A 56,586-nucleotide genomic window follows, 5' to 3' on the forward strand; every position below is an offset into this window, starting at 1 on the left:
CCTGGATAAACTCGCCGTTTTGCGGAGCGTTACCTACACCATACGAGCGCAGAATAAGCGCTTTTACCGGCTGGAGCAGGAAGTTGCGTACTACATCGGCGGAAATACCGGGATAAATCGTTACCACGCCAATCGGTTGCGGGGTAATTGGGTGAACGATTAGCTCGCCCACGCCGTGCGGGGCCGGAGGCGTACCGAGGCGGCGGATATGGATCCCCGCTTCCAGCAGCGGCGCGAGGTTCGGCGACGCGAAGGCATTAAAACCATCGGCATGAGCTTTGGTGGTGCGGTTACCACGATAGAGGCGGTTATTGAAGAACAACGACACTTCATTAATCGGGTAGTTGGCGGCGACGTACAGCGCGTTAAGAAGATTAATCTGTCCGTCAGAGCGCAGCTCGGCCAAAGGGATTTGTGACCCTGTCACAATGACTGGTTTTCCCAGATTCTCCAGCATGAAGGAGAGCGCCGAGGCGGTAAACGCCATAGTATCCGTACCGTGAAGGATCACGAAACCATCGTACTGGTCATAGTGGTCGCGAATATCGTCGGCGATATGCTGCCAGTCTTGCGGCGTCATATCGGAAGAGTCCATCAGCGGGGCGTATTCATGGATGGTAAAGTCCGGCATCTCCGGGCGGTGGAACTCGGGCATTAACGCCAGCTGGCGCTGTAAATGACCGGAAACGGGAATGTAGCCGTGTTCAGAACGCTGCATACCAATGGTGCCGCCGGTATAGGCAACGTAAATAGATTTCTTCTGCATAGCATCGCTTAGGTTATACATGGACCGGCGAAGTATATACCCGACACGCTGCAAGTTGCATGTGCGTTGGCTGCTTTCGTGTGTAATGGATGAAGTGTATAAATGCCGCCCCGTGATTGGGGCGGCAGAGGATTAACGAATATTGGCGCAGGTTAAGCAGAAAGCGTAACGGTTTTGCGGATCGTTGAACGCCGCCAGCTTGTCGCTCTCGGTTTTCACCGCGTTAGCCGCAGCAGCCACGGGCGCAGGCAGATACGCTTGTATCGCTGCCGGCAGCGCCGCGCGGACTGAACCGGTCAGGCTATCTACCATCATTGAGAAGAAAGTGGGATCTTCCTGATAGTAATTGATATGCCACTGTTTCAGCTTCGCCAGCTCTGCAGCTTTCGCCACTGCGTCGTCGAAGTCGCCGAGGCCATCGACCAGGCCGTTAGCCTTCGCATCTTCACCCGTCCAGACGTGGCCCTGAGCGATTTGGTCAATTTTTTCCGGCGTACTCTTACGCGCGGTCGCCACCAGGGTGATGAAGCGCTTATAGCCATTTTCGATGGTCAACTGCATCAGTTGCTGCACTTCTGGCGGCAGCGCTTTGGTGGTGGAGACATCGGCCAGCGGCGAGGTTGCCACGCCGTCGGTGTGTACGCCAATCGACCCCAGCGTATTCTCGACGGTATTAATCACCCCAAAGATACCGATGGAGCCGGTGAGGGTGCTTGGGTTCGCCACAATGTAATCCGCCGGGGTTGAGATCCAGTAACCGCCGGAAGCGGCCATGCCGCCCATGGAGACGACGACGGGTTTACCTGCCGCTTTTGCCGCAGCCAGCTCTTCGCGAATCACCTCTGAGGCGCTGACGCTGCCGCCAGGGCTGTTGACCCGCAGAACGATAGCTTTAACTTTCGGATCCAGACGCGCGTCGCGGATTTGTGCGGCGGTGGTATCGCCACCAACGTTACCCGGCGTTTCTTCGCCATCCATTATCGCGCCGTTAGCAAAGATAACTGCAATCGCGGAGCCCTGATCGGCAGGCGTTTTCACCGTGTAATCGTAGTAGCTGATAGCGCTGTAGTTGTTATCCGCTTTGCTCCAGCCAAACTGCTTGGTCAGCGCTTTTTCCACATCCGTGGAGGTGCCCAGCTCATCAACCAGCTTGTTATCCAGCGCATATTTTGCCGTGTCGCCATCGACTTTACGCAGTCCGTCAATCACGCCCTGAGCACCGGGGAACAGCTGCTGAGTGGTAATCTGGCGGTTAGCGGCGATGGTGTTGAGGTAGTTTTGCCACAGCTCACCAATCCAGCGGCTATCCGCTTCGCGCGCCGCCGGAGACATATCGTCGCGGATAAACGGTTCTACCGCTGACTTATAGGTGCCGACGCGGAAAACGTGGGTCGAGACTTTGAGCTTGTCGAGCAGGGATTTATAATACAGGCCGTTGGTGGCAAAACCGTGCAGATCTACTTCGCCCTGCGGTGAGAGCCAGATTTTATTGGCGAAGCTGGCCAGATAGTACTGACCCTGGCTGTAGCTGCTGCCAACGGCATACACTGGCTTACCGCTGTCGCGGAATTCGCGCAGCGCTTTGCCGATATACTGCATCGAGGGCTGATCGCCACCAGCAAAATTCTTCAGATCCAGCACGATACCGGTGATGTTCCGGTCATCTTTCGCCTGACGAATGGTTTGCACAATATCGAACAGTGAGTTTTCCTGCAGACGATCGGAGCTGGCGCCAAACAGCTGACGACCAATAACCCCTAGTTTGCTGCTGGCCGAAGGTTTATCGACCACCACGCCGGTGATATCCATCAACAGCGCGCCGCGAGTGGTGTGTTCCGTTGTGGTGGTGCTGAACTGGGCCCAGATGCCGACGCAGGCCAGCACCAGCACCAGGAAAACCACGTTCAGTGCGAGCTGGCGAATGAAGTTGAGTACTCGCCATGTCCATTTAAAAATTCCGGCGAGCAGTCGCCAAAGAGTTCGCATGTATTCTCCCTAAGCATTATCAAAAATGGGCGAGCCGCAAGGGCCGCCGCGTCTGGCTATCCTAAAGAGAGTGCCGACGGTTGTCAGCAGGAATCACCCATCGGGCTGTAACAAAATCCTTGCGCATGTTAATTTTATGAAAAATCACATCACAGGAGTTACACAGATGGATGCTCTCGAACTACTGGTTAATCGCCGCAGCGCTTCACGTCTGATTGACCCGGCCCCGGCAGGTGAACAGCTGGAAAATATCCTTCGCGCTGGCCTGCGCGCGCCGGACCACGGAACGCTGCAACCGTGGCGTTTCTTTATTATTGCCGATGAAGGGCGCGAGCGCTTTAGCCAGCTACTGGAAAAAGGTGCGGTGGCGGCAGGAGCAGATGAGAAGGCGATTGAGAAGGCCCGTAGCGCGCCGTTTCGTGCACCGCTGATTATTACCGTGGTGGCACACTGTAAAGATCACCCTAAGGTGCCGAAGTGGGAACAGGAGATGTCGGCGGGGTGCGCGGTCATGGCCATGCAGATGGCGGCCGTCGCACAAGGCTTTAACGGCATCTGGCGCAGCGGTGCGTTAACCGAGAGCCCGGTAGTACGTGAAGGCTTTGCCTGTCGTGAGCAGGATAAAATTGTTGGTTTTCTCTATCTGGGGACGCCGCAACTCAAAGCCTCAACCAGCTTCGCGCTGCCGGATACCACGCCGTTTGTGACGCATTTCTAACTGCATCCGCGTTTTGCCGGGTGGCGGCTAGCGCCTGACCCGGCCTGTACTTTGGAACCGTAGCCCGGACAGGGCGCGTCAAGCGCCGTCTCCGGGGTTCCAACGGCGAAGAAGTTACTTCTGCTGTTTAGCGAATTCGTCTTTCGCTTTCTGCAGCTGTTGCTGGAAGGCCGGATTGGTATGCAGCGTGGCGACCACTGCCGAACCGACAATCCGCGCCGCGTCTACGTCGCTCTGCCAGTGATAACCGCAAATAACCCGGCTCTCACCCAGCTCAAATCCGCGTTTAAGAATTTCGTTTTGCCGCTGTGGATTGACCTCAGCCAGCACCAGCGCCGTGGCCCAGCCGATAGAGGTGTGGCCGGAAGGATAGGAGCCGTTTTTCGACAGCGCATCCTGTTCCGTGGTGTTACAGGTGGCGACGCCGTAAAACGCAAATGGCCGAATACGCATATACTTCTCTTTCGCGCCGCGCGTCGCCAGGTCCCCGGCATCTTCAATCATATTGGTCAGTAACTTATGCAGCTCCGGCGCATCTTTCGCGGTAATGGGCGAACCGAAGGCGCCAGAGAAGGCATTGGCCACGCCGCCGCCGCTCAGATTCGCGTCTTCCACGGCTAATTTACCGCGCTCGGTGCCGCGCAGCAGACGACCTTTTTCATACATCGCCTGATCGTTTAAAAATGCGATGCTTCCTACTTCCGGTGGCGGTGGCAGCAGCGCCAGGCTATCAATGGCCTGGGCATTGGTCAGATAGTAGAGATCGGGTTTAGTGGTGACGTCGTTACCGGCTGGAGCCAGGGCGAAAGCGTTAATGGAGAAGAAACTGGCCAGGCAAAGGGCGAGAACGCGCTTTTTCATTAAAATTTCCTTACGTTGTTATATGTCCAGATGAAACAGAATTTTTTTTGTCACATTTCTGTCATTTTTTAGTAGAGGTTAAAGTGGCGTTAAAAAAAGGGTTCTGTATCGCAAAATCGGTTTTTTGTCTGCTTAATGAGCAACTATGCGCGATTTAGGACTGTCGTACTTATCACCTTGGCATTTGGGCGCTACCATAGCGGGATTGCAATGACAGGAGATGTCCATGAGCGAGCAAGCTATTCGTTTAACGCAATACAGCCACGGAGCCGGTTGCGGGTGTAAAATTTCCCCTAAAGTGTTGGAAACGATTCTGCAGAGTGACCAGGCGAAGTTTATCGATCCGAATCTGCTGGTGGGCAATGAGACCAGCGATGATGCAGCCGTATATGACCTCGGCAACGGCACGTCAATTGTCAGCACCACCGACTTTTTTATGCCGATCGTCGATAGCCCATTCGACTTCGGGCGCATTGCCGCCACCAACGCCATCAGCGATATTTTCGCGATGGGCGGTAAACCGATCATGGCGATCGCCATTCTCGGCTGGCCGATTAATACCCTGGCACCGGAAATCGCTCGTCAGGTCGTCGATGGCGGGCGCTTTGCTTGCCAGCAGGCGGGCATTGCTCTTGCGGGCGGCCACTCGATTGATGCCCCGGAACCTATTTTCGGTCTCGCGGTGACCGGCGTGGTGCCGACCGAGCGGGTGAAGAAAAACAGCACCGCTCAGGCAGGCTGCAAACTGTATCTCACTAAACCGCTGGGTATCGGCGTGCTGACTACCGCCGAGAAAAAATCGCTATTGAAGCCTGAGCATCAGGGGCTGGCGACGGAAACCATGTGCCAGATGAACCTCGTTGGTTCAGCGTTTGCCAACATTGAAGGCGTAAAAGCGATGACCGACGTCACCGGCTTTGGGCTGCTTGGCCACCTGAGCGAAGTGTGCCGTGGCGCGGGTGTACAGGCGCAGCTAACTTACGCCGATATCCCGAAACTACCTGGTGTGGAAGCGTATATTGCAGCGGGCGCGGTCCCGGGCGGTACCGGGCGTAACTTTGCCAGCTACGGTCATCTGATGGGCGAAATGCCGCCAGAGTGGCGCGATTTGCTGTGCGACCCGCAGACCTCCGGCGGTCTGTTGCTGGCGGTAACGCCGGATGCGGAAGCTGAGGTTCAGGCCGCGGCGGCTGAGTACGGTATTACGCTTGCCGCCATCGGCGAGCTGGTCACCGCCCGCGGCGGTCGCCCAATGATCGAGATCCGTTGATTTCATGCGGCTGTTTATTGCGGAAAAACCAAGTCTCGGGCGCGCCATCGCTGAGGTGCTGCCAAAGCCGCATCGCAAAGGCGACGGCTACATTGAGTGCGGTGACGGACAGGTGGTCACCTGGTGTATCGGCCATCTACTGGAGCAGGCGCAGCCTGACGTCTATGACGGGCGCTATGCGCGCTGGAACCTGCTCGACCTGCCCATCGTGCCTGAGAAGTGGCAGCTTCAACCCAAACCGTCTGTGACCAAACAGCTTAACGTGATTAAGCGCCTGCTCGGTGATGCCCAGGAAGTGATTCACGCGGGTGACCCGGACAGGGAAGGTCAACTGCTGGTGGATGAGGTGCTGGATTATCTGCAGCTGGCGCCGGAAAAGCGCCAGCAGGTGCAACGCTGCCTGATTAACGACCTTAACCCGCAGGCGGTGGAGCGGGCGATAAATCGTCTGCGCGCGAACAGTGAGTTTATCCCGCTGTGCGTGTCGGCGCTGGCCCGCGCTCGCGCCGACTGGCTATATGGGATCAATATGACCCGCGCCTATACTATTCTCGGTCGTAACGCGGGTTATCAGGGAGTGTTATCCGTCGGGCGCGTGCAGACTCCGGTGCTTGGCCTGGTGGTGCGCCGTGATGAAGAGATTGAAAACTTCGTCGCTAAAGATTTCTTCGACGTGAAGGCGCATATCGTCACGCCGAAGGATGAACGCTTTGTCGCTAACTGGGTGCCAAGCGAAGCCTGTGAGTCATATCAGGACGAAGAGGGGCGCTTGCTCCACCGCCCGCTTGCCGAACACGTTGTTAAGCGCATTGAAGGCCAACCGGCAACGGTGACCGCTTATAACGACAAGCGGGATTCCGAGCCTGCGCCGCTGCCGTTCTCGCTTTCCGCGCTACAGATTGAAGCCGCGAAGCGCTTTGGTTTTAGCGCGCAGAACGTGCTGGATATCTGCCAGAAGCTGTATGAAACCCACAAACTCATTACCTATCCGCGTTCGGATAGCCGCTATCTGCCAGAAGAGCATTTTGCCGGTCGTCATGCGGTGCTGAACGCCATTAGCGTGCACGCGGCAGACCTGCTACCGCAGCCGGTGGTGGACCCGGAGATCCGCAACCGCTGCTGGGATGATAAAAAGGTCGATGCGCACCACGCTATCATTCCCACCGCGCGCAGCTCACAGGTGAAGCTCAGCGACAACGAAGAAAAGGTCTACGGCCTGGTTGCTCGTCAATACCTGATGCAGTTTTGCCCGGATGCGGTGTTTCGCAAATGCCAGATCGATCTCGATATCGCCAACGGCAAATTTATCGCCAAAGCCCGTTTCCTGGCGGAAGCCGGTTGGCGAACGCTGCTGGGCAATAAAGAGCGCGATGAGGAAAACGATGGGACACCGCTGCCAGTGGTGGCTAAAAATGACGAACTGTTGTGCGAAAAGGGCGAAGTCGTGGAACGTCAGACCCAGCCGCCGCGTCATTTCACCGATGCGACGATTTTGTCGGCGATGACCGGGATAGCCCGCTTCGTGCAGGATAAGGATCTGAAGAAGATCCTGCGTGCGACGGATGGTCTGGGTACGGAGGCAACCCGCGCCGGGATTATCGAGCTGCTGTTTAAGCGCGGTTTCTTAACCAAGAAGGGGCGCTATATTCATTCGACCGATGCCGGGAAGGCGCTTTTCCATTCGCTGCCCGAAATGGCAACCCGTCCGGATATGACCGCCCACTGGGAGTCGATCCTGACGCAAATCAGCGAAAAGCAGTGCCGCTATCAGGACTTTATGCAACCGCTGGTAGGCACGTTGTTCCAGCTTATCGACCAGGCGCGCAGTACTCCGGTACGCCGCTTCCGCGGCATTGTCGCGCCGGGCGATGGTAAGAAAGGTTTTAGCAAGAGTAAAGGTAGGGCCAAAGCTAAAGGTAAGAAGCCTGCGGCTGATTCAGCAGCAGAGAGCTCACAGTAAAAAACCCCGGGGAACCGGGGTTTTGCCATGATATTACCTAACTTTTTTATACGGCTCGTGTGTATATCAGGTTTAAATCACACCCTGAGCCAGCATAGCATCGGCAACTTTCACGAAACCGGCGATATTCGCGCCGCGAACGTAGTTGGTCTGCTTCGCTTCGCCGCCGTATTCCACGCAGGCGTGGTGGATGTCCAGCATGATGTGGTGCAGACGCGCGTCCACTTTCTCCGCTTTCCAGCCCATACGCGCGGCGTTCTGTGCCATTTCCAGGCCAGAGGTGGCCACGCCACCGGCGTTAGCCGCTTTACCCGGCGCGAACAGGACACCCGCTTCGAGGAACAGGTCGGTTGCCGCGATGGTGGTTGGCATGTTGGCGCCTTCCGCGACGGCCTTCACGCCGTTAGCAATCAGCTGACGGGCAGCATCGACGTCCAGTTCGTTCTGCGTTGCGCACGGCAGAGCGATATCCGCTTGTACGCCCCACGGCTGCTTGCCTTCAAGATAGGTCAGGCCGAATTCGCGGGCGTAATCTGCTACGCGACCGTGGCTGCGCTCTTTAATATCGATCAGGCGGGCCAGTTTTTCTTTGGTGAAGCCAGCTTCGTCAACCACAGTGCCGTTAGAGTCGGAAGCCGTAATAACGCGCGCGCCAAGCTCCATCGCTTTCTCAATGGCATATTGCGCTACGTTGCCCGAACCGGACACCGCGACGCGAGCGCCTTCAAAGCCTAAACCGTGGCGCTTAAGCATCGCTTCGGTGAAGTAGATCAGGCCGTAACCGGTTGCTTCCGGACGAATCAGGCTGCCGCCGAAGGAGAGGCCTTTACCGGTGAACACACAGGCGCTGTTGTTGGAGAGTTTGCGCATCATCCCGGCCATAAAGCCCACTTCACGACCGCCTACGCCGATATCGCCGGCAGGGACGTCGGTATCCGGACCTAAATGACGATACAGTTCGGTCATCAGCGCCTGGCAGAAACGCATCACTTCGCCATCGCTCTTACCTTTAGGATCGAAGTCGCTGCCGCCTTTGCCGCCGCCCATAGGCAGAGTAGTCAGGGCGTTTTTGAAGGTTTGTTCAAAGCCAAGGAATTTCAGAATCGACAGGTTTACAGAGGGGTGAAAACGCATACCGCCTTTATACGGGCCGATGGCGGAGTTGAACTGTACGCGCCAGGCGCGGTTAACCTGAACCTGATTGCGGTCATCAACCCAAACGACGCGGAACTGGATAGCGCGCTCCGGCTCAACCAGACGTTCCAGCAAATTCAGCTGACGATAGCGCGGATTTTCCTCAAGGAAAGGCCACAGGGTAGTCATCACCTCGCGGACGGCCTGAGCAAATTCAGTTTGGTTTGGATCGCGCTGTTGAACGCGGGCGAGAAAACCTTCCAGAGTGCACGTCTGATCCATTGATATAAGTTCCCCTTATGATTGTGATTGCATTTATACCCGTCATACTTCAAGTTGCTTATGTGTTGGCTACGCTCACTCGCCCCAGTCACATAGTTATCTATGCTCCTGGGGACTCCCTCCCTTGCCGCCTTTAAGCAACTCGAATTATTTAGGGTATATTTATTATGATTCGGCTCTTGAAAAGGCCGATTTTCCGACTATACCACCGGGAATCGTTAGTTAAGCAAGGAAAAATTGTCCAGAAAGCAAAATTTATAATTAGGCTTTGGTCATAATCAAAAACGATGACAATAGCCTGACAAAATTAGCGGGAAAGGAGAGATGCACGTTGGGCGATAAAGGCTTCCAGCAGGGGGATGTCGGTTGGCGCAAGATTGAATGTTAAGACTTCCTGTGGCGAACACCAGCGTAGCTGGCTGTGGTAGTGGGCTGTTGGCTCGCCGCTAAAATGTGGGACCCACCAGGCGTGAAGATGAATCAGGCGGGTGGAGACTTCGCGCTGATGGCTGGCGATATAGCATTTCGGTTGGGCGATGATCCCGAGTTCTTCCTGAAGCTCACGGATCAGCGCCTGAGCTTGTGTTTCGCCTGGCTCGACTTTACCGCCGGCGAATTCCCACATCCCGGGCTGGTCGGCGTGTGCAGGTCGCTGTGCCAGCAAAATTTGTCCGTTGCGTTCGATAATGGCGGCAACAACATCAATGGTTTTTAGCATGTGAATCATCGTTCTGTGCGGGATAATGGCCTATTATCACCGCCTTCGTGCTTTTCAAACAACCCTAACCCCACTGGAGAGACTCTGTGCTTGACCGTCATTTACATCCTCGCCTTAAACCCGTGCTCAACGCCATCGCCGCGCTGCTGGATCGCCCCGCAATTTCTCCCGATGGCCTGACGTTGTTTGGTTTTGCGATTGGCGTGCTGGCGCTGCCGTTTCTGGCGCTGGGCTGGTATCAGGCGGCGCTGGCGGCAGTAGTATTCAATCGCCTGCTGGATGGTTTAGACGGCGCACTTGCCCGGCGGTGCGGGCTGACCGACGCGGGTGGCTTTCTGGATATTTCGCTCGATTTCCTGTTTTACGCGCTGGTGCCGTTTGGCTTTATCCTCGCTGACCCGGCGCACAATGCGTTGGCGGGTGGCTGGCTGCTGTTTGCTTTTATCGGTACCGGCAGCAGCTTTCTGGCCTTTGCCACGCTGGCGGCGAAGCATCAGATAGATAATCCAGGCTATGCCCACAAATCGTTTTATTACATTGGCGGTTTGACCGAGGGGACGGAGACGATTGCGCTGTTTGTGCTGGGCTGCCTGTTCCCTGAATGGTTTGCCTGGCTGGCGTGGATTTTTGGCGCGCTGTGCTGGCTGACGACCTTTACGCGGGTGTGGAGTGGTTATGTCACACTTAAACAGGTGGGAGTTTAGTGAGCATGTTTGATGCCGGGCGGCGGCTGACGCCTTGCCCGGCCTACGGGTTCACAGTCGTCTGCGGTCCGGTAGCCCGGACAGGTGCGTAGCACCGCCTCCGGGAAATGCGCCGGGTCGGATGCTTCCCGGCGGCGCATGTTGCCAATAAGCGAATTACTTACTGCTATCCGGACCGCGCTCCCCGTGAGAAACCGGGTTTTTCGGATTACTGCTCCATTCGTACCAGCCGCCATCGTACACCGAGACGTTTTGCCAGCCCATCGCCCGGGCGTACATAAACGTTTCTGAGGCGCGCCAGCCGGTGCCGCAGTAGAAAGAGACCTGCTGGTTCGGCAGAATATTCCATGATTTCCACATCGCGGCGATATCATCGGCGCTGCGCATGGTGCCGTCAGGATTATGGAAATCCTCCATATGAGTGGAATCGCTTCCTGCATGGCCCCAGCGGGCACCGGCAATCTCACCCATCGGCTTGATGTAGCTGTAGCCGCTGGTGGTACCAATAAACTCCGGCCAGGAACGAATGCTTACCAGCGAAGCATCCTGACGATGCAGCAGGGCGCGAGCCTGTTCGGTATTGAGCATCAGCTGTGGCTGACCCGGAATCGTCGCGCCGAAGTCCGGCTCGGATTTCTGTTTCGGCGGCGTCCCTCGCTCGACTGGCAGCCCGGCATCGGACCAGGTTTTCCAGCCGCCATCGAGCAGACGCACATCTTTCACACCGGTATACAGCATGATCTGCGCCACGCGGGCTGCGGCATAGACGTCGCGACCGTACAGAATCACCGTGGTGTCATGGCGAATACCATGTTTTGCCAGCATTGCTTTAAGCTGCTCGTCGGAGACTTTATTCCACAACGGCTCGCTTTCAACCTCGTTGGTGTCGATATAACCGGCACCCGGAATGTGGTTGAGCAAATAAAACTTCGGCGCGCCCCAGGCGGCTTCAAACACCTTCCATTGTCCGGCAGGGGCGGCGGTCACCTTTTTACCCTGCTGAAGGTCGTGCAGCCACTGCGGATACACCAGTTGCTCAAAATGCGGCAGCTTTTGCAGCCGATCTGCATGGCTCAGGGCATCGCCGAGCGTGCTGAGATGGGTAAATCCGGCGGTCTGAAGGCGCGCAGCGACTTTGGCGTTGTCGTCCGCATTGCCGTACAGCGCAATCGGCGTTGCTGCCTGTAAATTATGTTGCTTAGCCCAGTCGCTGATCTGCTCGTCGCTCATGGCGCTAAGCCAGTTGGCGGAAAGATTCAGCGCCTGCGGCTCATGGCCTTGCGTGCCGTTGGCATTCTGCGGCCAACCGTTATAGAAAGCGCTGAGACGGGTATCAATGGTGACGCCATTCTGCTGTTGCAGGGTGGAAAGCGTGAGCGTTGGCATGGTTTCAGCGGCGAGGGTGGAAGTAGCAGCAAGCCCCATCAGCAGGGCGAGTGCGGTCAATTGAGAAACACGTTTCATCGAAATGCCCGACAGTAGAAAATTGAGCGGCAATTCTCCGCGTTATCAGTGAATAATTCTTTGCGATAGCGCAGGATTTCATTGCCAGAGGCTCATATGCAAACAGCGCCCCCCGATGGGAGTATCCTGGCTGTCATGGGTGACCAGCACCGCAGGGATCGCCAGACGTGCCAGTTCGTCGAATACCCACTGGCGAAAGTCGGCGCGCAGGTCAACGTCGAGGCGATTAAACGGTTCATCCAGCAGCAGCGCCTGCGGTCGTGCCAGCAGGGCGCGCAGCAAGCTGACCCGCGCGCTCTGGCCGCCGGAAAGGGTCGCAGGATCGCGGGAATAGAAACCCGCCAGCCCGGCGTGCTCCAGCGTCTGTTCCACCTGGGCTCTTCGCTGCATCCCTTTAATGTCCGCAGGAAGCGCCAGCAGCAGGTTTTGCCCGACACTGAAGTGGTCGAACAGCAGCGCGTCCTGAAACAAAATACCGATGCGTCGCCGCTCGGTTGGCCAATTATCGCAGCGCTGATTATCCAGCCACAGTTCGCCGGAGGCGCGGAAATTCTCCGCCAGCGCACCCACTATCCAGGCAAACAGGGTCGACTTTCCACTACCGGACGGCCCCATCAGCGTCAGGACTTCACCGGGAACCACTGAAAAATCAACATTGCGCAGCAGCGACTGTTTATCGAGCTCCAGGGTTAAGTTTTTGACGGCCAACATTAGCGTAATCCTTGTCGATAGCGGCCCGTCAGCCAGGCCAGCAGGGCGGTGAGGGCAAAGAAGATCACCGGTAAGAGAAGCTGCCATAACGCTTGGGCGGCGAGGGTTACCGTATCGCCGCCGCTGCTCAGGGCCACGGCTTCGCTGGTGAGCGTTGGAATACGTCCGGCCCCCAGCCACAGAGTTGGCAGATATTGCGCGATGCTCACTGAAAAGCCGACCGCCAGCGCGGTTAACAAAGGGCGCGTTAGCGAGGGTAGAGTGACCAGCCAGAAGATGCGCCCCCGTTGCCAGCCGAGGGTGCGTGCGACCAGCACCGTGCGCGGGTCGAGACTACGCCACGCCGGGAGCAGGATAAACAGCATCCACGGCACCACCCACAGCAGATGTCCCCACAAAACGGTGAGCCACTCGCCGTCCAGCCATGCATACAGCGCTAACTGATATTGCCCGTCCGCCAGCGGTAACGCAGGGAGAACCAGCGGTAGCCAAATCCATCCACTGACGCGGGAGGGTCCAAGCTCCAGCCACAGCAGGCAAATCACCGCTCCGATAAGCGCTGAGCATAGCCCCAACCATAAACTATTGCTGACGCTCTCGCTGGCCGGCTGAGTATTTTGCGCGACCGCCGCGAGAAACAGGGCGCAGACTACACCGCACAGCGGCAGGAAAATGGCGAACGTTTTCCCGACCAGCGCGCGTGGCTGCGGTTGACGCATTCCCTCAACGCACGGTATTCGCCGACGCCAGAGACGCCACGCGCCATATGCCCCGGTCGCCATCACGGCGAGGATCAACAGCAAGACCAGGCTGGCGATAGCGCCTTTGGCCTGCTGTGCATCATCGCCCTGGTTTAACCATTGCCATGCCAGCACCGCCAGCGTCGGCGGGTTGCCGGGGCCGATCACCAGCGCGACGTCTACCACCGAAAGGCTCCAGGCGGCGGTCGCCAGCAGCACTATCGACAGCGACGGAAGCAGCGTCGGTAAAACCAGCCAATTCAGGCACTGCCAGCGACCATAACCGAGGCTTTTTAATACCGTGGCCTGCCCGGCCAGACGCTTCTCATCCAACAGGCCATAAACCACCCACAACAGAAAACCGCTCTCTTTAATCGCCATCGTCAGGCCAAGACCGATGCCGTAGCGGTCGACCGTGGGGGATAAAAAGGGGCAGAGGCGATAGAGCCAGCCGCCCTCGGCAAACAGCAGCAGGGCAGTGGTGGCGAAAGCGATGTGGGGCACCGCCAGCAGCAGCGGAAGCCTTCTCACCAGCCGTTGCCAGCCAGTCGATGGCCAGAGTGCGGCAACAACAGTAGCGGTGATAAGCAGCGCGCCGCCAACCGACAGCAGCGTCGAAACCAGAGTCGCCGTTAGCGCCTGAGTGAACTGTGGATCGGCAAATAGCGCCTGCCAGCAGGAGAGACGCTGCGCTGGCAGCGCCATCAGTGAAGCCGCCGGGAGCAGCGGCAAATAAATCAGCGCTACCAATCCCCAGGTTAGCAGCGTTAGTGCGTACCGTAGCGGCGCAGCCATTCCTGCTCCAGCGCGTCAACCCAGGCGGCGTGCGGTTCGGCCAGCATCGGTGGCAAATTTTGCGGTAAAACGGCGTTGAAGGCCTGACGCTCCTCACCCGTTAATTTCGCCGGATCCAGCACGCTGGGGTCGCCCCATACTGTCGGGTCAGCTTTGCGCAGCTGCGCTTCGGGCGAAAGCAGGAAATTGGCGACCACTTTTGCGCCCGCCGCTGCGCGGGCGTTGGCTGGGATCGCCACAAAGTGGACGTTACCGAGCATGCCCTCGCTGAAGCCGAAGCCGTAGCTGTCTTTCGGCAACTCTCCGCTCGCCGCTTTTTGTTGAGCGTGCAGTGGGTTAAAGGTGATTGATAGCTTAAGGGTGTCATTTTTCAGCATGGCATCCATTCGAGCGGGTGAAGCCGGGAAGTCGCGACCCTCGCGCCACAGCAGAGGATGAAGCTGGTCAAGATAGTGCCACAACGGCGCGGTCACGGCGGCGAAGGTGGCTTCCTGCGGCGGCTGGCTCAGGGCATCGGGCTGCGGGGTGAGCGTCAGCAGCAGCTGTTCGAGAAAGGCGGTGCCGGTAAAGTCCGGCGGGCGCGGATAGGTGACGCTACCGGGATGGGCGGCGGCGAACTTCAGCAGTTCCTGCGCATTCTTGGGGGCATCAGGCGTTTGCGAACGGCGGGCGACAAAGGTGAGCTGGGCACCGCCCCACGGTGATTCTGCGCCATCGGTCGGGATAGAGAAATCTTCACGTACCGGTTTTTTCGTATCAACAAAACGCCAGTTGGGCAGCGTTTCCGCCCATTGAGTTTGCAGTAGATTTGCGCTTTTCAGAGTGCGGAAGTTTTCGCCGTTGACCCACAGCAGATCGATGGAACCACCTTGACTGCGCCCGGCCCGGGCTTCGGTCTGGATGCGTTTAACCGCGTCTGCGGCGTCGGCGATATGCACGATGCGCAGGTCGATGGCGTAATCACGCTTTACTTCGCCGCTGACCCAATCGAGATAGCGGTTGACCGCCGGATCTCCACCCCAGGCGTTAAACCATACCGTCTGACCGCGGGCTTCGTGTTGGGTGGATTGCCAGTTGGCGCTGGCAGTCAATGGAGAGATCAATAGTAAAGCCAGGATCAACAAACTGCGCATAACCACTCCTTATGGTTTTGAATCGGTTGGGATCTGGCATAGCCCCTGTGCGGGGATCGCCATCGCCGAGTTAAAGCGCGCCGACAGGTTCTGTAAACCGATAAGCGCCGTGAGTTCGGTCAGCGCCTGGGCATCAAATTGCGCGGCCATTTTACTGCGCAGCGCATCGTTGACGACCGGAGGCGTCATGCTGGCGGCTTCGGCATACTCCAGTGCCAGCCGCTCACGCTCGCTGAATAATGCGCTGTTTCGCCAGTCGGCGACCGCCAGTAGCTTGTCACTGCTGCCGGTACGTTCCGCCAGTTTCATATTGGTAATATCAATACAAAACTCGCACAAGCAGAGTTGCGCAATGCGGGCGCTGACCAGCGATCGCAGTACCGGGTCGAGGGGCGAGCGTTTGCGCTCCAGATAGCCGACGAACATCGACACCAGGTAAAACACCAGCGGAATGCGCCCCCACCAGCGGATAGGGCTGAGTACTTCGCCGTAGTGGCGGCGGTGCAGCCATGCCTGCGGGCGAAGAATCAGGGGAATTGACTTCAGGGGCGGTAAGCTCATCGTGAACTCCTCTTTTGCTGTTCAAGATAGAGGGCTTTTGCGACGACCACCACAATTGCCAGCGCAAACAGGATCGATAAACCGGTCACCAGCCAGAAGGTGCCGCCGGTAAGCAGGCTACCGGTCCATGAATAGACTATCGTTGCGGGCAGTTGGCCAAGGCCGGTGGCCAGCATAAAGTGGCGAAAGCGCATTGACGTTAACCCGGCGGCATAGCTCACCGGATCAAAAGGCACGAAGGGTAGCAGGCGACAAATTAAGATGGTGTGTTTACCGTAGCGGGTAAAAAAGCCATCCATACTCTGCAACACGCTTTTGCCGGTAAGTTTTTCCACCACCTCGCGACCCAGTACTCTGGCGATGAAAAAGCACAGCGCCGCCCCGGCCATGGAACTTACCCACGAAAGCACGCCGCCCCAGAAGGCACCAAACAGGGAGGCGTTGGCGAAAGTTATCAGGAAGGCGGGAAGTGGGGCGACGATCGCTTGCAGAATCATCAACGCGAAGGAGACGAGCGCGGCCTGCGGCCCCCAGGAGTCGATAAAGCGCTCAATCGACTGCTGATCGAGGGTCGCAAAGGCCGCCAGGCTGTGCTGCATAAACGTATTTACGCCAGGTACCAGCCACCAGGCCAGCAGGGCGACGATCAGCACGATGCCGATCGCCGCCCGATAGTACGCGTTATAATTTTTCATCGTTAGCCTGTCGTTGTTCGGTATCGATTCGCCGGTAGCGGGCATATCTTTTCGCCGTCTGGATCAGGGCAAATAAGGCCAGTCCCGCGAGAGTCAGCTTAAGCACAAAAAGGAACGTAATACCGTCGCGGATAAGCTCGCTGGCCATCAGCGTATATATAAATACGCCGGGTAAGGTGGTGATAGCGGAAATAAAGGTGAATGACCAAAATGGAATAGCTGTCAGGCCATAGGCATAATTCTGGATATTATAAGGAAATAGCGGGATGAGTCGGGTCAGAATTAAAAAATCCGTTCCGCTGCGGGAGATACCTCTTTCGATTGCCTGAAATATCGCCGTCTGACCGACGTATTTTAGCAGCAGCTCGCGGCCCAGCCAGCGGGCGAACAGAAACGATAGCGAAGAGGCGACGGTCGCGGCCAGCAGCGATAGCACGGTGCCCAGCAGCGGGCCAAAAATAATCCCTCCGGCAATCACTAAAATACTGCCAGGGATCAGGCATAGGGTGGCGATAATAAACAGCAGAATATAGAGCGTATAGCCGAAGGTACCGCTTTGGCGAATAATCTCACGCAGGTGTTGAAAATTGGTGACCAGCTCGGTAAAACCCGACTGCTGGATAATACAGGCGACAATGCTCAATACGACCACAACAGAAAGCAGCTTATACTCTGCTTTATGACGGCTTCTTTTGCATTGGGTTCTCCTGTCTTGCGCGGGCGGTAAAAGTGCGCGCGACAGTATAATAGTTTGCCGCCGTTCACAATCTATTACCGCGGCTTTTTTGATATGGCTCAGGCTCTCCGGTGCAGAGAGCCTGATGCAGGGAAAGATTTACGGTTTGAAGGTTGCCCAAACCGGCGCGTGGTCGGACGGTTTTTCCATGCCACGAATTTCATAGTCAATGCCGGTTTCGACACAACGCTGCGCCAGCGGATTACTCGCCAGCAGCAGATCGATACGCAGGCCGCGGTTGTCATCAAAGCCCTTCGAGCGGTAGTCGAACCATGAGAAATGTTCGTTATCTTGCGGGTTCGCATGACGGTAAGTATCCACCAGGCCCCAGCCCAGCAGGCGCTCCATCCATTCACGCTCTTCCGGCAGGAACGAGCATTTGCCGGTACGCAGCCAGCGCTTGCGGTTCTCTTCGCCGATACCGATATCCAAATCGGTGGGGCTGATATTCATATCGCCCATGATGAGAACCGGATTGTCTTTATTCAGCTCAGTATCCAGATAGTTTTGCAGATTCTGGTAAAACGCCGCCTTAGCCGGGAATTTGGTTTCGTGATCGCGGCTTTCTCCCTGCGGGAAGTAACCGTTAATCACCGTCACGTTGCCAAACGGGGAAGGGACTTCCGCCATGATGATGCGGCGCTGGGCTTCTTCTCCGTCGTTTGGGAAACCGCGACGTACGGAGACAGGCGTTTCTTTGGTCAGTAGCGCAACGCCGTAATGACCTTTCTGCCCATGATAAAAAACGTTGTAGCCAAGCTTCGCCACGTCTTCAAGCGGAAACATATCGTCATGAACTTTCGTTTCCTGTAGTCCGATGACGTCCGGCTGGTGTTTTTCGATGATGGCGGCCAGCTGATGCGGGCGGGCACGCAGGCCGTTGATATTAAAGGAGACAAATTTCATAGTCGCTGCCACTGTGCAAGGTGAATAGTGCAGGGATGGTAGCAGAAATTCGCCGGTCTGGCTGCGTTGAGGTGGTTTATTCTGCCAATTGCAGTGGTTGGTAGCCTGTTTGCACAAACTGTGCACCATTCTGGAACGCGATGCGCCAAAAAAGGGCGAATATTACCGATAAATTTCGTAGAGGATCACAATTACAGAATTATATCTTACCTCTGCATAATCTTTCTTTTTATTCCACTATAAAAGGCACAATTGTTATTTTTATTCACTTTTTATGCATTAAATGTGAATAAGTGTCTTTTGTAACTTATTGATATTTCGTTGTTGACTTCAATTTATGCACTTTCCCCTCTGGCTGGCACGAACCGTGCAATCTACATTTACAGCGTAATAACCATATTTATTAACATTATTTAAACTTTTTATTTACCGGAAGAGGTCGATATGTCTCAGTCAATTACGCGTAGCAACTTTGATGAATGGATGATGCCTGTATACGCGCCAGCGGCTTTTATTCCGGTACGCGGCGAAGGTTCCCGCCTGTGGGATCAGCAGGGAAAAGAGTATATCGATTTTGCGGGCGGCATTGCGGTGAACGCCCTCGGTCATGCTCACCCGCAGCTGGTGAAGGCGCTAACTGAACAGGCGGGGAAATTCTGGCATACCGGCAACGGCTATACCAATGAACCGGTATTGCGCCTGGCTAAACAGTTGATTGACGCCACCTTTGCCGACCGGGTCTTTTTCTGTAACTCGGGGGCTGAAGCTAACGAAGCGGCGCTCAAGCTGGCGCGTAAATACGCCCACGACCATTTCGGCAGCCAGAAGAGCGGCATCGTCGCGTTCAGAAATGCCTTCCATGGCCGCACATTGTTCACCGTTTCCGCTGGCGGTCAGCCCGCCTATTCGCAGGATTTTGCGCCGCTGCCGCCGCAAATTCAGCACGCCATTTACAACGATCTCGATTCGGCAAAAGCGCTGATTAATGACGATACCTGCGCGGTGATTGTCGAGCCAATGCAGGGTGAAGGCGGCGTAGTGCCTGCCGATCCCCATTTCCTGCGCGGTCTGCGCGAGCTGTGCGATGCGCATAACGCACTGCTGATTTTCGATGAAGTGCAGACTGGCGTCGGGCGCACCGGTGAGCTGTATGCCTATATGCACTATGGCGTCACGCCGGACGTGCTTTCGACCGCTAAAGCGCTGGGCGGCGGTTTCCCGATTGGCGCGCTGCTGGCTACGGAGCATTGCGCGAGCGTAATGACCGTCGGTACCCACGGCACCACCTACGGCGGCAACCCGCTGGCCTGCGCGGTGGCTGGAGAGGTGTTATCCATCGTCAATACTCCAGCTGTGCTCAACGGCGTTAAGCAGCGCCATCAGTGGTTTAGCGAACGACTCAATGCCATTAACGCGCGTTATGGTCTGTTTAAAGAGATCCGTGGTCTGGGGCTGCTGATTGGCTGCGTGTTGAAAGAGGAATATGCCGGGAAGGCGAAGGCTATCAGCAACCAGGCGGCGGAAGATGGGCTGATTGTCCTGATTGCTGGTGCGAACGTGGTGCGCTTCGCTCCGGCGCTCATTGTCAGCGAAGAAGAAGTTAACAGCGGGCTGGATCGCTTTGAGCTGGCCTGCAAACACTTTCTTGCGGGGGTCTCATCATGATGGTGATCCGTCCTGTTGAAAAAGACGATCTGCCGGGGTTGATGACCCTGGCGGGCGAGACCGGCGGCGGCCTGACGTCGCTTCCGGCTGATGAGGCGACGCTCGCTGCGCGGATTGAGCGCTCGCAGATGACCTGGCGCGGTGAGCTGCCGAAAAGTGAACAGGGCTATGTGTTCGTACTTGAGGATTGCACCAGCGGCGCGGTAGCGGGGATTTGCGCTATCGAAGTTGCCGTTGGGCTGAACGATCCCTGGTACAACTACCGCGTCGGGACCCAGGTCCATGCTTCGAAAGAGCTTAACGTCTATAACGCCTTGCCGACGTTGTTTCTCAGTAACGACCATACCGGCAGCAGCGAACTGTGTACGCTGTTTCTCGACCCGAAATGGCGCAAAGAGGGCAACGGCTACCTGCTGTCGAAATCGCGCTTTTTGTTTATGGCTGCGTTCCGCGAGCGCTTCAACGAAAAAGTGGTGGCGGAGATGCGTGGGGTTATCGATGAGCATGGCTATTCGCCGTTCTGGGAAAGCCTCGGCAAACGTTTCTTTGCGATGGAATTTTCCCGCGCGGATTACCTGTGCGGCACCGGACAAAAGGCATTTATTGCCGCGCTGATGCCGAAGCATCCGCTTTATATCGACTTTCTATCCGATGAGGCGCACGCGGTGATCGGTGAGGTCCATCCGCAAACCGCCCCGGCCCGTGCGGTGCTGGAGAAAGAGGGCTTCCGCTATCTTAATTACGTCGACATCTTCGATGGCGGTCCGACACTGGAGTGTGAAATTAACCGCGTCAGGGCTATCCGCAAAAGTCGGCTGGTCACCGTCGCAGAAGGAGAGCCAGCGCCTGGAGAGTGGCCAGTGTGCCTGGTCGCCAATGAGCAGTATCAGCAGTTTCGCGCCATGTTAGTTCACGCAGACCCGGATTCCGACCGCCTGATGCTCAGCGCGCGCGAACTCGATGCCCTGAAATGCCACGTCGGCGACCCGGTCAGACTGGTTCGCCTGTGCCCTGAGGAGAAAAAATCATGAGTTTATGGATTAATGGCGACTGGCAAAGTGGTCGCGGGCCGACCCGAACTAAAAACAACCCGGTGAGCCAGGCGCTGCTGTGGCAGGGTAATGATGCGGATACTGAGCAGGTTACGCTGGCGGTGAGTGCTGCCCGTCAGGCGTTTCCGGCATGGGCGCGTCAGCCCTTCGCTGCACGTCGGGTGATAGCGGAAAAGTTTGCCACGCTGCTGGAGGCGAACAAGACGGAATTAACGGCGATCATTGCTCAGGAGACCGGCAAGCCGCGCTGGGAAGCGGCAACGGAAATTACCGCGATGATCAACAAAATCGCGATTTCGGTGAGTGCTTATCATAGCCGTACAGGAGAAGCGCAGACCGCGATGGCAGACGGCGCCGCGACGCTGCGCCACCGTCCGCATGGCGTACTGGCAGTGTTTGGCCCCTATAATTTTCCCGGACATCTGCCTAACGGGCATATTGTTCCGGCGCTGCTGGCGGGAAATACCGTGGTTTTTAAACCCAGCGAGCTGACCCCGCAGAGCGGTGAGGCGGTGGTGAGGCTGTGGGCCGAAGCGGGCCTGCCAGCGGGCGTGCTGAATCTGCTTCAGGGGGGGCGTGAAACCGGCGAGGACCTGAGCAGGCAGGCGGATATCGACGGCCTGCTGTTTACTGGCAGCTCGCATACTGGTTTCCAACTGCACAAACAGCTGGCAGGCCAGCCGGAGAAAATTCTCGCCCTTGAGATGGGAGGCAATAATCCGCTGATTGTCGATGAGCCGCAGGATATCGACGCCGCCGTCCATCTGACTATCCAGTCGGCGTTTATTACCGCCGGACAGCGCTGTACCTGCGCGCGTCGTCTGCTGGTTAAACGCGGTGAGGCGGGCGATACGTTTCTGAAACGGCTAGTGACAGTGTCACAAAAATTGATTCCCGATGCGTGGGACGCTGACCCACAGCCGTTCCTCGGTGGGTTAATTTCAGCGCAGGCGGCGCAAAAGGTCCATCAGGCTTGGCTGGCGCATGTGGCAAACGGCGGCAAGACGCTACTGGAGCCGCGCCTGCTGCAGGCCGGAACTTCCCTGCTGACGCCGGGTATTGTTGAGATGAGCGAGGTGGCGCAGGTGGCTGATGAAGAGGTGTTCGGCCCGCTGCTCTGCGTCTGGCGCTATGACGACTTTGACGAGGCGATTACCCTTGCCAACGCGACCCGCTTTGGGCTCTCGTGTGGGCTAATCTCTGCCGAGCGCGAGAAGTTCGATCGCCTGCTGCTGGAGGCGCGTGCCGGTATCGTTAACTGGAACAAGCCTCTGACCGGGGCCGCCAGCACCGCACCGTTCGGCGGTACCGGCGCATCCGGCAACCATCGCCCTGGCGCCTGGTATGCCGCAGACTATTGCGCCTGGCCGATGGCGAGCCTGGAGTCACCGGATTTGTCGCTACCGGCAACGCTAAGCCCTGGGCTGGATTTCCAGCAGGAGTCAGCCCAATGAAAGCCTGGGAGGTTAACTTTGACGGGCTTGCAGGCCTGACCCACCACTATGCGGGATTATCGTTTGGTAACGAGGCTTCGACCAAACATCGCTATCGGGTATCGAACCCGCACCTGGCAGCGAAGCAGGGGCTAAAGAAGATGAAAGCCCTTGCTGACGCGGGCTATCCGCAGGCGCTGATCCCGCCGCAGGAGCGGCCAAACATCCCGCTATTACGCCAGATAGGCTTTAACGGTAGCGATGAGCAGGTGCTGGAAAAAGCGGCGCGACAGGCACCGGATCTGCTATCGGCGGTTAGCTCAGCGTCATCGATGTGGGTGGCAAATGCCGCCACCGTCTCCCCCTCTGCTGATTCGCTGGATGGTCGGGTACACCTGACCGTCGCTAATCTGAACGATAAATTCCATCGCGCCAGCGAAGCGCCGACCACCGAAGCGCTGCTGCGGGCCATTTTTCCTGATGAGCAACACTTTGCGGTACACGCTGCGCTGCCTCAAGTGTCGTTATTCGGCGATGAAGGGGCGGCAAACCATAACCGCCTTGGTGGTGAATATGGCGCGCCTGGCGTGCAGCTGTTTATTTATGGCCGTCAGCAGGGAGGCGAAAGCAACCCGCAGCGCTACCCGGCGCGGCAGACGCTGGAGGCCAGCCAGGCCGTTGCCCGCCTGAACCAGGTTAATCCCCGGCAGGTGATTTTCGCCCGGCAAAATCCGGCGGCGATCGATAAAGGCGTTTTTCATAATGACGTCATCGCGGTGAGCAATCAGCAGGTGTTGTTCTGCCACGAGCAGGCGTTTGTTGATCAGCCGCAGCTGCTGCAACAGCTGGCACAGCAGGTTCCTGGATTTACGCCTCTTGTCGTACCGGCAAGCCAGGTCTCGGTCGAAGACGCGGTGGCAACCTATCTGTTCAACAGCCAACTACTGAGTAAAGCGCAAGGCGGAATGCGGCTTATTCTGCCGCAGGAGGCGCAAGAACACGAAGGTGTCTGGCGCTATCTTAACCAGCTGGTGGCTGAGGATAACCCCATTGACGAGCTACAGGTCTACGATCTGCGCGAAAGCATGGCCAACGGCGGTGGCCCCGCCTGCCTGCGCTTGCGGGTGGTACTGAACGAAAGCGAGCTGAAGGCCGTCAACCCGGCGGTCATGATGAACGACGGGCTGTTCGTGACGCTTAATGACTGGGTGGACCGCTACTACCGCGATCGTCTGACTCAGGCGGATCTTGCCGACCCGCAGTTGCTGCGCGAAGGGCGTGAGGCGCTGGATCGCTTAACGCAAATTCTGCGTCTCGGCTCGGTCTATCCGTTCCAGCAATAAGGAGGCGTTGTGGATGACTTTCTGGCATTAACCCTGGCGGGGCGTTTGCCCCACCATTTTCATGGTCAAACCGCGCATTTTCGCTGGCACTGGCTTGACTGCGGTATTTTGCAGCTTATCCCCCATGAGTCCTGCGATCGTTCGCTGGTGCTGTCAGCCGGGCTTCATGGTAATGAGACCGCACCAGTTGAAATCACCGATTTACTGCTGCGTCAGCTATTTCGCGGAGAGCTACCGCTTCGCTGGCGGCTGTTGGTGATCCTCGGTAATCCACCGGCTTTGCGAGCGAACAAGCGCTATGTGCACAGCGATATCAACCGTATGTTTGGCGAGCGCTGGCGAGCGTTTAGTCCCAGTGATGAAACCGCTCGCGCCAGGCAGTTAGAACGTGCAGTGACGCGGTTTTATACCACGAGCCCGGGGGAGCGCTGGCATTTGGATTTACATACCGCCATTCGTGGTTCGCTCCACCCTCAATTTGGCGTGCTTCCGGCGCGGGATAAACCGTGGGATGACGATTTTCTGCGCTGGCTGGGTGCGGCGGGCCTGGCGGCGCTGGTGTTTCATCAGCAACCGGGTGGCACCTTTACCCATTTCAGCTGTGAACGTTTTGGTGCGCTTTCCTGCACGCTGGAGTTAGGCAAGGCGTTACCGTTTGGCGACAACGATCTGAATCAGTTTGCTGTGACCCAACATGCGTTGGCACGTCTACTGGCGGGGGATATGACGCTGGAGGAGGGGCAAACGCCGCTACGCTACCGGGTGATACAGCAAATCACCCGCAGCAGCGAACTGTTTCGACTGCATATGTCGGCGCAGACGCTCAACTTCACGTCGTTCACCGCCGGTACGCTGCTGGCCGAAGATGGCGATATCCGCTACGTGGTGGAAAGAGCGCAGGAATATGTGCTGTTTCCCAACCCTGGCGTTGCTTTTGGCCAGCGGGCCGGGCTGATGCTGGAGCGGTTCTAGATATTCCGTCGTCCGGTCGGGCGGCGGGGTATTACGTAATTGTCTTTCTGCCTTAGTCTTATTTTTTTGTGCGCTGAAGATTGATTGCAGATTATTCCTGGTTAAATGCTTTGTTTTTAATCTTTGCTGATTTATAATCTCCATAATTTCTCTATAAAACAGCCTGTTAATTATTTATTCTTGCAATTCTCTCCTTATTTTTCATATTTCCTCCACAATTGGCGAGAAAATGTTTTTTACACTTTCATTGTTTTACGCTTGCTCTGACTAATTGACGATAAACGTCGTAAAGTTTATCTCGTCAACACGGCAACGCGCCGTAAGAATAACGCAAAGTAAGGATTGAACTATGAAGAAGATTACTGCACTGTTTGTTGCCTCTACTCTGGCTCTGGGCGCGGCTAACCTGGCTCATGCGGCAGACGCTACCGCCACTCCAACCGACAGCAAGCCGATGATGCACCATAAAGGCAAAGGCGGCCCACACGAAATGATGTTCAAAGGTCTGAACCTGACCGATGCGCAGAAAACGCAAATTCGCGACATCATGAAAGACCAGCGTGAAAATATGAAGCGTCCGTCTCTGGATGAACGCCGCGCGATGCATGAACTGGTCGCCAGCGACACCTTCGATAAAGCAAAGGCGGAGGCGCAGATTGATAAGATGGAAGCCCAGCACAAAGAGATGGCGCTGGCCCGTCTGGAAACCCAGAACAAGATTTACAACATTCTGACGCCGGAACAGAAAAAACAGTTTAATGCCAATTTTGAGAAGCATCTGACAGAACGTAAAGCGCCTGAAGGTAAAATGCCTGCACCAGCTGAATAACTCAGCGCGCTGACTTAAGACCGCCGGTCTTGCCCAATAATGCCAACAGGCTTTGGGCAGGGCCGGCGGTTTTTTCTTTATACATAGCCGGTTAACCGAAAAATGCCCGGTTAGTTAAACCCGATTTACCCCACAGGGTCGAGTGTGTCAGGATAGATACCCTTGGTATCATTGCAGGTACATGCAAAATATTAATGCTGCCTGCTATTTTATGGATTTAACATATGGAAATGTATATCGGTCTGGCCATTATCGTTGTGGTACTCGTCTGGGTCGTCATGACCTATAACCGCTTTATCTCCCTGCGGCGTTTCAAAGATGAGGCCTGGAGCGGCATTGCCGTACAGCTCAAACGTCGTCACGACCTCGCCCCTAATCTGCTAAGCCTGGTGAAACGCTATGCGCAGCATGAAAAGGAACTGCTGGAAGAGATATCCCGCCAGCGTGGCGAACTGGTGGGCAATACTCGTCAGATAGCGGATAACGAGCGTAGCTATGCTGGCACGCTGGGGCGCATATTTGCGCTCGGAGAAGCTTATCCTGAGCTCAGAGCCAGCGAAAACTTTCTCTCTTTACAGCAATCCCTCAGCGAAATAGAAGAGCAGCTGCAAATGGCCCGCCGCTACTTCAATGGTACGGTGCGCGATTTCAATATTCTGGTTGAGTCTTTCCCCAGTCTACTGCTGGCGCGGCTGTTTAATTTTAAAACAGAAGTGTTTTTTGAGCTGGACTCTCCCGAAGAGGCCAAATCACCACGGATGGAGTGATTTAATGTCTCATTTACCTCTTCAGGCGCTTCGGGCGTTCGTACTGCTATTGCTGGTGGCAGCAAGCTCGGTTTTCGCCGATAGCAAGATGATTATTGTCAAAGATGCCTCGCAGCTCCCGCCAGGCGCGATCCCGGCGCATGAACATATTCTCTCTTTCGACTCCCGGGCGCGTTTTAACCCGGATGGCAGCATGGAGATGCAGGAAAATATCAAGGTGCTTGCGTTGGGAAAAGAGATCCGTCGGGGGATTTTTCGCACGCTGCCCCTGACCTGGAACCGTCAGGACGGTAAGATTTTCAGCGTCGATTATGAGATTAAATCGGTTTCGCGCGATGGTGAATATGAGCTCTATAGCCTTGATAAAGATGCAAAAACGCTGACGTTGCGTATTGGGAGCGCACAACAGACCCTCAGGCCGGGGATCTACAATTATGAGATTCGCTATCAGGTCAGTAACCATTTCAGCCGCTTTCCCGAGTGGGATGAGCTTTACTGGAACGTGACAGGAAACGACTGGGCCTGGCCGATAACCAGAGCCAGCTTTCGTCTGGAGCTGCCGGATGCAGCCGGTAAACTCAATGCAGATTCCAAAGACGTCAGGCTGCGCTCTATTGACGTATATACCGGTATTGCAGGGGCCAAGGAGCACAACGCGGAGGTTCTGTCCGATGGCAGCGTGCGCACTCTGCGACCGCTGGCAAAAGGGGAAGGGCTGACTGTTGTCTATACCTGGCCGCGGGCGATTCTTGCTGCCGCTCCGGCACCGGAAGCCGCGTTGCCGTTGGTGCATCTGCTCATTCCGACGCTGAAGACCAGCGTGATATGGCTGCCGTTGCTGCTGATGGCCTTGTACTACGGCCTTTGGTGGCGGAAACACGTAACCAAAGCCGGGCTGAGGAAGCCGCCAGTCGTGCCGCTCTTTTCGCTGCCTGCCGGGATGTCGCCGGGCTACCTGCGTTTTCTCATCCGGCGTAAATATGATGATATCGCTTTTAGTAGCGACCTTTTGGGGCTGGTAGCGAAGCGCGGGATGGCGGTGAAGGGGGACGAAAATCAATCCCATAGTCCCTGGCTTTCAGACTCGGGCGGAAAACAGATACTGACTCGTTTGCCCGTTGAGGGGAACAGCCGCTTAAACAGCGATGACCTACAGCTATTAAGCACGCTATTTAAAGGTAAAAGAAAGAATATCGACCTCAGCGTGGCCCATCAGAAGTCGATGCAGAATGGCCGCGATCGGCAGGATAAACGCTGTGAAGCGCTGCGTCCTAAACTGTTTCGCAAGTGGGCGCAACCGCTGCGGCGCTGCATCTATATTGCATTGCTGATGCCGGTGATTTGCGGTATCTGGGTAAATGTTGAAGTTGCGCTGCTCACCATCCCGGCGGCGCTCTTTATGCTGATCGGCGCAACGATGTTAACTTTTCTGCTGCGCTTTTTATGCCATCCGCGGGAAATGTGGCGCGCCTGGGGAGCGGGCCTGCTATTTTTTGCTGTCATCTTTGGTCCTTTCGCGACGCTGGGGGGAGGGCTTTTTCTCTTCGGGATATTGCCTGTTACCCAGCTTCCTGCCGGTTATATCGGCGCGCTGCTGGCCGCGATCGTACTATGCATTTTTGTCGGCTGGAAAACGCCTCGTTATACGCAAAAGGGGCTGGATGAGTTAGCTATCGCCAAAGGGTTGAAACGGTATCTCGGCACCGCTGAAAAGCATCGTTATCAGATTATCTATCCGCCCGCACAGATGATTACCCACTTTGAAGAGCTGCTGCCGGTTGCGCTGGCGCTTGGGGTGGGGAAAACTTGGGCCGATACCTTTGCGCACTATCTAAGCAGTACTGGTGCAATGTCGGCGGCGTTTGCCTGCGCTGGCTGGGAGAGCTTGGATCGCTTTAGCGAATCCTGTCGAACGTCTTCGATGCCAACGCCCAGCAGCAGTTCAGGATCTGGCTCATCAGGCTCGAGCTACAGCGGTTCGGGATCTTCGGGCGGCGGCTCGTCCGGCGGTGGTTCGGGCGGCGGAGGCGGTGGCGGCTGGTAAATAGCCCCGGCGTAAACCGGGGCTAACATTCAGCTCATAGCGGATGAAGCTTATAGTTGCCGCTGAGCAGAGGTTTGCACAATATTTTATAACCGTCATGATCAAATTTGGCCGACAGGCGCGTTAACGTTGACGCTTGCGCTAGAGAATCGACGGCACCCAGCCACAGCCAGTTGTGAATGATGTGATATTGCGTCATGTCACCACTGCTTTCTTCCAGCGCGACCGCGCTGGGCCACGGCCAGCATACCAACTGCATTTTTTGCATATTTTCACGCAGTCGTTGATGGTGCGCGTCTGTGCTTTCTTTACCACAGCAGGCGCCCGCGCAGCGGCCCAGCGCGGAACGAAAGCAGGCGCGGCCACGGTTGAGCGGTTCCAGCCCCATAAGTCCGTAACAGAGGCGATGTTCATCGGCGATTTTTTGCAGCGCCTGGAGCGCTGCGCGGCGGTTTGCAAACAGACCATAGAGATCGTTTTGCTGTGAGAAATCCAGTTCACTCGCATAGACCACCTGCGGGCGGGAGTCCGTCAGGCGCAACGAACACAGCTGGCGGTTTTGCCGCAGGCGTTTGTTGAATAAAGGCTGCTGCTCTTTGATGAGCTGTGCTTCTAATAATAAAGCGCCGAGTTCGCCCGCCGTGCGTTGCCAGGTAATACGCCGCGCCTGGCGTAGCATTGCGGCTTCGTTCGGCGTGCGCAGGTGAGACAGCACCCGACTGCGGATATTGACGCTTTTCCCGATATAAAGCGGCAGAGTCTCGCTTTCACCGTGAAACAGGTACACCCCTGGCTGCTTTGGCAGCGCTTCAAGCCATGGACGCAGGTGTTCGGGATATTCATAAATTGCTGCCGCTTCAAATTCGAGACGCGGTGCGGATTGCCGTCTTGCCACTATTGCTCCTGGTGCTGTTTATTTATCCAGTATAGCAGTTGCAAGAAAAGGCGAGAAGGGCAAAAAACAACCCCGACCTGAGCCGGGGTGAAAGGAGAGGGGCGTTACTTTTTCCAGAAGTCGTCGAATACGGTAATCGGCGGCCGACGTTTATGTTCAGTTTTGAGATACCAGCCTTCGATGGTTTTGGCGATTTTCTCGTCCAATGTTTTGCCTTCCAGATAGTCGTCAATGTTGTCGTAGGTCACGCCCAGCGCGACTTCGTCCGGCAGGGAGGGGCGATCGTCTTCAAGATCGGCGGTCGGCAGCTTTTTATACAGATGTTCCGGACAACCTAACTGCGCCAGCAGCTGTTTGCCCTGACGTTTGTTGAGACGGAAAATGGGGTTAATATCGGTACCACCATCACCGTATTTGGTGAAGAATCCAGTAATTGCTTCCGCAGCATGGTCGGTCCCGACCACCACGCCGTGGGTCATCCCTGCAATACTGTACTGCGCCTTCATACGTTCACGGGCTTTTTCATTGCCGCGAACAAAGTCGCTGAGTTCGATGCCCGCTTCACGCAGTGCCTGTTCGCTGGCGAGCACAGCACCTTTAATATTGACCGTTAATACGCGATCCGGCTGAATAAAGGCAATAGCGTCCTGGCAATCCTGCTCATCCGCCTGCACGCCGTAGGGCAAACGGACAGCAATAAATTGCAGGCTGCTATCGCCAGTTTCGGCACGCAGTTCGTTGATGGCTAACTGGCACAGTTTACCGGTCAGCGTTGAATCCTGTCCGCCGCTGATGCCAAGAACCAGCGATTTAATAAAAGGATACGTTTGCAGGTAAGACTTGAGAAAGTCCACGCTGCGGCGTATCTCGCCTTCGACATCGATCTGGGGTTTTGCGCCCAGCGCCTGAATAATTTCTTGTTGTAGCGTCATCGCGCCCTCCGGGAAGTGAATCTGTTTGGCAATCAGCAAGGGTTTAAGCTACCTCTTTGACGGTAAAACGACAAGGATCACAGTTTTGAGTGACGCAAAAGCATGCAACCTCAAGGACATAGCTTTTATTATTGGAAAGCTCTTAATTTTTACTCATTTCCACCTTCGGCTTGAAAAATAACGATATTTATTCCAGGCTTATTAACACGCCAAAAAAAAGAGGATGGTATATGAACAAGAATTTTGCAGGATTTCTGGGCGCAGCAGCAGTATTGACCATGCTGGCAGGATGTACGGCCTATGACCGTACCAAAGATCAGTTCACGCAGCCGGTGGTTAAAGACGTTAAAAAAGGTATGACCCGTGCTCAGGTAACGCAAATTGCGGGTAAACCTTCATCTGAAGTCACCATGATTCATGCTCGTGGAACCTGTCAGACATACATCCTGGGTCAACGCGATGGTAAAATTGAAACCTATTTTGTTGCCTTAGACGATACGGGACACGTTATCAATTCTGGCTATCAGACCTGCGCAGAGTACGACACGGATCCGCGCAACAGCAAGTAAGATACCGCCGTATTGCTGATTTCTACGTAAGCCCGACCAGTGGTCGGGCTTTTTTATGATTTGTCATGCTTATTTAATTGCGCGAATTATTTGAGGGAAATGTGAGGGTAGTCAAAACGCAAGGTCAATGAGAGACAATTTTGTTCAAGGAGGAATTATCCTGCTGCCAGGTGATGCCGTATACTCAATGCATAAACAATACTAATTGAAAGAAAACATGTCTTACCCGGCTCTCGGGCATCAGGATGCAGAGAGCACAGGTCACACACATTGAGGAAGCGTTCATGGAAAAGAAACATATCTACCTATTTTGTTCCGCCGGGATGTCTACATCACTGCTGGTTTCTAAAATGCGCGCTCAGGCAGAGAAATACGAAGTGCCGGTCGTTATTGAAGCATTCCCGGAAACGCTGGCCGGTGAAAAAGGGCCTGAAGCCGATGTCGTACTATTAGGTCCGCAGATCTCTTATATGCTGCCAGATATTCAACGTTTACTGCCAAATAAACCTGTGGAAGTCATTGATTCTGTTTTATACGGTAAGATTGATGGTTTAGGTGTTTTGAAAGCGGCCGTTGCGGCCATTAAGAAAGCTGCTGCACAATAATTTTATTTTAAAACTCGACATATTTCGGATAGCAATGCTAACAACTTCGTAGGGGTGGTTTTAGCTACTTTGCTGTCTGGAGTATCGAGAGTTTATTTTCCCGTCAAAGAGTAATTTCATCCATCATCGCCGTAATAATTATATTACGGCCTTAAAGGGTATTTATTATGAGTAAAGTGATTGATTCGCTTGAAAAGGTACTCCTTCCTTTTGCCGTCAGAATAGGAAGACAACCTCACGTCAATGCAATTAAAAACGGCTTTATTAAGTTAATGCCATTGACGCTAGCAGGGGCAATGTTTGTTCTAATTAACAACGTATTTCTGAGTTTTGGCGACGGCTCTTTCTTTTATTCAATGGGCATTCGTCTGGATGCTTCTACAATTGAAACCCTCAACGGTTTTAAAGCTATCGGCGGTAACGTTTATAACGGTACGCTGGGTATTATGTCGCTGATGGCACCTTTCTTTATCGGTTCCGCGTTAGCTGAAGAGCGTAAAGTGGACCCGATGGCGGCAGGCTTACTGGCCGTCGCGGCATTTATGACCGTTACGCCTTATAGCGTGGGTGAAGCCTACGCCGTTGGCGCTAACTGGTTAGGCGGTGCCAATATCATTTCCGGTATTGTTATCGGTCTGGTGGTTGCTGAGATGTTCACCTTTATTGTTCATCGTAATTGGGTGATTACGCTGCCGTCCAGCGTACCGGCTTCGGTTTCCCGCTCATTCTCTGCGGTCATTCCTGCCTTTATTATTCTGTCGATCATGGGGATTATCTCCTGGGCGCTGACCCACTGGGGCACTAACTTCCACCAGATCATCATGGATACCATCTCCACGCCGCTGGCCTCAATGGGTGCCGTTGTTGGCTGGGCGTATGTGATTTTCACCTCGCTGCTGTGGTTCTTCGGTGTACACGGTTCGCTGGCGCTGTCGGCGCTGGATAGCGGAATCATGACGCCGTGGGCGCTGGAAAACATCGCCACCTACCAGCAGTACGGTTCTGTCGAAGCCGCGCTGGCGGCAGGTAAGAGTTTCCATATGTGGGCTAAGCCGATGCTTGATTCCTACATCTTCCTTGGCGGTACCGGTGCGACTCTGGGCTTAATCATCGCTATCTTCATCGCTTCACGTCGTGAGGATCATCGTCAGGTTGCGAAGCTGGCGCTGCCGTCAGGCATCTTCCAGATTAACGAGCCAATCCTGTTCGGTCTGCCGATTATTATGAACCCGGTGATGTTTATCCCGTTCATTCTGATTCAGCCTCTGCTGGCAGCCATCACTATGACGGCTTACACCCTGGGCATCATTCCGCCAATTACCAACATTGCACCGTGGACCATGCCGACCGGCTTAGGCGCTTTCTTTAACACCAACGGTAGCGTCGCAGCCCTTTTACTGGCTCTGTTTAACCTTGCTGTATCAACGCTGGTCTACCTGCCGTTTGTGGTGATTTCCAATAAAGCGCAGGGCGTCATTGAGCAGGAAGAGAGCGAAGAAGATATCGCTAACGCACTGAAATTCTAATATCGAGCGGTGCGGGAGGTTTCCCGTACCGCCTGAGCAACGAGGGAATGATTATGTTTGATCTGGATAACATCGCAGCAGAAGACACGCCGATAAACGACCTCGAAGAGGTGGTGATGGGGCTGATTATCAACTCCGGGCAAGCACGCAGTCTGGCCTATGCCGCACTGAAGCAGGCGAAAAAGGGTGACTTCGATGCAGCGAAAACCATAATGGAACAATCAAGAGTGGCGCTGAGCGAAGCGCATCTTGTACAGACGCAGCTGATCGAGAGCGATGAGGGTGAAGGTAAAGTGAAGGTGAGTCTGGTGCTGGTTCATGCTCAGGATCATCTAATGACCTCAATGCTGGCTCGTGAGTTGGTTGCCGAATTGATTGAGCTGCACGAGAAGGTACAATAGGTCATCGACACGATGAGGCAACCAAAGATGATGACCACTGAAATCAGTACCGCCCGGGAGCAACAACTGTTCAACGGCAAAAACTTTCATGTGGTCATTTATAACAAAACGGAGAGCGTGAGCGGGCTTCACCAGCATGATTATTACGAGTACACCATCGTTTTAACCGGCCGCTATTATCAGGTCATTAATGGTAAGCGGGTGCTGCTGGAACGCGGGGATTTTGTCTTCATTCCGATGGGGTCGCATCACCAGAGTTTTTATGAATTTGGTGCGACACGCATTCTTAACGTCGGCATTAGCAAAAGTTTCTTTGAGAAACACTATCTGCCGCTGATACCGTTTGGTGTGGTTGCTTCTCAGGTCTACGGCGTCAAAAGTACTTTTCTCAGTTACATTGAGTCGGTTATTGCATCGCTGAATTTTCGCGAAACTGAATTTGACGAATTTATCGAACTGGTCTCGTTTTACACCCTTAATCGTTTACGGCATTACCGCGAGGAACCCGTGGAAGATGTGATTCCGCAATGGTTGAAAAATGCCGTCGAGGGGATGCACGATAATCTTAAGTTTGGCGAGTGCGCACTGGAAAATATGGTTGAGCTCTCCGGAAAAACTCAGGAGTACTTAACCCGCGCGACCCAACGTTATTATGCAAAAACGCCGATGCAGATAATTAATGATATTCGTATCAACTTCGCGAAGAAACAGTTAGAGATAACTAACTACTCGGTGACCGATATTGCCTATGAGTCGGGGTACAGTAGCCCAAGTTTGTTTATTAAAACATTCAAAAAGCTGACTTCATTTACCCCCAGCAGTTATCGGAAGCATCTCACCAGTATTAATTAAGCGGGCGCGGAATATTCCGCGCGGTCTAAATGTTCAAGTTAACTGTCCGTATTTAAACGGAGAGTGGGGTACGTATATGCGTAGTCCACAAGGGAGAAAATAATGAGCCAGAAATTAAAAGTCGTGACTATCGGTGGCGGCAGCAGCTATACCCCGGAATTACTGGAAGGGTTCCTGAAACGTTATCATGAACTGCCAATTACCGAACTGTGGCTGGTGGACGTTGCAGAAGGGCAGGAAAAGCTCGATATTATCCACGCCCTGTGCCAGCGCATGGTGGAAAAAGCCGGCGTGCCGATGAAAGTCTATAAAACCCTCGATCGCCGTGCGGCGCTGGAAGGGGCGGATTTCGTGACCACCCAACTGCGCGTTGGTCAACTGAAGGCGCGTGAGAAAGACGAACGTATTCCGCTGAGCCATGGTTATTTAGGCCAGGAAACCAACGGTGCGGGCGGTCTGTTTAAAGGCCTGCGCACTATTCCGGTCATTTTTGACATCGTAAAAGATGTGCAGGAAGTCTGCCCTAACGCCTGGGTGATTAACTTTACCAACCCGGCAGGTATGGTGACCGAAGCGGTCTATCGCCACACCGGCTTTAAGCGCTTTATCGGCGTGTGCAATATTCCAATCGGCATGAAGATGTTTATCACCGACGTGCTGAAGCTGAGCCCGAGCGATGAGCTGAACATCGATCTGTTTGGTCTGAATCATCTGGTGTTTGTCCGCGACGTGCTGGTTAACGGCGTTTCGCGCTTTGACGAACTTCTGGACGGCGTGGCTTCCGGTCGCCTGACCGCAAACTCAGTGAAAAATATCTTTGATTTGCCGTTTAGCGAAGGGCTGATTCGCTCACTGCGCCTGATTCCGTGCTCCTATCTGCTCTACTACTTCAAGCCAAAAGAGATGCTGGCGATTGAAATGGGTGAGTACTATAAAGGCGGTGCGCGCGCACAGGTGGTGCAGAAAGTTGAGAAACAGCTGTTCGAGCTGTATAAAAATCCGGATCTGAACATCAAACCGAAAGAGCTGGAGCAGCGCGGCGGGGCATACTACTCAGACGCAGCCTGTGAAGTGATCAACGCCATCTACAATGATAAGCAGGCCGAGCACTACGTGAACGTGCCGCATCATGGCCACATTGATAACATCCCGGCCGACTGGGCGGTGGAAATGACCTGCACATTGGGCCGTGATGGCGCGAAGCCGACACCGCGCATCACGCATTTCGATGAGAAAGTACTGGGGCTGATTTACACCATCAAGGGTTTTGAAGTGGCGGCCAGCGAAGCGGCAATCAGCGGCAAGCTGGATGATGTTCTGCTGGCGCTTAACCTGAGCCCGCTGATCCACTCCGATCGTGATGCCGAGAAGCTGGCGCGGGAGATGATCCTCGCGCACGAGCAATGGCTGCCAAACTTTGCGGCGACTATCGAAAAACTGAAACAGTAAAGGGAGCGGCTCATGGAACGCGTGTTAATCGTCAATGCAGATGATTTTGGCCTCAGCAAGGGGCAAAACTACGGTATTGTCGAAGCTTGCAAAAATGGTCTGGTAACCTCCACGACGGCACTGGTCAACGGCGCGGCGATTAGCCACGCCGCCCAACTCAGCCGCGGTGTACCGGAGCTGGCGGTCGGAATGCACTTTGTCCTGACGTTGGGCGAACCGTTGTCGGCGATGCCGGGCTTAACCCGCGAAGGGCGTCTGGGTAAGTGGATTTGGCAGATGGCGGAAGAGGATAGCCTGCCGCTGGATGAAATCGCGCACGAGCTGGAGTGCCAGTATCGCCGGTTTGTTGAGCTGTTTGGCTATGAGCCGACGCATATTGATAGCCATCACCACGTGCATATGATTGCGCAGATCTACCCCATTGTGGCGGCGTTTGCACGTGAGAAGGGCGTGGCGATGCGTATCGATCGCCAGCTGGCGACCCTTTCCGGGCTGGAGCAGGATGCGGCGCGCAGCAGCGAGGGATTTGCCAGTGAATTCTATGGTGAAGCCGTTTGTGAAGGGCTGTTTCTGCAAACTCTGGAAGCATCCATCCAGCGTGATGAAAAGTCGCTGGAAGTGATGTGCCACCCGGCTTTTGTCGATAACACCATTATGGGCAGCGCTTATTGTTACCCGCGTCTGACCGAACTGGATGTGCTGACATCTGATTCGCTGAAGTACGCGATAGCCGAACGCGGCTATCGACTCGGAACCTATCGCGACGTGTAAAAAATCGGGCCCGACTCAACCTGGTCGGGCTTTCTCAGGGTATATTTCTTGCAACGATCCCCCTCTTTATCCCTTCTCGCTCGGCCAGGCTAATTCCGTACACTGATAACCAAACGCACATACAAGGGGCGACGAAAGGGGGGGCTTTCAGCTATGATAGGGGTTTCTGTTTCCCGCTTTGTTTAGTGAATCTATTTGTGATGAAGCCACATCGCCAACAAAATCGTCAGGTCATTAGCTACGTGCCTCGAGTGGAGCCAGCGCCGCCGGAACACGCCGTCAAAATGGACGGTTATCGCGATGTCTGGGTGCTGCGCAATAAGTACGTCGCCTTTGTGCTGGTGAACGAACATTTTCGCCGCTCACCGCCGTTTAACGTGCCGGAAGCGGCGCAACGTTGGGCGGAGCAGATGAGGCAGGAAGGCGAGATAGATGCTTGAGGGCGCGCGCTAAAACAAAAAAACCGCTGAGGTCATCAGCGGTTTTTTTATCTCTGAAGGCTTTATGGCCCTCTCAGATTAGCGGTGGGCCAGTTCGGCATCCTCTTCGCTATCAAGAATGGTTTTGTCGGTTTGACGCAGCCACTGGCTGGTCAGGGTACCGGCGGTCATTGAACCGCTGACGTTCAGCGCGGTACGACCCATATCAATCAGTGGTTCAACTGAAATTAACAGCGCCACCAGCGTCACCGGCAGGCCCATTGCCGGTAGGACGATCAGCGCGGCAAAGGTTGCGCCGCCGCCAACACCCGCAACGCCTGCTGAACTGACGGTGACAATGCCCACCAGGGTGGCAATCCATAGCGGATCGAACGGGTTGATACCGACGGTCGGAGCGACCATGACTGCCAACATTGCCGGGTAAAGACCCGCACAACCGTTCTGACCAATGGTCGCGCCGAATGATGCTGAGAAGCTGGCGATAGATTCCGGTACCCCCAGTCGGCGGGTTTGCGCTTCGACGTTCAACGGAATAGACGCAGCGCTGGAACGACTGGTAAAGGCGAAGGTCAGCACTGGCCACACTTTGCGGAAGTATTTCAGCGGGCTCACGCCGTTCACTGCCAGCAGCAGGCCGTGCACCACGAACATAATACCCAGACCAAGGTAAGAGGCGATAACGAAGCTGCCGAGCTTGATGATGTCCTGCAAGTTAGAGCCAGCAACCACTTTGGTCATCAGCGCCAGCACGCCATACGGCGTTAACTGCATCACCAGACGCACTAACTTCATAACCCAGCTTTGCAGCGTGTCGATGGCGGTGAGCACGCGCTGGCCTTTGGCAACGTCATCTTTAAGCAACTTCAGCGCTGCGACGCCCAGGAAGGCCGCAAAGATAACCACGCTGATAATCGACGTTGGGTTCGCGCCTGTCAGATCGGCAAACGGGTTCTTCGGCACGAAAGAGAGGATCAGCTGCGGGACGCTCAGGTCCGCCACTTTACCGGCATAGTTGCTCTGAATGGCGTTAAGACGAGCGGTTTCCGCACTGCCTTGCACCAGCCCTTCAGCGGTCAGGCCAAACAGATTGGTGACCAGAACACCGACCAGTGCTGCAATCAGCGTGGTGAAAAGCAGAGTACCAATGCTCAAAAAGCTGATTTTACCCAGCTGTGAAGCGTTATGCAGGCGGGCGACCGCGCTCAGGATAGAGGCGAAGACCAGCGGCATAACGATCATTTGCAGTAGCTGAACATAGCCGTTACCGACGATATTGAACCACTGGATAGAATCCTTCAGTACCTGGCTGTCGGAACCATAGATAAATTGCAGCGCCAGGCCGAAAATAACGCCGATAACCAGACCGACCAGTACTTTTTTAGCGAGGCTCCACTGTTTGTGGCGGGTTTGAGCCAGCGCCAACAGCAAAACCGCGAACACGATAACGTTCGCTATTAATGGAAAATTCATCCCCGTTCTCCTGATATCTTTTTTACCGGGTTGGTCAATAACCAACTCTTATGACGGCAAGGGTAGCAGAAGGCGTTATTCGTTACTTATATTCAAATGGAATTGATTATAACTAAATGGATAATTCGCTTGTTTATTGTCCTGCCTGGTGACTAATAAATCGATTAAAGGTGGTTTGCAGCGTGTTAATCATGCTCGATGACCAGCGCACGGCGCTATTATCGGCAAAAGTCTGCGGCATCCACACCGCATAGATGAAGAGCGCCATACACAGCGCGCGCTCCAACTGGTTGCCTTTACGCGGAGCGAGGATAGGTAAGCGAAAACGCCAGCGGCAGGGCCAAAGTAGAGGCACTCCCGCAGGAGTCAGCATGTCGGCAAGGATATGGCTGAGATAACCGAGCACTAGCCCCTGAACCGCATCCGCCGGGACTATCCAGCTCTCAGGGACTTTCAGCGAGAAAACCGCCATCGCGCCAAAAACCACCAGCAGACTATGAGTGAAGCCTCGGTGGCCGAAGGCGCGCGCTATCGGTTTTGATATCCAGCTTAATCGCTGCCCGAGAAATGATTTAGGGTGATCGATGTCGGGCAGCAGGCAGGTCAAAATTGCGGAAGGGACAATATGCCACCAGTCCCCCTGGGCCAGCACGGGGGTTAATTCCGCGTTTTTCGCAAATACCGCACAGGCGATAGAAAAGAGAAGGTGACCTTCCGCCGTCATGATAAGAAACCCTAAACTGTCAATTCATACAGTATAGGGTTTTTATACAGTGTGCGGAAGAGGTGACGGTGTAACTCTATGTCACAAAATCCCTAACGCGACAACCAGCCGCCGTCAACCGCCAGAGTATAGCCACTGACGTAATCTGCGGCCTTAGAGGCGAGGAATACCACCGGCCCTTGCAGGTCATCCGGAACGCCCCAGCGACCGGCAGGAATGCGGTCGAGGATCTCTTTACTGCGCTCGGCATCGTCACGTAATTGCTGAGTGTTGTTGGTCGCCATATATCCCGGCGCGATGGCGTTAACGTTGATGCGATGTCCCGCCCATTCATTAGCCATCAGGCGAGTAATGCCGAGAACGCCGCTTTTTGAGGCGGTATATGAAGGCACTCTAATGCCTCCCTGAAAAGAGAGCATTGAGGCGATGTTAATGATTTTTCCGCCATCGCCTTGCCGAATAAACTGCCGGGCGACCGCTTGCGAAAGAAAAAAGACCGATTTCAGATTCAGATTCAGGACGTCATCCCAGTCTTTTTCTGAAAAATCGAGCGCATCGGTGCGGCGGATAGTGCCGGCGTTGTTGACCAGAATATCGACTCTGCCCATCGCAGCAACGGCCTGAGTGACTATCGAGTCAATCTCATCCTGGTGGCTCAAATCGGCCTGGATAGCGGTAAAGCGTCGGCCCAACGCCTGAACCTTTTCCGCCGTTTCATGGGGAATTCTACGATTTACCCCGACGATATCGCACCCGGCTTGCGCAAGGCCCAGCGTCATGCCCTGGCCGAGCCCGGTATCACAACCCGTTACGATAGCGACCTTACCCGTAAGGTCAAAGGCGTTCAGTACCATATGCACCTCTGTATGCTGATTTCATGCGTTAAATAACGCCATTAAGGACAAGCATAGAGGGCGGAGGAAGAAAAAACAATTAAAAATGAAACGGTGTTTTAATTTTATGATAATGGGATAGGGATACTATCCCATTATCACTGGATGGCTTAACCGAGCAGGTCGGTCAGGGTGAGGGATTTCAGGCTCGTCATCTTCACATCGGCCAGCACAAAGCGAGGATCGCGGCTATTTTCTTCTTCAGGCACGACAATAGAGCGCATTCGCGCCGCTTTGCTGGCAATCATGCCGTTGACAGAATCTTCCAGCGCCACGCAGTTCAGCGGGCTGACGCCAAGTTTTTCCGCGCAGTTCAGATAAACCTGCGGGTGCGGTTTGCTGAATGGCAGCAATTCGGCAGACGAGAGGGCGTCAAACTGGTCGCGCAGCTCAAACATGGTGAGGACTTTTTCCAGCATCCGTAGCGGCGATGCTGAGGCAAGGCCGATTTTCAGTCCCTGAGCTTTACACATTGCCACCGCTTCCCGCGCGCCGGGCAGAAGTGGACGCGCTTCTTCAACCAGTTGGATAGCACGGTTGATAATTCGCGCGGTGACTTCGGCGCGATCCGGGCCTGTCCACGGCTGTTGAGCAAACCACAGGTCGACGACTAAATCGATGCGCAGCCCCAGAATATCGGGCATTTCACTGCGGCGGCTAATATCCACTCCGAGACTTGCAATCACCTCCAGCTCTGCCTTATCCCATAGCGGTTCGGAATCAATCAGTAATCCATCCATATCAAAAATTGCGGCATGAATCTGTCGCCTGGCCGACATAAGTCCCTCTCCTGTAGCGTAAGTAGATAACGAATTGGCACTCATGGTATATCATACCGCGCATTATTGGGCGAAATTCGCCGACGAAGGTAGACTTAGAGCGTATACCACCAGGCGTTATTGGCGTAGCCAATTTGGACACGGACAGCGCGCAGAAACCGGAGCGTACATGAAGTACGTGAGGATTTGATTTGCTTCGCTCACCCTTCGGGCCGCCCTGAAGGGCGTTCAAAGATAAATCTTTGTGAGCACTGCCCTGGTCCAAAGTGGCAAGTGAAATAGCCTGAGATAGGTTCTTAGAGTGGCTAGAGCGTCTTAACAAGGGGAACCCATGACGTATCAACAAGCTGGACGCATTGCAGTATTTAAACGTATTTTGGGGTGGGTGGTGTTTATTCCGGCAGTTATCTCGACGCTGATTTCGGTGCTGAAGTTTATGTACGAGCACAGCGAGAAAAAGCCGGGGATTGATGCGGTGATGATGGATTTTGCGCACGTAATGATCGAGATGATGCGCTTCAATACGCCGTTCCTGAATTTCTTTTGGTACAACTCGCCGCTCCCGGACTTTAAGCACGGCATGAATATCGGCTTCTGGATTATCTATATCCTGATCTTTGTCGGGATGGCGCTGCAGGCATCCGGCGCGCGGATGAGCCGTCAGGCGAAGTTTCTGCGTGAGGGGGTTGAGGATCAGCTGATTCTTGAGCAGGCCAGGGGGGCGGAAGGGCTGACGCGCGAGCAGATCGCCGAACGTGTCGTGGTGCCGCGTCATACGATTCTGGTGCAGTACTTCCCGCTCTACGTGCTGCCGGTGATTACCATCGTGATCGGCTACTTCTTCTTTTCTTTACTTGGTTTCCTGTAATCAGATAGCCCGGCAAGGTTGCCGGGCTATCTGCATTATTGGGCAGGTAGCGCGCGCGGCTTACCTTGGTTATCCACCGCAACGTAGATAAACAGCGCTTCGGTTGCCTTGTAGCGTTGGCCGATTGGCTCAGACGACACTTTCTTTACCCATACTTCCATATTGATGGTCACCGAGGTATTGCCGCGCTTCACGCAGTCAGCGTAGCAACACACCACATCGCCGACCGCGACCGGACGTAAAAAGGTCATGCCGTCGACGCGCACGGTCACCACGCGACCATGGGCAATTTCTTTCGCCATAATGGCGCCGCCGATATCCATTTGCGACATCAACCAGCCGCCAAAAATATCGCCGTTGGCGTTGGTGTCCGCTGGCATCGCCAGGGTGCGTAAAACCAATTCGCCCTTCGGCGCGAGATCTGTTGTTGTCATTCGGTACTCTGTACTCGTCAAAGATGATCAGGCGCGATGCTACTATGAAAAGGGCGTGGAGAGAATAGGGGGAGACGCCCGCTAATGCGGGCGTAGAGGTTTAGAAGGAGAGCGTGACGCCAGCGTAGTACGCGCGACCCGGTTCGTTGTAGGTCGACGCGCCTGAGTTTTCGCGATAAAGCTGCTTATCGAACAGGTTGCTGATCCCGGCATTCAGGCGTAAATCTTTCATCAGCTGATAGTTACCGCCAATTCCGACGACAGAATAGGAACCGACTTCGTTGGTGGCCAGTACACCAATCTCGTTACGAATTTCAGCGTATTCGCGCGGTTTCTGCCTACCGTACATCGTCCAGTTGACGTTCGCCGAAAGCTTGCTGTTAATCTGCCAGTCGAGCATGGTGTTGATGGTATATTTCGGAATGACGGATAGCGGGTTGCCGGTATCTTTGTTTTCCGATTTGATCATATAGGTGGCGTTGGTGCGCCAGTTCAGCGTATCGGCAATCACCGGAACCAGCAAGGTACCTTCGAGACCTTCAACGACCGCTTTACCGCCGTTTTGCCACTGCAGAATATTATAGCCACCGGAGGTATAGCCCAGTACGTCGGTACCGGAGACGATTTTGTTTTTGTAATCGTTACGGAACCAGGTGATACCGGCGTTGTAGCCATTTAAGTTAAATTCAAGGCCGATCTCTTTGTTGATGCTGATTTCCGGGTCAAGATCCGGATTACCCAACAGATAGCACTTGCCGTTGGAGACGGTATTTGGGCAGCCGTTACCGTTAGTTGCCAGTAGATAACCTTCACTAGACTGGTACAGGTTCGGTGCTTTGAACACTCGGGCAATACCCGCTTTGACCTTAAACATATCGCCCAGATCCTGTGACAGGTTCAGGCTCGGGCTCCAGTTACTGCCGAAATCGTTGTGATAGTCAAAGCGCAGACCGGGAATAATATTGGTGCCCGGCGTCGCTTCAATATTGTCTTCGAGATAGATACCGGTCAGGGTGGCGCTATTTTTGGTGCTACGTTGCGAAGGATCTCCGGAAATGCCGTTAGTAATATCTTCGCCCGTGCTGGTAGCCAGCATCGACGCTGGGTCATTCAGTTCATCGCGATTCCACTCCATACCCAACGTGAGGGTCTGTTCAGCCAACCAGTTGAAAGGAATATTCAACTCGCCGGTTGATCGCCATGATTCCAGTCGGCTGGTGGCATATTCATCGCTGTTGATCATCCCTTCTACGCGGCCGGTGGAACCTTCCTTCAGGCGGGTGTTGTTGGTTTTTTCGTAGTAGACGCCCGCTTTCGACTGGCCCCAGTCCCAGATGCCGTTATAGGTCAGGCCCCAGGTCTGACGATACATCCGGTTTGTTTCCTGGCCGTAAAGCGAATCCACCAGCCCGTTTGGACTGACGTTGCCGTTGCTGTACTGAGTATCTCCGGCATAAATATTGCCCTGGCGGCTATAGGCGTAGCTGAAATCGACAATCTGCTGCGGCGTCACTTTCCATGACAGCAGGGCGTTAATATCTTTGTTGCGAACGCCTTCGCGGCCTGCGGCATAAGAGCCATTTTGCGCATGGTTGATATCCCAGGCATCGGGCTCCGTTTTGTTTATGTTGCCGTACAGACGCATCGTCAGGGCATCGCCGGCCAGTGGTCCGTTAAGGTTAAAGTTAGCCCGGTTGGTGGAGCCTTCTTTATTATTTTCCGGCTGATTGGTATAGAGCGAAAGCGAGCCGTGCCAGTCGTTAGTCGGGCGTTTAGTAATAATATTCACCACGCCGCCCGCGGCGCCGGAGCCGTAGCGCGCCGCAGCAGGGCCGCGCAGAACCTCGATACGCTCGACCATTTCCGGCGGAACCCAGTTGCTGTCGCCGCGGGTATCGCGCTCGCCGCGCCAGCTATAACGTACCGAGTTTCTTGAACTGACGGGCACGCCATCGATAAGAATCAGCGTGTTTTCCGGCCCCATGCCGCGAATATCAATCTGTCGGTTGTTGCCGCGACTGCCGCTGGCGCTGTTGCCGGTCAGATTGACACCGGGCATTTTACGAATGATTTCTGACAGATCGTTAACCGGCGGATCTTTAGCGATATCTTCTGCGGTGATGATCGAAACGCCCGGCTGCTGTTTGAGCGCTTCTTCAGCGGTTCCCCGAACGACCATCGTTTCGGTATCCTGCTCTACCTCTTCGGCGAAAACACCCGGGCTAAGTAAGCCTGCGATGGCCAGGGCAAGAGGCGTTGCTATGTGATTTTTCTGCGGTCTCATTATGAATATCCATATCAAATCATGAAAAATTGAGATCGAGAATATCAATGATAATTATTATCATTACAATTGTAGGGAGGGAATCTCCATGAAATCCTCACAATTGCCGCAACTTTCCAACTTATGGCAAGGATAATGAAGAAACGTTTTCGACGGTTAGAAATCAGTCTCAATGGGAAATGCTGTCGGAGGGACTCAGAATAATGAGTTAAACCGGTTTAGTGTCGACAAACCTGAAATTTAATTAGTTGTCTGAAGGGGGAATAAATTGAATGGTAAGGGAAAAGAAGGGCGGCACGCAGAGAATTATGCGTGCCGAAGCGAACTTAGTGATTGTCGTCCTGCGGCATATGGCGATAGATGTAAACGCCACTTAGCAGGGTGAACACCAGCGTCAGAGCCGTCAGGCCGAAGACTTTGAAGTTGACCCAAATATTCTGCGGTAGCCAGAAAGCGATGTAGATATTCGCCAACCCGCACAGGATGAAGAACACCGCCCAGGCCAGATTCAGGCGCGACCACACTTGCTGCGGCAGCGTCAGCTCTTTACCCAGCATGCGCTGGATCAGCGGCTTTTTCATCACCCACTGGCTAAACAGCAGCGCGCTGGCGAACAGAACGTAGATAACCGTCACCTTCCATTTAATAAACTCGTCGTTATGGAAGAAGATGGTCAGTCCGCCGAATACGGCGACCAGTACAAAAGTAATCAGCGCCATTTTCTCGACTTTGCGATAGCGCACCCAGCTGTAGATCAGCACAATGGCCGTGGCGATAATCAGCGCGGTCGTCGCGGCGTAGATATCGTAAAGCTTGTAGAATGCGAAGAAGACTACCAGCGGTAAAAAATCCAAAAACTGCTTCATACATCGATTCCGTTGTTCAGGAAGGGCCGGGAGGATCCGGCCCGGATTAAGTTAGTTGCGAATAAGCATATACAAGCGGAATAAATAGATCAGCAACAATGCGGAGATCAGATTGCTGAGAGTATTTATTACCACAGCGCCAACGTTTGGCGTCAGTACCGCGAAGCTGGAGGCAAACAGCAGCAGCAGGGTTTTCGCCAGCAGCCAGCCGATGATAGCCGGAGCCACCAGGCGTACATTGGCCCACGCCAGGCGCATACTGCTACGCATGGCGCTGAAGATACCGATTTTATCCTGCACCAGCATTACCGGCGCGAAAGAGAGCACGATAGCCAGCAGGACGCCCGGCACCACCACCAGCATCATCCCCATCTGGACCACAAAGGTCGTCAGCAGGATCAGCAGCAGCAGCTTTGGCAATACCGGTGCGGAAGCGCCGATCGCCCGTAGAGCGCTGACGCGCTGACCGGCGGAGATCATCTGAATCATCAGCAGAACGCCGCCAGCAAGAATGGCATTACCCACCAGACCGGAGAACGTGGAGGCGGCGGAAGCGCGCAGCAGGATCTGCTGTTGCTCCGGCGTCATGCTCTGGACCAGCTCGAACAGCCCACCGCTACCCGCCAGGCTATCGCCCTGGCTCAAGATCGATAACTGCTCTTCACTGGGTGAAAAGGCATGGCCAAGTACTACCGTTATGAACGCGCATAGCAGCGCAATCAGCAGGATAGTAACGAACTGATTGCGGAAAAAGTTTCCGGTGTCACGGTAGACGGACTTCGCCGTGATAGACATGCATTCTCCTTGAGTATTGCAGGTGTTAACTAGCGGGCGATTGTACCGCAAATCGCGGCTGGGTAGCAGTCTCTGCTCCTGCGCGCTAAGTATATCTTTGTAAATAGAAGAGGAAACCAGCGATGCGCTGCCTTGAGTAGCGCAAAAGCAGGATTTTGATGTTGCGCGCTTATCACTGATTGCATTGAAAAAGTGAAAATTAATCTGGATCAATAAATGTTAAATTTGCCTGTTTAATGTGATCTATGTTGGATCAAACATACTTCATTGTAGGTATATTCTTGCGCTGAATAACCATAATGAGGAAGTGGGTATGAAAAAGTTAGCAGCGGCGTTTGTTATTCTGAGCACTCTCACCAGCGGCAGCGTCTGGGCGCATGAAGCGGGTGAATTTTTTATTCGTGCAGGTTCGGCAACGGTAAGGCCAACAGAAGGGGCGGGCGGTACGTTAGGCAGTCTGGGAGGCTTTAACGTTAGCAACAATACACAGCTGGGCCTGACGTTCACCTATATGGCAACGGATAATATCGGTGTTGAACTGCTGGCTGCGACGCCGTTCCGCCATAAAGTCGGGACCGCAGCAACCGGCAATATTGCTACCGTTCATCATTTACCCCCGACGTTAATGGCGCAGTGGTACTTTGGCGACTCCAGCAGCAAGCTGCGTCCATATGTTGGTGTGGGTATTAACTACACCACCTTCTTTGACGAAGGTGTGAACGACAATGGTAAAAATCAGGGGATTTCCGATCTGAGCCTGAAAGATTCCTGGGGTGCTGCGGGTCAGGTCGGTATGGATTACCTGATCAACCGTGACTGGCTAATTAACATGTCGGTGTGGTACATGGATATCGACACCACCGCGAGCTATAAACTGGGCGAGGCTCGGCAGCACGACAGCGTGCGCCTGGATCCGTGGGTGTTTATGTTCTCCGCGGGCTATCGTTTCTAAAGTTTCGGCAAAGCTGGTCGCTGTATGACCAGCTCTTACTTTTTTATTCTGTAACAATCATACAGCGAACGGTTTGGCTTGATGGTGGCTCACCGGGAAAGGATGCATTGGCTGGCGTATGTTGTTTTAACAAGATCTACTCATTGCCCCATTTATTGAGGAAGTTCGCGATATCATCAATACGCTGCTCATTGATCCCCGCTTGAATGGCCATTTCTCCCTGTGCTTCCTCACTGATTTCTTCGTTGTTCATCAAGCGAGTGATCAACAATTGAAAATAGCGAGCTAATGGTTCACGTTCTGACTCGCTCACCGGCTCTGCGGATTCGGTCGAATACTCATCGGCAATGTCATAATATTTCAGTGGTACTTCATCGTTCATCAGTTGCTCCGTGGAGTTAGTGTCAGTCGCAGAATGGGTTAAAATAGATTTTATTGATTAACGAAGGGATTGTCTCTCCCATTGCTGGTTAAGACAACGGGTGTGCAAGCTGTGTCAGCTATCATAAAAAAAAGCCCGCACAAGTGCGGGCAAAAATACTGGAAGCAATGTGAGCAATGTCGTACCGAATACCTGAGTTGTTTACTCAACTATTCGGTAATGAGAAAGATAATATTTCTCATTTAAGATATCAACCCCAACTTTTGTGTGGAAGCGATTTTTTTTAGTCGACGATAAAAACGGTGCGTTTCTGGCTGTTATCCTGTGGCCAGGCCGTAGCAATGTCACGAAGCGGCTGCACAGTAGTGGCGATGGTAAATCCGCCTGCGACGGCGGCCTGCAGCATTTCCCCGGTCGCCGCCAGCAGTTGTGGCATGGACAGGCTACCAATCCCGCTGCCCATCAGTTGCAACGGTGCAGAGCGTAATACTGCGCCGCTGAGCGTGATATCGGCAGCGGCGAGTGAACCGACCTGAACAAAGCGTACCGGCGCCTTCCCTGGACTATGCTTTGCCAGCGCCGGGAGCAATAGTTCAGCACTGTGACCCCACAGGTAATCGACGACGACATCAATCTGCTGCGCTGCCAGGTGCGCAAACTGTGACCGCACGGTAGCATCATCTTCGCTTAAGTTGACTATTGTATCGGCTCCGAGGGAGGCGAGCTTTAACGCGTTGCGCCCGGTGGCAATCACCTTTTTGGCCCCCAGAAAGCGGGCGACTTGTACCGCCAGCTGTCCGGCGCTACCGGTCGCACCGTTGATAAGCACCGTTTCTCCGGCCTTGAGACCAGCGCGCTTGACCAGCGCCGCCCATGCGGACATGCCTGGATTAGCCATTGCGGCGGCGGTAACGTCGTCCAGATCATCCGGCAGCGGCAGGCAGTGGTTTAGCGCGACCGGTGCCCACTGTGCCATACTGCCCCACGGGGCGGTGGGGAAGGCGAAATAAACTCGCTGACCGTCAGGCAATGTTCCGGTGCCATCAATCCCGACGCCGAAAGGCAGGCGGCCATCAAAACTGTAATGTTTGCCGGAGGCCCGGCTTTTCACGACATGGCTGATAGCGCAGGCGTGCACTTTGACCCGTGTCTCATATTCAGTAGGCTGCGGGTCGCTAAAATCGGCCCAAATCGGGCCTTGTTGCAGGTCAAAAACGACGGCTGCTTTCATAGTATTCTCTCCTGGGATAATTATGTGTAAAATGCACATATCAGTTAATGGCACTATACCTGGTTAAATAATATATGCAATATGCACATAATAATTACGACATCAGCGAGTTTCACGGTGCGCTGCTCGACATCATCAGCGTGATGAACCAGCCAGTGCGCGATGAGCAGATACTGCAGGCTGCTGAAGTTCAGCTTGATCAGGCCCTCTTCCCACTGCTGGTAGCGGTAGGGCGCAGGGGGCCGGTGGGGGTCGTGGAACTGGCGGATAGTCTCGGGCGAGATTACACCACCGTCAGTCGGCAGGTGAAGAAACTGGAAGCGCAGGGGTTGGCGCGAAAGCAGCCCAACGCCAAAGACCGGCGGATTAGCGAAGTCACACTTAGCGAAGCGGGTCAGGCAATGATCGAACGTATCTCGGTTGCAAGAACGCGGCTGATGAATCAAGTGCTGGCGGGATGGGCGCAAGAGGATGTGATGGCGCTGTTTCGTCTGACGCGCAAGTACGCGGACAGCTTACAGCAGAAATAACCGCCCGGCGCAGTGCCGGGCGGTAGGCGTGCTTAGGCCGCTTTGGTGGCGGCTTTGAGGCTCTGCACAAAGGTCTTCAGTTCAGACAGCATAGCCTGCGGGTCGTTAACGTTGCGCTCAATGATTTTGACGATCGCAGAACCGGAAATCGCCCCGGCAGCGCCGGCATCAATCGCGGCAGTGACCTGCTCCGGCGCAGAGATACCAAAGCCCTGCAGCGGCGGCGCGGCATTGTACTCGGCCAGCTTCTCAATCAGATGGTGCAGCGGCAGCGCGGCGCGATTTTCTGCGCCGGTCACGCCTGCACGAGACAGCAGATAGGTATAGCCGCGACCGTAGGAAGCAATCTGGCGCAGCAGGTCGTCATCGGCATTTGGCGGGCAGATGAAAATTGGCGCGATATTATGGCGCAATGCGGCCTGGCGGAACGGTGCCGACTCTTCGACCGGTACATCGGCTACCAGCACTGAATCAACGCCCGCGCGCTCGCATGCGGCATAAAATTCATCAATGCCAGGGCTGAACACCAGGTTGGCGTACATCAGCAGGCCGATCGGGATGGTCGGGTGCTTTTGACGAATTGCCGCCAGCATTTCAAAGCATTGCGCGGGGGTGACGCCTGCGGCAAATGCGCGCAGGGCCGCGCCCTGAATGGTTGGGCCGTCCGCCAGCGGGTCGGAGAATGGGATACCCAGCTCCAGCGCATCGGCACCCGCTTCAATCAGCGTATCAATGATTTTCAGCGATTGTTCCGGGTTAGGGTCGCCGAGCGTCACGAAGGGAACAAATGCGCCTTCCTGGCGAGCTTTCAGTTGTGCAAACAGCGTCTCGTAACGTTCCATCAGATTTCCCCTCGCGCTTTCAGAATATCGTGTACGGTGAAGATGTCTTTATCGCCGCGACCGGAGAGGTTAACCACCAGCAGCTGCTCTTTTTCCGGGTTCTCACGCATCATTTTCAGCGCGTGCGCCAGGGCGTGGGACGACTCCAGCGCCGGAATAATCCCTTCATGACGGGAAAGTGCTTTAAAGGCATCCAGCGCCTCATCATCGGTAATTGATACGTAGTCGGCGCGACCAATGCTGTTCAGATAAGCGTGCTGCGGGCCAACTGACGGGAAGTCCAGTCCAGCGGAAATGGAGTAGGACTCCTCAATTTGCCCGTCCTCGGTCTGCATCATCGGCGATTTCATACCGAAGTAGATACCAACGCGCCCGTGCTTCAGCGGTGCGCCGTGTTCGCCGGATTCGATCCCGTGACCCGCCGGTTCCACGCCAATCAGGCCAACAGTGGTTTCGTCGATAAAATCAGCAAACATACCGATAGCGTTAGAACCGCCGCCGACGCAGGCGATAACCGCATCCGGCAGGCGACCTTCTTTCTCAAGAATTTGTACTTTGGTCTCTTCGCCAATCATGCGCTGGAATTCGCGCACGATGGTCGGGAACGGGTGCGGGCCAGCGGCGGTGCCGAGCATATAGTGGGCTTTTTCATAGCTGCCGGACCAGTCACGCAGGGCTTCGTTACAGGCATCTTTCAGCGTTGAGGAGCCGCTATGTACCGGGATCACTTCTGCACCCATCAGGCGCATACGGAAGACGTTCGGCGACTGGCGTTCGATATCTTTTGCGCCCATATAAATGCGGCATTTGAGACCGAGCAGGGCGCTGGCGAGGGCAGAGGCTACGCCGTGCTGACCGGCACCGGTTTCAGCAATAATTTCCGTTTTGCCCATCCGTTTCGCCAGCAGCGCCTGGCCGAGCACCTGGTTGGTTTTATGCGCGCCGCCGTGCAGCAGGTCTTCACGCTTCAGATACAGCGTAGTGCGGGTACCTTCGGTGAGGTTGCGGCATTTGGTCAGCGCGGTTGGGCGGCCAGCGTAGTTTTTCAGCAGGTCGGTAAATTCGGCCTGAAATGCCGGGTCTTTCTGCGCGCTAACGAACGCTTCTTCAAGCTGGCGCAGGGCGGGCATCAGGATCTGCGGAACGTACATCCCGCCGAATTCACCAAAATAGGGGTTCAGTAAAGTACTCATTGTTGCTCCTTAATATGCGCGCAGCGTTTGAAACACCGAGGCCAGTTTGCTGGCATCTTTAATACCCGGCTGCGTCTCTACACCTGAATTAAAATCGAGTCCGGCACAACCGCTTTTGGCGGCTTCCACACAGTTATCGGCGCCGAGGCCGCCTGCTAACAGTACGTTACGCAGGTCCTGACCTTGCAGCAAAGACCAGTCGAAACGCTGGCCGGTACCGCCCTGGCCGTTATCAAAAACGTATTTATCGACATGGTTCAGATTGCGTTGCGGCAGCGTTTCGCCAACGCTGAGGGCTTTCCAGATTTGCACCTTACCCGGCAGGGACGCGCGCAGGGCATCGATATAGCTCTGGTCTTCACCACCGTGCAACTGGACGGCGGCTAAGTTCAGGCTTTCAACGCGGGCGGCAACTTCTGCCACCGGAGCATTGCGAAATACGCCGACGTAGCTCAAGGGGGCACTATCAATGACCGCTTTCGCTTGGGTTTCATTTACCGCTCGCGGAGAGGTGGGGACGAAAATCAGTCCGCCGTATACGGCACCGGATTCATACGCGACCTGGGCATCCTGCGGACGGGTCAGGCCGCAGACCTTATTCTCACCAAGCAGTACGCGTTTTACCGCGGCGTTCAGATCGTCATGTTCCATCAGCGCTGAGCCAATCAGGAAGCCATTGGCAAAGTGGCTCAGTTCACGCACCTCGGCATAAGTATGAATGCCGGATTCGCTGATCACCGTGACGTCATGGCCGAGTCGCGGCGCCAGCGTGCGGGTACGGTTGAGGTCAATCGACATATCGCGCAGGTCACGGTTGTTGATACCGACTACTTTGGCCTTCAGCGCAATAGCGCGTTCCAGCTCTTCTTCATTACTGACTTCGGTCAACACGCCCATATTCAGGCTGTGCGCGACGGCGGCGAGCTGGCGGTATTGTTCATCATCAAGCACCGAAAGCATCAGCAGGCAGGCGTCGGCCTGGTAATAGCGCGCCAGGTAAATCTGGTAAGGATCAATGGTGAAGTCCTTACACAGAATCGGCTGCGGCGCGACCTTGCTGACAATCGGCAGAAAATCGAAGCTGCCCTGGAAATATTTCTCATCGCACAGCACCGAAATAGCCGATGCATAGTGCTTGTAGACCCCGGCGATGGTCGCCGGGTCAAAATCTTCGCGAATCAAACCTTTTGACGGCGAGGCCTTTTTGCACTCAAGAATAAACGCGGTGCGGGTACCGGCAAGGGCATCGTAAAAATTGCGCTGTGTCGGTACGACGTCATTTTGAAAGCTGGCTAACGGTTGTTGTTGTTTGCGGGCTTCTACCCAAATCGCTTTGTCGGCCACGATTTTTGCTAAAACGGTCTGCATTATTTACCCTCTTGCCGCTAATGCGGTCACTTTGTCATAGGCCGCTCCGCTGTGCAGGACTTCGATGACGTGCTGTGCGTTGGCCTTCAGATCTTCGTGCCCATGTAAACGCATCAACATGGCGACGTTGGCGGCGACGGCGGCTTCATGAGCGGCTTCACCTTTACCTTGTAGTAAGCGTGTCAGAATGTCACGGTTTTCTTCCGGCGTGCCGCCAGCCAACTGTTCCTGATGGTAAGGCGTCAGGCCAAAGTCGGCGGCGGTCAGCTGATAGCTCATGATTTCGCCGTTGTTCAGTTCAGCGACCACCGTCGGCGCATGGAGCGATACTTCATCCATGCCGCCGCTGTGGACCACGGCAGCACGCTGATAGCCCAGTACGCGCAGGGTTTCCGCAATCGGCAGCACCAGTTCCGGGCTGTAAACGCCAATCAGCGCCAGCGGCGGGTGTGCCGGGTTGATCAGCGGCCCCAACACGTTAAACAGGGTGCGGGTCTTGAGCTGCTGGCGGACCGGCATCGCGTGGCGGAAACCAGTGTGGTACTTCGGTGCGAACAGGAAACAGACGCCCATCTCATCCAGCGCCTGGCGGGATTTATCGGCATTCATATCGAGATTAATACCGAAGGCCGCCAGCAGGTCAGATGAGCCTGATTTACTTGAAACGCTGCGATTGCCATGTTTCGCTACTTTCAGGCCACAGGCGGCGGCAACAAAGGCGCTGGCGGTCGAAATATTGATGCTGTTGCTGCCATCGCCGCCGGTACCAACGATATCGGCAAACAGATAATCAGGGCGCGGGAACGGCGCGGCGTTTTCCAGCAGCGCGGTAGCGGCCCCGGCAATTTCCTGCGGATGCTCACCGCGCACTTTCATACTGACCAGCGCAGCGGCCAGCTGCTCGGGCTTGACTTCGCCGCGCACCACTGCGGAGAACAGCTGATGGCTCTCCTGCTGGCTCAGGGTCTCGGCCTGATACAGTTTTTCCAGAATTGGCTGGATAGTGTTGGTCTGCTCCAGCTTCTGCAACGCCCAGGCCAGCGTTTGTTCCAGCAGGCGTGCACCCTGGGTGGTCAGAATCGACTCAGGATGGAACTGGAAACCGCAAACGCGATCTGCATCGTGGCGCACCGCCATCACCATGCCGTTAAAGTTGGCGTTGATCGTCAACCCTGCCGGGATATTGCTGCCGACCAGCGAGTGGTAGCGCGCAACCGGCAGTGGGTTAGTCAACCCGGCAAACATCGCCTGACCATCATGTTCAATGCTTGATGCTTTACCGTGGAGGATTTCACCGGCCTGTCCGACGTAACCGCCGTAAGCTTCGACAATGGCCTGATGACCGAGGCAGATGCCGATAATCGGCAACTTACCACGCAGTCGGGTCAGCAGTTCAGGCATGCAGCCTGCTTCACTCGGCGTGCCCGGACCGGGAGAGAGCATCAATACCGGGTTTTTCATGGTGCCGATACGCTCAATCAGCGCCTGCGCCGGGACTGAGTTGCGGTAAATCACCACGTTATGGCCGTTCGAACGCAATTGGTCTGCCAGGTTATAGGTAAATGAATCGATATTATCGAGCAGCAGAATGTCGGCCATTAGAAAATCTCCTTCGCGTGATGGGCCTGGGCGATAGCGCGCAGCACCGCGCGGGCTTTATTACGGGTTTCATCCGCTTCAGATTGGGGAACGGAGTCGAGCACGATACCGGCACCGGCCTGTACTGTGGCGATGCCATCCTGCACGTAAGCTGAACGAATCACGATGCAGGTATCGAGGTCGCCGTGGGCGGTAAAGTAACCCACTGCGCCGCCGTAGCTGCCGCGGCGTTTGCCTTCAGCGGCGGCGATAAGCTGCATTGCGCGTACTTTAGGCGCACCGCTCAACGTGCCCATATTCATACAAGCGCGATAGGCGTGCAGCACGTCGAGATCGTTGCGCAGCTCGCCAACCACGCGGGAGACGAGGTGCATCACAAAGGAGTAGCGGTCGACTTTAGTTAAGTCGGCCACGTAGCGGCTGCCCGGCGTGCAGATGCGGGCGAGGTCGTTACGCGCCAGGTCAACCAGCATCAGGTGTTCGGAAAGCTCTTTGTGATCGGTGCGCATCTCCAGCTCAATGCGGCTGTCGAGATCGCGGTCCAGCGAACCGTCGCTGCGGCGACCACGCGGGCGGGTTCCGGCGATCGGGTAGATCTCAATCTGGCGGCTGGCGGCGTCATATTTCAGCGAGCTTTCCGGCGATGCGCCGAATAGGGTGAACTCGTTATCCTGCATAAAGAACATATACGGGCTGGGGTTACTCTTCTTCAGCACATCGTAAGCGGCGAGCGGCGACGGGCAGGGCAGCGAGAAACGGCGCGATGGCACCACCTGGAAAATTTCACCTGCGCGGATGGCGCGCTGCATTTTACGCACCACGGCACCGTATTCTTCATCACTCTGATCGCAGTCGCAGCGCATTTCGGCAACCGTTGTCACCGGCAGCGGCGCAGGCGGCTCATTCAATTGCTGACGAAGCTGGGCGATGCGCTGTAGCAGACGCTGTTTTTCACTTTCCAGCGGGGTGAACAGGCTCGCCTGGATGTGGGTGTTTTTGGTCTGATGGTCGATAACCAGCAGCGTTTCAGCCAGATAGAAACAGTAATCCGGGCAGGCAGTATCGCTTTCCAGCGGCGGCAGGTTTTCGAAGCCGGCGACCAGGTCATAAGCAAACAGTCCGCCGAAGAACATGGCTTCGCGCTCGTCCTGCGGCACGGTAACCAGCTCTTGCAACAGGCGGAAAGTGTCAAATACCGATAATGAACATAAGCGGGCGTCTTCATCAAGCAGTGCGCTGACAGGAGGGAATGTTAACACTCGCCCATTTGGCTGGTGCTGATTATCAATACCCGAAGGCAGAGTGTTATCCAGCAAATCCAGCAGCGCCGCGCCGTTAGCGGAGAGTGCCTGAATAGTGACGGTGTCACCTAATGCGGTAATGCGCAGCGCGCTATCCACCAGCAGCAGGCTCTTTAAATCATCCTTACTGTCGATATCCGCGGATTCCAGCAGCAGGGTGGCCGGACGCGCGCCGCATAGCTGGTGGAATAACGCCGTCGGGTTTTCCCGATAGATGGCGTCGCTGGTGAGAAGCTCGAGTGCCGGTTTTGATGTTTGCATTATTGTTCTCGCCTGTTCGGTATAATAATTTGTCCAATAAAAAGCCCGCTCATTGGCGGGCCGGGTATCTGTATGCTGAGTGCAAAACGCGATCACGCCGCCCGATAACAGGAGCTACGCCACCAGCCGTGCAGAGTGATAAATTGCGTTTTCATCGTTGATACCCCTTCATGTGAACTTGCGTACTAGTTAACTAGTCCGGAGGTGTAAAGTCAACCCCTGTTTGCAGATTTTATCGGTGAGTCGGTATGATGATGCGCCTGGTGAGATTATCCATAATTTGAATCACCGAAACGCAGCCAACTTTCCTGTCACTTAAAGTATGACGGGTACAGGTTTATGTCCAGCAGGAGTCATCTTGAGCAACACCAACTACGCAGTGATTTACGACCTGCACAGCCATACCATCGCCTCCGACGGGCGACTGACTCCACAAGAACTTGTTCATCGCGCTCACCAGATGCGCGTCGGCACCCTGGCGATTACCGATCATGATACCGTGGCTGCGATCCCCGTAGCCAAAGCGGAAATTGAACGCGCAGGTTTACCGCTAACGTTGATAAATGGCGTGGAGATTTCCACGCTGTGGGAAAACCACGAGATTCACATTGTCGGGCTGAATATTGATATTACCCATCAGGCGATGACCGCGTTACTTGATGAACAGAAAGCGCGCCGCCAGCTGCGGGCTCAGCTGATTGCAGAACGGCTGGATAAAGCTCGGATCCCCGGTGCCTGGGAAGGGGCGCTGAAACTGGCCGACGGCGGGGCGGTGACGCGCGGCCATTTCGCCCGTTTTTTGGTCGAAGGGGGTTATGCGAACAATATTGCTGACGTCTTTAAGAAATATCTCGCGCGCGGGAAAACCGGTTACGTTCCGCCACAGTGGTGTACAATAAAACAAGCGATTGATGTCATTCATCATTCTGGCGGCAAAGCGGTTATTGCCCATCCCGGGCGCTACGACCTCTCTGCCAAGTGGCTGAAAAGATTGTTAGCCCATTTTAGTGAGCAGGGCGGCGATGCGATGGAAGTTGCTCAATGCCAGCAGGCACCGCACGAGCGCGCGCAGCTTGCTGCTTACGCCGTGCAGTTTGGCCTCCTCGCCTCCCAGGGGTCTGATTTCCAT

Annotated in this window: 55 protein-coding genes and 1 other annotated feature (1 of these 56 only partly in view); of the genes, 25 read left to right on the forward strand and 30 right to left on the reverse strand. The window is 54.9% G+C overall.

Annotation, left to right across the window (positions count from 1 at the left end; genetic code table 11):
- Window positions 1-766: asparaginase (gene ansA / locus QVF11_RS27285; protein WP_287860882.1), on the reverse strand; the 766-nt coding region annotated here is incomplete at its 3' end.
- A 132-nt stretch (window positions 767-898) separates the two neighbouring features.
- Window positions 899-2,752 carry a signal peptide peptidase SppA gene (sppA, locus tag QVF11_RS27290; RefSeq protein ID WP_287860884.1) on the reverse strand — a complete coding sequence of 618 codons (1,854 nt, stop codon included), beginning with the start codon at window positions 2,750-2,752 and terminating at the stop codon, window positions 899-901.
- Between the two features lie 166 nt (window positions 2,753-2,918).
- Here sppA and QVF11_RS27295 point away from each other — a divergent pair, with 166 nt between their 5' ends.
- Window positions 2,919-3,470, forward strand: coding sequence for an NAD(P)H nitroreductase (locus QVF11_RS27295; RefSeq protein ID WP_287860886.1), 552 nt, complete (start codon window positions 2,919-2,921; stop codon window positions 3,468-3,470).
- Between the two features lie 114 nt (window positions 3,471-3,584).
- On the opposite strand, the gene phoC is transcribed toward QVF11_RS27295, so the two are convergent.
- Window positions 3,585-4,331 (reverse strand): acid phosphatase PhoC, encoded by a 747-nt coding sequence (gene phoC, locus QVF11_RS27300; RefSeq protein WP_110273568.1) that lies wholly within the window; start codon window positions 4,329-4,331, stop codon window positions 3,585-3,587.
- Window positions 4,332-4,557: 226 nt separating this feature from the next.
- Between phoC and selD the strand changes: the two genes are divergently transcribed.
- Both selD and QVF11_RS27310 read left to right on the forward strand, forming a co-directional pair.
- Window positions 4,558-5,601: a selenide, water dikinase SelD gene (selD, locus tag QVF11_RS27305; RefSeq protein ID WP_142514204.1), complete on the forward strand. Its 1,044-nt coding sequence runs from the start codon at window positions 4,558-4,560 to the stop codon at window positions 5,599-5,601.
- 4 nt (window positions 5,602-5,605) lie between these two features.
- Entirely contained in the window at window positions 5,606-7,561 is a 1,956-nt protein-coding gene (locus QVF11_RS27310) for a DNA topoisomerase III (RefSeq protein ID WP_287860889.1), read from the forward strand.
- Window positions 7,562-7,633: 72 nt separating this feature from the next.
- Here the strand turns inward: QVF11_RS27310 and gdhA are convergent, their stop codons facing one another.
- A complete protein-coding gene (gdhA, locus tag QVF11_RS27315) occupies window positions 7,634-8,977 on the reverse strand; it encodes an NADP-specific glutamate dehydrogenase (protein ID WP_110273561.1) in 1,344 nt (447 codons plus the stop codon).
- 307 nt (window positions 8,978-9,284) lie between these two features.
- A complete protein-coding gene (locus tag QVF11_RS27320) occupies window positions 9,285-9,695 on the reverse strand; it encodes a pyrimidine (deoxy)nucleoside triphosphate diphosphatase (RefSeq protein WP_287860891.1) in 411 nt (136 codons plus the stop codon).
- A gap of 86 nt (window positions 9,696-9,781) precedes the next feature.
- On the opposite strand from QVF11_RS27320, the gene QVF11_RS27325 reads away from it, so the two are divergent.
- A complete protein-coding gene (locus tag QVF11_RS27325; RefSeq protein ID WP_287860893.1) occupies window positions 9,782-10,399 on the forward strand; it encodes a CDP-alcohol phosphatidyltransferase family protein in 618 nt (205 codons plus the stop codon).
- 156 nt (window positions 10,400-10,555) lie between these two features.
- Here the strand turns inward: QVF11_RS27325 and QVF11_RS27330 are convergent, their stop codons facing one another.
- From QVF11_RS27330 to xthA, 8 genes are all read right to left on the reverse strand, one after another.
- Window positions 10,556-11,863, reverse strand: coding sequence for a sulfurtransferase (locus QVF11_RS27330; RefSeq protein WP_287860895.1), 1,308 nt, complete (start codon window positions 11,861-11,863; stop codon window positions 10,556-10,558).
- A gap of 78 nt (window positions 11,864-11,941) precedes the next feature.
- Window positions 11,942-12,574 carry an ATP-binding cassette domain-containing protein gene (locus QVF11_RS27335; protein ID WP_287860897.1) on the reverse strand — a complete coding sequence of 211 codons (633 nt, stop codon included), beginning with the start codon at window positions 12,572-12,574 and terminating at the stop codon, window positions 11,942-11,944.
- A complete protein-coding gene (locus tag QVF11_RS27340; protein WP_287860899.1) occupies window positions 12,574-14,109 on the reverse strand; it encodes an ABC transporter permease subunit in 1,536 nt (511 codons plus the stop codon). Before QVF11_RS27340 ends, QVF11_RS27335 begins: the two co-directional genes overlap by 1 nt.
- Window positions 14,082-15,242, reverse strand: coding sequence for an ABC transporter substrate-binding protein (locus QVF11_RS27345; protein ID WP_287860901.1), 1,161 nt, complete (start codon window positions 15,240-15,242; stop codon window positions 14,082-14,084). The genes QVF11_RS27340 and QVF11_RS27345 overlap by 28 nt, the downstream gene beginning before the upstream one ends.
- Before the next feature lie 9 nt (window positions 15,243-15,251).
- On the reverse strand, window positions 15,252-15,803 hold the full coding sequence (locus tag QVF11_RS27350; protein ID WP_182238079.1) for a carboxymuconolactone decarboxylase family protein: 552 nt from the start codon (window positions 15,801-15,803) through the stop codon (window positions 15,252-15,254).
- Window positions 15,800-16,498 carry a TVP38/TMEM64 family protein gene (locus tag QVF11_RS27355; protein WP_287860904.1) on the reverse strand — a complete coding sequence of 233 codons (699 nt, stop codon included), beginning with the start codon at window positions 16,496-16,498 and terminating at the stop codon, window positions 15,800-15,802. The genes QVF11_RS27350 and QVF11_RS27355 overlap by 4 nt, the downstream gene beginning before the upstream one ends.
- Complete coding sequence (locus QVF11_RS27360; protein WP_287860906.1) at window positions 16,485-17,150, reverse strand: TVP38/TMEM64 family protein; 666 nt, start codon at window positions 17,148-17,150, stop codon at window positions 16,485-16,487. Before QVF11_RS27360 ends, QVF11_RS27355 begins: the two co-directional genes overlap by 14 nt.
- A gap of 183 nt (window positions 17,151-17,333) precedes the next feature.
- The gene (gene xthA / locus QVF11_RS27365) at window positions 17,334-18,140 is read right to left on the reverse strand and encodes an exodeoxyribonuclease III (RefSeq protein ID WP_112216759.1); all 807 of its coding nucleotides are present in this window, start codon (window positions 18,138-18,140) and stop codon (window positions 17,334-17,336) included.
- Between the two features lie 444 nt (window positions 18,141-18,584).
- Here xthA and astC point away from each other — a divergent pair, with 444 nt between their 5' ends.
- From astC to QVF11_RS27405, 8 genes are all read left to right on the forward strand, one after another.
- Window positions 18,585-19,805, forward strand: coding sequence for a succinylornithine/acetylornithine transaminase (gene astC / locus QVF11_RS27370; RefSeq protein ID WP_287860909.1), 1,221 nt, complete (start codon window positions 18,585-18,587; stop codon window positions 19,803-19,805).
- Entirely contained in the window at window positions 19,802-20,836 is a 1,035-nt protein-coding gene (gene astA / locus QVF11_RS27375) for an arginine N-succinyltransferase (RefSeq protein ID WP_287860911.1), read from the forward strand. The genes astC and astA overlap by 4 nt, the downstream gene beginning before the upstream one ends.
- Window positions 20,833-22,311, forward strand: coding sequence for a succinylglutamate-semialdehyde dehydrogenase (gene astD, locus QVF11_RS27380; protein ID WP_287860913.1), 1,479 nt, complete (start codon window positions 20,833-20,835; stop codon window positions 22,309-22,311). The genes astA and astD overlap by 4 nt, the downstream gene beginning before the upstream one ends.
- Window positions 22,308-23,633 carry an N-succinylarginine dihydrolase gene (gene astB, locus QVF11_RS27385; protein ID WP_287860915.1) on the forward strand — a complete coding sequence of 442 codons (1,326 nt, stop codon included), beginning with the start codon at window positions 22,308-22,310 and terminating at the stop codon, window positions 23,631-23,633. Before astD ends, astB begins: the two co-directional genes overlap by 4 nt.
- 9 nt (window positions 23,634-23,642) lie before the next feature.
- On the forward strand, window positions 23,643-24,605 hold the full coding sequence (gene astE / locus QVF11_RS27390; protein WP_287860917.1) for a succinylglutamate desuccinylase: 963 nt from the start codon (window positions 23,643-23,645) through the stop codon (window positions 24,603-24,605).
- 349 nt (window positions 24,606-24,954) lie between these two features.
- A complete protein-coding gene (gene spy, locus QVF11_RS27395; protein WP_112216765.1) occupies window positions 24,955-25,434 on the forward strand; it encodes an ATP-independent periplasmic protein-refolding chaperone Spy in 480 nt (159 codons plus the stop codon).
- Between the two features lie 224 nt (window positions 25,435-25,658).
- Complete coding sequence (locus tag QVF11_RS27400) at window positions 25,659-26,201, forward strand: LemA family protein (RefSeq protein WP_110273545.1); 543 nt, start codon at window positions 25,659-25,661, stop codon at window positions 26,199-26,201.
- Between the two features lie 4 nt (window positions 26,202-26,205).
- Complete coding sequence (locus QVF11_RS27405; RefSeq protein WP_287860919.1) at window positions 26,206-28,245, forward strand: DUF2207 domain-containing protein; 2,040 nt, start codon at window positions 26,206-26,208, stop codon at window positions 28,243-28,245.
- 34 nt (window positions 28,246-28,279) lie between these two features.
- Here QVF11_RS27405 and cho read toward each other — a convergent pair whose 3' ends face one another.
- Complete coding sequence (cho, locus tag QVF11_RS27410; protein WP_287860920.1) at window positions 28,280-29,140, reverse strand: excinuclease Cho; 861 nt, start codon at window positions 29,138-29,140, stop codon at window positions 28,280-28,282.
- A 104-nt stretch (window positions 29,141-29,244) separates the two neighbouring features.
- Window positions 29,245-30,072, reverse strand: a complete 828-nt coding sequence (nadE, locus tag QVF11_RS27415) for an ammonia-dependent NAD(+) synthetase (protein ID WP_110273542.1) — start codon at window positions 30,070-30,072, stop codon at window positions 29,245-29,247.
- Between the two features lie 230 nt (window positions 30,073-30,302).
- Between nadE and osmE the strand changes: the two genes are divergently transcribed.
- From osmE to cedA, 9 genes are all read left to right on the forward strand, one after another.
- Window positions 30,303-30,641, forward strand: coding sequence for an osmotically-inducible lipoprotein OsmE (gene osmE, locus QVF11_RS27420; protein ID WP_110273541.1), 339 nt, complete (start codon window positions 30,303-30,305; stop codon window positions 30,639-30,641).
- Window positions 30,642-30,925: 284 nt separating this feature from the next.
- Window positions 30,926-31,246, forward strand: a complete 321-nt coding sequence (locus QVF11_RS27425; protein ID WP_142514216.1) for a PTS sugar transporter subunit IIB — start codon at window positions 30,926-30,928, stop codon at window positions 31,244-31,246.
- 83 nt (window positions 31,247-31,329) lie between these two features.
- Complete coding sequence (locus tag QVF11_RS28765) at window positions 31,330-31,401, forward strand: hypothetical protein (RefSeq protein WP_376767750.1); 72 nt, start codon at window positions 31,330-31,332, stop codon at window positions 31,399-31,401.
- A 12-nt stretch (window positions 31,402-31,413) separates the two neighbouring features.
- Window positions 31,414-32,772 carry a PTS N,N'-diacetylchitobiose transporter subunit IIC gene (gene chbC, locus QVF11_RS27430; protein ID WP_004112376.1) on the forward strand — a complete coding sequence of 453 codons (1,359 nt, stop codon included), beginning with the start codon at window positions 31,414-31,416 and terminating at the stop codon, window positions 32,770-32,772.
- Window positions 32,773-32,825: 53 nt separating this feature from the next.
- Complete coding sequence (gene chbA / locus QVF11_RS27435) at window positions 32,826-33,173, forward strand: PTS N,N'-diacetylchitobiose transporter subunit IIA (protein WP_287860924.1); 348 nt, start codon at window positions 32,826-32,828, stop codon at window positions 33,171-33,173.
- A 12-nt stretch (window positions 33,174-33,185) separates the two neighbouring features.
- Window positions 33,186-34,025 (forward strand): transcriptional regulator ChbR, encoded by an 840-nt coding sequence (chbR, locus tag QVF11_RS27440; RefSeq protein WP_260611046.1) that lies wholly within the window; start codon window positions 33,186-33,188, stop codon window positions 34,023-34,025.
- 102 nt (window positions 34,026-34,127) lie between these two features.
- The gene (locus QVF11_RS27445) at window positions 34,128-35,474 is read left to right on the forward strand and encodes a 6-phospho-beta-glucosidase (protein WP_112216771.1); all 1,347 of its coding nucleotides are present in this window, start codon (window positions 34,128-34,130) and stop codon (window positions 35,472-35,474) included.
- A 12-nt stretch (window positions 35,475-35,486) separates the two neighbouring features.
- Complete coding sequence (chbG, locus tag QVF11_RS27450) at window positions 35,487-36,245, forward strand: chitin disaccharide deacetylase (protein ID WP_112216772.1); 759 nt, start codon at window positions 35,487-35,489, stop codon at window positions 36,243-36,245.
- A gap of 185 nt (window positions 36,246-36,430) precedes the next feature.
- Window positions 36,431-36,685, forward strand: coding sequence for a cell division activator CedA (gene cedA / locus QVF11_RS27455; protein WP_227015945.1), 255 nt, complete (start codon window positions 36,431-36,433; stop codon window positions 36,683-36,685).
- Window positions 36,686-36,763: 78 nt separating this feature from the next.
- On the opposite strand, the gene QVF11_RS27460 is transcribed toward cedA, so the two are convergent.
- From QVF11_RS27460 to hxpB, 4 genes are all read right to left on the reverse strand, one after another.
- Window positions 36,764-38,155, reverse strand: coding sequence for an L-cystine transporter (locus tag QVF11_RS27460; RefSeq protein ID WP_142514219.1), 1,392 nt, complete (start codon window positions 38,153-38,155; stop codon window positions 36,764-36,766).
- A 133-nt stretch (window positions 38,156-38,288) separates the two neighbouring features.
- Window positions 38,289-38,879: a metal-dependent hydrolase gene (locus tag QVF11_RS27465; protein WP_287860928.1), complete on the reverse strand. Its 591-nt coding sequence runs from the start codon at window positions 38,877-38,879 to the stop codon at window positions 38,289-38,291.
- A gap of 92 nt (window positions 38,880-38,971) precedes the next feature.
- Window positions 38,972-39,733, reverse strand: a complete 762-nt coding sequence (kduD, locus tag QVF11_RS27470; protein WP_142514220.1) for a 2-dehydro-3-deoxy-D-gluconate 5-dehydrogenase KduD — start codon at window positions 39,731-39,733, stop codon at window positions 38,972-38,974.
- Between the two features lie 149 nt (window positions 39,734-39,882).
- Window positions 39,883-40,551, reverse strand: coding sequence for a hexitol phosphatase HxpB (gene hxpB / locus QVF11_RS27475; RefSeq protein WP_287860930.1), 669 nt, complete (start codon window positions 40,549-40,551; stop codon window positions 39,883-39,885).
- A gap of 331 nt (window positions 40,552-40,882) precedes the next feature.
- Here hxpB and QVF11_RS27480 point away from each other — a divergent pair, with 331 nt between their 5' ends.
- A complete protein-coding gene (locus QVF11_RS27480) occupies window positions 40,883-41,419 on the forward strand; it encodes a YniB family protein (RefSeq protein WP_142514221.1) in 537 nt (178 codons plus the stop codon).
- A 35-nt stretch (window positions 41,420-41,454) separates the two neighbouring features.
- Here QVF11_RS27480 and yciA read toward each other — a convergent pair whose 3' ends face one another.
- From yciA to QVF11_RS27500, 4 genes are all read right to left on the reverse strand, one after another.
- Window positions 41,455-41,853 carry an acyl-CoA thioester hydrolase YciA gene (gene yciA, locus QVF11_RS27485; RefSeq protein ID WP_181482571.1) on the reverse strand — a complete coding sequence of 133 codons (399 nt, stop codon included), beginning with the start codon at window positions 41,851-41,853 and terminating at the stop codon, window positions 41,455-41,457.
- A gap of 100 nt (window positions 41,854-41,953) precedes the next feature.
- Window positions 41,954-44,137 (reverse strand): TonB-dependent siderophore receptor, encoded by a 2,184-nt coding sequence (locus QVF11_RS27490; protein WP_287860933.1) that lies wholly within the window; start codon window positions 44,135-44,137, stop codon window positions 41,954-41,956.
- Window positions 44,138-44,463: 326 nt separating this feature from the next.
- Window positions 44,464-45,003 carry a septation protein A gene (locus QVF11_RS27495; protein ID WP_004101360.1) on the reverse strand — a complete coding sequence of 180 codons (540 nt, stop codon included), beginning with the start codon at window positions 45,001-45,003 and terminating at the stop codon, window positions 44,464-44,466.
- Window positions 45,004-45,054: 51 nt separating this feature from the next.
- Window positions 45,055-45,798, reverse strand: a complete 744-nt coding sequence (locus tag QVF11_RS27500) for a YciC family protein (protein WP_139537954.1) — start codon at window positions 45,796-45,798, stop codon at window positions 45,055-45,057.
- Between the two features lie 313 nt (window positions 45,799-46,111).
- Between QVF11_RS27500 and ompW the strand changes: the two genes are divergently transcribed.
- On the forward strand, window positions 46,112-46,750 hold the full coding sequence (ompW, locus tag QVF11_RS27505) for an outer membrane protein OmpW (RefSeq protein ID WP_112216782.1): 639 nt from the start codon (window positions 46,112-46,114) through the stop codon (window positions 46,748-46,750).
- A 136-nt stretch (window positions 46,751-46,886) separates the two neighbouring features.
- On the opposite strand, the gene QVF11_RS27510 is transcribed toward ompW, so the two are convergent.
- Both QVF11_RS27510 and QVF11_RS27515 read right to left on the reverse strand, forming a co-directional pair.
- Window positions 46,887-47,132 (reverse strand): YmjA family protein, encoded by a 246-nt coding sequence (locus tag QVF11_RS27510; protein WP_112216783.1) that lies wholly within the window; start codon window positions 47,130-47,132, stop codon window positions 46,887-46,889.
- A 283-nt stretch (window positions 47,133-47,415) separates the two neighbouring features.
- The gene (locus tag QVF11_RS27515) at window positions 47,416-48,363 is read right to left on the reverse strand and encodes a quinone oxidoreductase family protein (protein ID WP_287860937.1); all 948 of its coding nucleotides are present in this window, start codon (window positions 48,361-48,363) and stop codon (window positions 47,416-47,418) included.
- Between the two features lie 74 nt (window positions 48,364-48,437).
- Here QVF11_RS27515 and QVF11_RS27520 point away from each other — a divergent pair, with 74 nt between their 5' ends.
- The gene (locus tag QVF11_RS27520) at window positions 48,438-48,893 is read left to right on the forward strand and encodes a MarR family winged helix-turn-helix transcriptional regulator (RefSeq protein WP_142514227.1); all 456 of its coding nucleotides are present in this window, start codon (window positions 48,438-48,440) and stop codon (window positions 48,891-48,893) included.
- Between the two features lie 32 nt (window positions 48,894-48,925).
- Here the strand turns inward: QVF11_RS27520 and trpA are convergent, their stop codons facing one another.
- From trpA to QVF11_RS27545, 5 genes are read right to left on the reverse strand one after another with little or no spacing between them, the layout of a single operon-like run.
- Complete coding sequence (gene trpA / locus QVF11_RS27525) at window positions 48,926-49,735, reverse strand: tryptophan synthase subunit alpha (RefSeq protein WP_112216786.1); 810 nt, start codon at window positions 49,733-49,735, stop codon at window positions 48,926-48,928.
- Entirely contained in the window at window positions 49,735-50,928 is a 1,194-nt protein-coding gene (gene trpB, locus QVF11_RS27530; RefSeq protein WP_287860940.1) for a tryptophan synthase subunit beta, read from the reverse strand. Before trpB ends, trpA begins: the two co-directional genes overlap by 1 nt.
- 9 nt (window positions 50,929-50,937) lie before the next feature.
- Window positions 50,938-52,296, reverse strand: coding sequence for a bifunctional indole-3-glycerol-phosphate synthase TrpC/phosphoribosylanthranilate isomerase TrpF (trpCF, locus tag QVF11_RS27535; protein WP_287860942.1), 1,359 nt, complete (start codon window positions 52,294-52,296; stop codon window positions 50,938-50,940).
- 3 nt (window positions 52,297-52,299) lie between these two features.
- A complete protein-coding gene (gene trpD / locus QVF11_RS27540) occupies window positions 52,300-53,895 on the reverse strand; it encodes a bifunctional anthranilate synthase glutamate amidotransferase component TrpG/anthranilate phosphoribosyltransferase TrpD (protein ID WP_287860944.1) in 1,596 nt (531 codons plus the stop codon).
- Window positions 53,895-55,457, reverse strand: coding sequence for an anthranilate synthase component 1 (locus tag QVF11_RS27545; protein ID WP_287860946.1), 1,563 nt, complete (start codon window positions 55,455-55,457; stop codon window positions 53,895-53,897). The genes trpD and QVF11_RS27545 overlap by 1 nt, the downstream gene beginning before the upstream one ends.
- Window positions 55,458-55,492: 35 nt before the next feature.
- Window positions 55,493-55,588: a sequence feature (Trp leader region), on the reverse strand.
- A 227-nt stretch (window positions 55,589-55,815) separates the two neighbouring features.
- Here QVF11_RS27545 and rnm point away from each other — a divergent pair.
- Window positions 55,816-56,586, forward strand: partial view of an RNase RNM gene (gene rnm / locus QVF11_RS27550; RefSeq protein ID WP_287860948.1) — the 5' portion only. It continues 99 nt past the right edge of the window; only the first 771 of its 870 coding nucleotides appear in the window; it begins with the start codon at window positions 55,816-55,818; the stop codon falls past the right edge of the window.

The organism is Klebsiella sp., from assembly GCF_027492335.1.
Lineage (GTDB): Bacteria > Pseudomonadota > Gammaproteobacteria > Enterobacterales > Enterobacteriaceae > Klebsiella > Klebsiella huaxiensis.

Excerpts from the sequence above, each read along its gene's own strand:
- QVF11_RS27335 (WP_287860897.1), bottom strand. The coding sequence starts at position 12,574 with ATGTTGGCCGTCAAAAACTTAACCCTGGAGCTCGATAAACAGTCGCTG.
- QVF11_RS27495 (WP_004101360.1), bottom strand. The coding sequence starts at position 45,003 with ATGAAGCAGTTTTTGGATTTTTTACCGCTGGTAGTCTTCTTCGCATTC.
- QVF11_RS27515 (WP_287860937.1), bottom strand. The coding sequence starts at position 48,363 with ATGAAAGCAGCCGTCGTTTTTGACCTGCAACAAGGCCCGATTTGGGCC.
- QVF11_RS27465 (WP_287860928.1), bottom strand. The coding sequence starts at position 38,879 with ATGACGGCGGAAGGTCACCTTCTCTTTTCTATCGCCTGTGCGGTATTT.
- trpA (WP_112216786.1), bottom strand. The coding sequence starts at position 49,735 with ATGGAACGTTACGAGACGCTGTTTGCACAACTGAAAGCTCGCCAGGAA.
- QVF11_RS27490 (WP_287860933.1), bottom strand. The coding sequence starts at position 44,137 with ATGAGACCGCAGAAAAATCACATAGCAACGCCTCTTGCCCTGGCCATC.
- QVF11_RS27425 (WP_142514216.1), top strand. The coding sequence starts at position 30,926 with ATGGAAAAGAAACATATCTACCTATTTTGTTCCGCCGGGATGTCTACA.
- QVF11_RS27310 (WP_287860889.1), top strand. The coding sequence starts at position 5,606 with ATGCGGCTGTTTATTGCGGAAAAACCAAGTCTCGGGCGCGCCATCGCT.
- astB (WP_287860915.1), top strand. The coding sequence starts at position 22,308 with ATGAAAGCCTGGGAGGTTAACTTTGACGGGCTTGCAGGCCTGACCCAC.
- trpB (WP_287860940.1), bottom strand. The coding sequence starts at position 50,928 with ATGAGTACTTTACTGAACCCCTATTTTGGTGAATTCGGCGGGATGTAC.
- chbC (WP_004112376.1), top strand. The coding sequence starts at position 31,414 with ATGAGTAAAGTGATTGATTCGCTTGAAAAGGTACTCCTTCCTTTTGCC.
- ompW (WP_112216782.1), top strand. The coding sequence starts at position 46,112 with ATGAAAAAGTTAGCAGCGGCGTTTGTTATTCTGAGCACTCTCACCAGC.
- QVF11_RS27295 (WP_287860886.1), top strand. The coding sequence starts at position 2,919 with ATGGATGCTCTCGAACTACTGGTTAATCGCCGCAGCGCTTCACGTCTG.
- QVF11_RS27510 (WP_112216783.1), bottom strand. The coding sequence starts at position 47,132 with ATGAACGATGAAGTACCACTGAAATATTATGACATTGCCGATGAGTAT.
- QVF11_RS27345 (WP_287860901.1), bottom strand. The coding sequence starts at position 15,242 with ATGCGCAGTTTGTTGATCCTGGCTTTACTATTGATCTCTCCATTGACT.
- QVF11_RS27480 (WP_142514221.1), top strand. The coding sequence starts at position 40,883 with ATGACGTATCAACAAGCTGGACGCATTGCAGTATTTAAACGTATTTTG.
- astA (WP_287860911.1), top strand. The coding sequence starts at position 19,802 with ATGATGGTGATCCGTCCTGTTGAAAAAGACGATCTGCCGGGGTTGATG.
- spy (WP_112216765.1), top strand. The coding sequence starts at position 24,955 with ATGAAGAAGATTACTGCACTGTTTGTTGCCTCTACTCTGGCTCTGGGC.
- QVF11_RS27400 (WP_110273545.1), top strand. The coding sequence starts at position 25,659 with ATGGAAATGTATATCGGTCTGGCCATTATCGTTGTGGTACTCGTCTGG.
- chbA (WP_287860924.1), top strand. The coding sequence starts at position 32,826 with ATGTTTGATCTGGATAACATCGCAGCAGAAGACACGCCGATAAACGAC.
- astD (WP_287860913.1), top strand. The coding sequence starts at position 20,833 with ATGAGTTTATGGATTAATGGCGACTGGCAAAGTGGTCGCGGGCCGACC.
- yciA (WP_181482571.1), bottom strand. The coding sequence starts at position 41,853 with ATGACAACAACAGATCTCGCGCCGAAGGGCGAATTGGTTTTACGCACC.
- kduD (WP_142514220.1), bottom strand. The coding sequence starts at position 39,733 with ATGGTACTGAACGCCTTTGACCTTACGGGTAAGGTCGCTATCGTAACG.
- chbG (WP_112216772.1), top strand. The coding sequence starts at position 35,487 with ATGGAACGCGTGTTAATCGTCAATGCAGATGATTTTGGCCTCAGCAAG.
- QVF11_RS27355 (WP_287860904.1), bottom strand. The coding sequence starts at position 16,498 with ATGAAAAATTATAACGCGTACTATCGGGCGGCGATCGGCATCGTGCTG.
- trpCF (WP_287860942.1), bottom strand. The coding sequence starts at position 52,296 with ATGCAGACCGTTTTAGCAAAAATCGTGGCCGACAAAGCGATTTGGGTA.
- QVF11_RS27330 (WP_287860895.1), bottom strand. The coding sequence starts at position 11,863 with ATGAAACGTGTTTCTCAATTGACCGCACTCGCCCTGCTGATGGGGCTT.
- QVF11_RS27320 (WP_287860891.1), bottom strand. The coding sequence starts at position 9,695 with ATGCTAAAAACCATTGATGTTGTTGCCGCCATTATCGAACGCAACGGA.
- osmE (WP_110273541.1), top strand. The coding sequence starts at position 30,303 with ATGAACAAGAATTTTGCAGGATTTCTGGGCGCAGCAGCAGTATTGACC.
- xthA (WP_112216759.1), bottom strand. The coding sequence starts at position 18,140 with ATGAAATTTGTCTCCTTTAATATCAACGGCCTGCGTGCCCGCCCGCAT.
- QVF11_RS27520 (WP_142514227.1), top strand. The coding sequence starts at position 48,438 with ATGCAATATGCACATAATAATTACGACATCAGCGAGTTTCACGGTGCG.
- trpD (WP_287860944.1), bottom strand. The coding sequence starts at position 53,895 with ATGGCCGACATTCTGCTGCTCGATAATATCGATTCATTTACCTATAAC.
- QVF11_RS27350 (WP_182238079.1), bottom strand. The coding sequence starts at position 15,803 with ATGAGCTTACCGCCCCTGAAGTCAATTCCCCTGATTCTTCGCCCGCAG.
- hxpB (WP_287860930.1), bottom strand. The coding sequence starts at position 40,551 with ATGTCGGCCAGGCGACAGATTCATGCCGCAATTTTTGATATGGATGGA.
- phoC (WP_110273568.1), bottom strand. The coding sequence starts at position 4,331 with ATGAAAAAGCGCGTTCTCGCCCTTTGCCTGGCCAGTTTCTTCTCCATT.
- QVF11_RS27500 (WP_139537954.1), bottom strand. The coding sequence starts at position 45,798 with ATGTCTATCACGGCGAAGTCCGTCTACCGTGACACCGGAAACTTTTTC.
- selD (WP_142514204.1), top strand. The coding sequence starts at position 4,558 with ATGAGCGAGCAAGCTATTCGTTTAACGCAATACAGCCACGGAGCCGGT.
- chbR (WP_260611046.1), top strand. The coding sequence starts at position 33,186 with ATGAGGCAACCAAAGATGATGACCACTGAAATCAGTACCGCCCGGGAG.
- nadE (WP_110273542.1), bottom strand. The coding sequence starts at position 30,072 with ATGACGCTACAACAAGAAATTATTCAGGCGCTGGGCGCAAAACCCCAG.
- QVF11_RS27545 (WP_287860946.1), bottom strand. The coding sequence starts at position 55,457 with ATGCAAACATCAAAACCGGCACTCGAGCTTCTCACCAGCGACGCCATC.
- QVF11_RS27340 (WP_287860899.1), bottom strand. The coding sequence starts at position 14,109 with ATGGCTGCGCCGCTACGGTACGCACTAACGCTGCTAACCTGGGGATTG.
- sppA (WP_287860884.1), bottom strand. The coding sequence starts at position 2,752 with ATGCGAACTCTTTGGCGACTGCTCGCCGGAATTTTTAAATGGACATGG.
- QVF11_RS27460 (WP_142514219.1), bottom strand. The coding sequence starts at position 38,155 with ATGAATTTTCCATTAATAGCGAACGTTATCGTGTTCGCGGTTTTGCTG.
- QVF11_RS27445 (WP_112216771.1), top strand. The coding sequence starts at position 34,128 with ATGAGCCAGAAATTAAAAGTCGTGACTATCGGTGGCGGCAGCAGCTAT.
- QVF11_RS27405 (WP_287860919.1), top strand. The coding sequence starts at position 26,206 with ATGTCTCATTTACCTCTTCAGGCGCTTCGGGCGTTCGTACTGCTATTG.
- astC (WP_287860909.1), top strand. The coding sequence starts at position 18,585 with ATGTCTCAGTCAATTACGCGTAGCAACTTTGATGAATGGATGATGCCT.
- gdhA (WP_110273561.1), bottom strand. The coding sequence starts at position 8,977 with ATGGATCAGACGTGCACTCTGGAAGGTTTTCTCGCCCGCGTTCAACAG.